Origin of the sequence: Bradyrhizobium sp. CCBAU 11386, assembly GCF_028128955.1 — a bacterium.
Taxonomy (GTDB): Bacteria; Pseudomonadota; Alphaproteobacteria; order Rhizobiales; family Xanthobacteraceae; genus Bradyrhizobium.
The window spans coordinates 1-57,671 of record NZ_LBKA01000249.1 but is presented as its reverse complement, the minus strand read 5'-3'; the positions used below and the strand labels follow the sequence as shown (position 1 = coordinate 57,671).

The following is a 57,671-nucleotide window of genomic DNA, read 5'->3' as shown; positions in this document are numbered from 1 at the left end:
AAGCTGTCCGTACCGGGCCTCTTTCGAGGCCCTCGCGCCCGTCCTCAAGATTCATCCCCGCCGCCAAACCGCGCTGAAATAGCAGCGATTTCGCGATCGTCCGGATGGCCCGCGCACGCCTCACGCGCCTGCCCGCGTCCTCTGAACGGCCGACGTTCGAACGCAGGACGCGAAGCGATGCGCTCTTTCCTAGTGTCGCCGCACTGAATCGCCCGCGCATCTTTCGAGCAGGCGAACAGGCAACGCCATGTCTCGAGGGAAGATTGATGACACGAACTTTGCTGGTCGCGGCGGCGATCGCCATGCTGCTTGCACCGCGTGCCTTCGCCGCCGATCTGGCGGTGCCGCACATCAACACCAAGGCGCCGCCGGTGGCCGTCCATCCGGGCTACAATTGGAGCGGCTTCTATGCCGGCATCGATGTCGGCTATGGCTGGGGCCGCTCGGCCATCACGGCCGACTTCATCGACAGCGGGGCGGCGCACCGCTGAGCTCGAGCGCCGGCACGTTCGATCTCAACGGTGTCACCGGCGGCGGACAGATCGGCTACAACTGGCAGCGCGAGATGTTCGTGGCGGGCTTCGAGGCCGATTTCCAGGGCAGCGGCCAGAAGGGCCGTTTCGACGCGCTGTGCGCCGGTGCACCGGCCGGCTTGCAGGACGGCGTCTGCACGCCGGGCCATCGCGGCGACAACACGTTCGATCCCGCGCTGCCTGTTACGTTCAATCTCACCCAGAAGCTCGACTGGTTCGGCACCGTCCGCGGCCGTCTCGGTGTCGCCGTGACGCCGCGGGTGCTGGTCTACGGCACCGGTGGTCTCGCCTATGGCCGCGTCTCCACCGCGGGCAGCGTGAGCGCGATCAATGTCGGCGGCTTCCCGGGCGCCGACGGCGGGACGTTCACGCCTGTTGCGGCGAGCTTCAGCAGCAGCACGACGAAGGTCGGCTGGACCGCGGGCGCCGGCATCGAAGGCGCCTTCGCCGACAATTGGAGCGCCAGGCTCGAATATCTCTATGTCGATCTTGGAACGGTGTCGGGCACGCTCGCGACTCCCGTGATCGCGCTCAGCGGCGCGCCGCTGGTCGTCGGCTATCGCTCGCACGTCACCGACAACATCCTGCGCTTCGGTGTGAACTATCGCTTCAGCGGGACCTGAGCGACTGTTTCGCAAAGCGCGGTTGCGAGTCGAAAGCCCGGTGGTCGCGCCGGGCTTTTCGTGTGTCCGGAGTGAAAACAGTCAGGCCCCGTGACGCTTTCTCTCCCTTGTCAGCGGCGTTAATCGGGATCAAAATGCAAGTATAGATAGAAATTTATTAGATCTGTTTTTTGGAGGATGTCATGGCCATTGAACGTTATCGCGCCCAGAAGGGCGCCGAGATTTCGCACGCGGTCGCCGCCGCAGCCGCCCGAGGTTACACGATCGAAGTTCATTTCCTGGGCGGACTGACCGCTAAACAAATGACCGCTTTCAAGCTTGCGGCAAACCGGTGGACCCACGCCATCGTGGGCGACTTGCCTGACGTCACGGTTGGCGGCGAAAGGATCAACAATCTTCGTATCACAGCGCAAGGCACTGACATTGACGGCCCCGGAAATGTTCTCGGCCAGGCGGGGCCGGACCGCCTGCGCCCGAAGAGTGCAGGGGCCGCTGCGTTCCTGCCGGCGACAGGCGACATGCAATTCGACATTGCCGATCTCGCCGCCATGGAAGCCGACGGCACCCTGAACGACGTCATCACGCACGAGATGGGGCATGTGATCGGCATCGGAACGATCTGGACGAACAAGAGATTGTTGAAGGGCGTCCGCACGCACAATCCGACATTCCACGGTGCCAACGCCATGCGCGAATATGGCAAGCTCCGCGGCTCCGCGACGCCGCTCCCCGTTCCCGTCGAAAACAAAGGTGGCGAAGGGACGGTGGATTCGCATTGGCGCGACACTGTTTTCGGCGCAGAATTGATGACCGGCTTCGTCAATGAAGGCGGCAATCCGATGAGCCGGTTGACGATCGCCAGCTTGCAGGATCTGGGCTATCAGGTGAACATGGACGTTGCCCAGCCGTATCACCTGCCCAATCATCTCCATATGGCTGAGGCGGGACTTGCGGCCGCGCATGATGAAAAGCCAAGAGGCATCGTGCTCCCGCGGATTCCGATCACGTTGCCCGACGAGAGTCTCGAACCTTAGGCCAAAGCACCGCCGAACAAGGCTCTGCCGAGCAAGGCTTCTCTTGGAATTCAGGGAAACCGGATCATGGAGGGTATGAAGCGACCGGAAGCGATTGTGCTTCCAGATTCGTCATTGATCCCGTCCGATTGTCTGATCTCGCCTCCGCCCAACCAGTTCACGCACGAGGTGGCGGGATCGCAGCCATTCTATGCCTCGCGCGGCACGCCAAGCGGACCACCGACCGGACAATTCGAGGCGGGAGCCAAGGTCGTTCTGCTCTACCATGACGGTGGAGAGCTTTGTCGGGTTGTCGATGCCGGCGGCCACTATGTCGACACGCGCTTCGACGGCTTGCGCAAGATCTAGACGACTGCGCACGCCGCTTTCATACCACCTTGCGCTGACGCAGCTCCGCGATCTCGTCGGCGCCGAATCCGAACTCCTTCAGCACCTCGTCGGTCTGCTCGCCGAATTCCGGCGGCCGCGCCACCATCTTGCTCGGCGTGCGCGACAGCGTCACGGGCTGGCCGACCAGGCGGATGTGGCGGTCCTCGTCGTTCGGCACGTCCTGCGCGATGCCGAGATGCTTGACCTGTGCGTCCTCGAACATCTGGTCGATGGCGTAGATCGGCCCGCAGGGCACGCCGGCGTCGTTGAACTCCCGGACCCAGGTCTCGGTCGACTTCGTCACGGTGCGCTTCTCGATTTCGGCGTTGAGCGCGTCGCGGTTCTTGGAGCGGGCAGGGGCCGTCGCATAGTCGGGATGGCCAAAGAGTTCCGGCGCGCCGATCGCCTGGGCGCAGCGCTCCCAGATCCGCCCGCCGGTCGTGGCGATGTTGATGTAGCCGTCCGAGGTCCTGAACACGCCGGTCGGGATGCTGGTCGGGTGGTTGTTGCCGGCCTGCCTGGCGACCTCCTTCTCCATCAGCCAGCGCGCGGCCTGGAAGTCGAGCATGAAGATCTGGGCCTGGAGCAGCGAGGTCTGCACCCATTGGCCCTTGCCCGAGACCTCGCGCTCGAGCAGCGCCGTGAGGATGCCCATGGCGCAGAACAGGCCGGCGGTGAGGTCGGCGACGGGAATGCCGACCCGCATCGGGCCTTCGCCCGGCGCGCCGGTGATCGACATCAGCCCGCCCATGCCCTGCGCGATCTGATCGAAGCCTGGCCGCTTGTGATAGGGGCCGTCCTGGCCGAAGCCGGAGATGCTGCCATAGACGATGCGCGGATTGATCGCGGCGAGGCTGTCATAGTCGATGCCGAGCTTCTTCTTCACGTCGGGACGGAAATTCTCGACCACGACGTCGGCCTTGGCGGCGAGGCGCTTGAACACGGCGAGCCCGCGCTCGTCTTTCAGGTTCAGGGTCATCGCCCGCTTGTTGCGGTGCAAATTCTGGAAATCGGAGCCCCGCCGCGGCCCGCCCGGCTGCTCGCCGCCGGTATCCTCGGTCAGCGCGTCGATCTTGATCACGTTGGCGCCCCAGTCCGCGAGCTGCCGCACGCAGGTGGGCCCGGATCGGACACGGGTCAGATCGAGCACGGTGAAGCGCGACAGGGCTTCCGAGGCATGCGGAAAGGGCATCTTGAAGGGCTCCGGGACAGATTGCGGGCCTACCATAGTGCCCAACGCTCATGCGACAAGTCTGGGCCGACGCGGATGCCGTCTGTCGAAATGCAATGCCTGACGGGGTCTGGGCCGGCGCGGCTTGCTGCGCTGCGTGAAAGGGATCAGCGTGGCAGGCGCTTCAGCTCGGCGCGCGCCTGCTCGGCCAGCGGGGCGTCGCCGTGGCGCGCAATGAAGAGCTCGAGCGCCTCCCGAGTTCCCGCCCGACGGGCGGTTTCGTATTCCTCGGCGACCGCGGCGGAAGGATCGCGAGCCATTGGCATGGAGGGGGCGCGGCCCGCCTTGCCGCGGTCCTTGCCGCCGTCCTTGCCGTTTTCATCCGCGTTGGCCTTCACGACCATGACAGGCTGTTCTCCGATGGACAGACGATCCGGCCCGGCGACCACCGCGAGGACGCCGACGAGACCGGCCGAGAAGGAGCCAAGTTTCATGATTCTCCTCTGGAGATCATCAAGCATGCGGAAGCTCGCATCCCGTGCTTGGCCCCGTTTGACTACGGAATGGCCTGGCCCGTATGATTACGGGATTTGATGGCTAGCACAATTTTATGGAAGGGGCCCGCACGCAGGCGCCAAATTTAAGCCAAACGTTTACCTCTGAAGCTAGAATCACACGCCTTCGCCCGAATCGCGCGGGTAGCTCCGGAGAGTCCATTGGCCACCGCTGTCACCGTCAGTGCCACCAATAACGCCGAGATCGACGGCCTGCTGTCGGGCGCCAAATGGTCCGGCACGATCACCTACAGCTTTCCGGACTCGCCCGGCGACTACGCCAATCCCTACAGCGGCGGCTACAGTGAGCCGACCACGTCGGGTTTTGCCTCGGCGCCGAGCCAGATGCAGGCGGCGATCAACTACGCGATCGGATTGATCCTCGGCTACACCAACGCCAATATCCAGTACGCAGGGACGAACGGCGCCGACATCATGGTCGCGCAGTCACCTTCGGCCAATCCGACCTCCTACGCCTATTACCCCGGCAACTACGCGTCCGGCGGCGATATCTGGTTCGGGACTCAGTACAATTACTCGCTTGCCGCGCTCGGCAATTACTATTTCACGACCGCGCTGCACGAGCTCGGCCACGCCCTCGGCCTCAAGCACAGCCAGGAAACGGGCGGCGTCGCCAACGTCGCTGTGCCGAGCGCGCACGACGACAGCGAATACACCGTCATGAGCTATCGCAGCTATGTCGGCGGCTCGACCACGTCCGGCTACACCAATGAGGCGTACGGATTTTCGCAGACCTATATGGCCAACGATATCCTCGCGCTTCAGACGATGTACGGCGCGGACTACACGACCCAGAGCAGCAACACGGTCTACACCTGGAATCCGACCACGGGGCAGGAATTCATCAACGGCGTGGGGCAGCTCGCGCCGGGCGGCGGCGTCGGAGGCTCGGCCAATCGCATCTACGAGACCGTCTGGGACGGCGGCGGCGTGGATACCTACGACCTGTCGAACTACACGACGAACCTGAGCATCAACCTCAATCCGGGCGCTTCATCGGTGTTCTCCACCGTGCAACTGGCCAATCTCGGCAACGGCCATTACGCGTCGGGCAACGTCTACAACGCCTACCTCTACAACAACGATGCGCGCTCCTACATCGACAACGTCATCGGGGGCTCCGGCAACGACACCATCGTCGGCAATACCATCGCCAACACGCTGAACGGCGGCACCGGCAACGACACGATTACCGGCGGCGGCGGCAACGACACCATCATCGGCGGAGCCGGCACCGATACAGCGGTGTATTCGGGCAGCGAAGCCAGCTACGCCATTTCGTACAATTCGACGACGCAAACGTTCACCATTGTTGACCTGCGGTCCGGCTCACCCGATGGCACCGATGCCGTGACGGGCGTGGAGAATTTTCGCTTCGGCGACGGCACGATTGCCAGCGCGACGATGATGGGGAATCTACAGCCTGCAGGAGCGGGCTGGGTTGCCACGATCGAGCAAGACTTTAACAGCGATGGCTACGACGACATTCTTTGGCTTCAGCCATCAACTGGAGCCGGGAAGATCGCCTATCTTTCTAATGGCACTGCGACCAGCTTGGCTCCGTTCACTACGCTTGGTCAGGGGTGGATCGCGATCGGTCATGGGGACTACAACCACGACGGGAACATCGATATTCTTTGGCAGAACCAAGCAACCGGCGAGGCTAAGGAGAGCCTTCTTTCAGCAGGGCACATCTCCGCCACATTTGACTTCGGTGTCATGGGGGCTGACTGGCAGCTTATTTCTTCTGGCGATTTCAATGGTGATCGAACGGATGACATGCTTTGGCGAAACAAGGCGACGGGCGAGGGGATCGAGTGGTTTCTGCATAACGGCTACGCTACATCTTGGATGAGGTTTGGCGTGATGACTCCTGAGTGGAAGGTGGCGTCAACCGTCGACCTAAATCAGGATGGAACCACGGATATTCTCTGGCAAAACACGAATACTGGTGAGGGCCTCGAATGGTTCTGTAACAATGGGTTTGCCGTTGGTTGGCAGAAGTTTGGGACCATGGGAGCAGGTTGGAATGTTGTCGCATCGGCCGATTTCAACAGTGATGGCCGTGTCGATCTGCTGTGGCAGGACCCAACCAGTGGCCGCCTGGTCGAATGGTTTGTGAACGATCAGGGATATGCGTTCGACTGGAAGGATCTCGGGACCCCCGGCTCCAATTGGAAGGTTGCGGGGCTGTTGGATCTACATGCCGGTAGCGGGCCGACGATCTTGATGCAGAACGTGGCGACAGGCATCACAACCGAAATTACGAGTGCCGTTGCGGGAGCTGCTACTTTGTTGGCTTCGCTGTCCGCTTCATCCAGCCCAGTTCGGTCGGAGCCTGCAGGCAATCAGTCGCTCGCGGTCGGCGCCAGCGGCAGCAGTGCGCCCCAGAATCCTGCAGACGGTTCTCTTTGGTCGCAGGACCACGACACCCTCAATCTCGCTGCGCACTCACACGATTTCATGCTGCTCTAAAGCGTGTGCCTATCGGCGCTGATTGTGTGGCACAGTGCCGCGACACCGTCGCGAGCAGCCACAGATGTGGCTGCCTCCATGTATGAGAGGGGCACGCAGACCGATCCCTATCGAAATAACAGAGCCATGTCATGGGTTGAACGAAGGCTGCGCGCCCAATTCCTGGGACCTTCCGACAAGCTGTGGGAAAAGCCACGCGGTTGCCTCGGTTGAACTTCGGGCTACAAGCGTTCAGAGCGCAATGTCCGTGCGACAGGATCTTTCTGGTGCACTTTCGAGGTTAGATGAGCCAAGATCCTCCATTCCTCAGACTGTCAACCTTGTCTCCTACTTGCGGAGGCGGTAGAGGGTCCGGTCGAACCAGAGACTACCGAGATGCAATCTGGGTCGGTGTGTATGCAGACAACAGCTTGAAAACCGTTCCTGAAGGCAGGAGTTGTGACGAGAAGAAATGCGGCCCTGTTTTTGGTGTGCCGAGTGTTTGCTCGGCAAATGCGTGCACACGCAACCCACGGCGCTAACTGCTTGAGCTTAATGCCGATTAGCCTATTCGGCCTTAATGACCGCCTCGACCTAGCCAAGTCACACGTAAGGTCGGCTCCGATCCACACGGCCAAAAAGGCCGGCTAGGGGACTTGCAATGGGGAGTGAGCTGCCGACTGTGTTGGCCCGTCGCGTGACTGCCCATTCGCCATGGGTGTCAGTCGTCGGGCGGACCGTGATACTTCCAGGGCGGACGGCCGCAGAGGAGTTCCATTCTCTACGGCAGTCGGACTACGTCAGCGTTTTGGCTGTGACAAGGGACGGTCGTGTGCCATTGGTGCAACAATACCGACCTGCCCTGGAGGCGATGACACTGGAGTTGCCGGGCGGTCTGCGCGACGGTGATGACACACCAGAAGCCACAGCTGTGCGGGAATTGGCCGAGGAAACTGGGCTACAGGTCACCGAGCCGCCGCGCCTTCTTGGCTGCCTGTCGCCCGATACAGGCCGTCTTGAGAACAGGCTCTGGTGCTTTTTCGCCAACGTCGAGGCCACCGAAATCCCCGCATGGAAGCCCGAACCGGGAGTGGAGCGGTTGCTAGTGGAGCGGCCTGAGTTAAAGGACTGGGTTCTGAACGGCCGGTTCGACCACGCCCTGCACGTTGCGTTGATCGGCTTGGCCGTCCTACACGGCGTATTTGATTGGGAATGAAGGATGTTGACGGACGACTTTAGGGATCGGCGGGTGTGCGTGTTGGGTTTGGGTTACGTGGGCCTGACCTTAGCCGTGGCAATGGCCGACTTGGGTTTCGAGGTGCTTGGGGTCGAGGTCAGGACCGAAGTGCTCGACGCTCTTTCAATGGGCAAGGCCCATTTCTATGAGCCCGGTCTAGAGGAGCGGCTACAGAGGGTTAGCGCCGCTGGCTCCTTCCGCTGCTCGCGTGGTATTCCGGAAAACTGGGGCGCCACCGTATTTATCATTACTGTCGGCACGCCGTTGGGTGCCGACGGCCATTCCCGTATGGATATGGTGGAGAACGTAAGTAGGGAAGTCGCTAGCCGGCTGAAGGACGGCGACATGGTGATCATGCGGTCGACCGTCAAGCTCGGGACCACCCGCAAAGTGGTCACGCCGATCTTGGACGTCGCGGGCCGTCGTTACGACCTAGCCTTCTGCCCCGAGCGCACCCTGGAAGGTAAGGCCTTGGTCGAACTGCGCCAGCTCCCCCAAATTGTCGGTGGCCTCACTCTCGCCTCGGCGGTACGGGCAGCGCAGCTGTTCCAGCTGGTAACACCCACGGTGGTCCGGGTCAGCGACGTGGAGACCGCTGAGATGATCAAGCTGATCGATAATGCTCAGCGGGATGTAGCCTTCGCCTACGCTAATGAGGTCGCCCGCGCCTGCGACGCGGTTGGTATTAGCGCCGCAGAGGTTATACAGGCCGGCAAGCTCGGTTATCCGCGCACCAACCTGCCGATGCCGGGGCCGGTAGGCGGCCCCTGCCTGGAGAAGGATCCTCACATCCTTGCGGAGGGGCTGCGCGAACTGGGCATGGTGCCGGAGATCACTGTGGCGGCCCGGAAGCTTAATGAGCGGCAGCCGTCAGAGGTCGTTAGTTGGCTGCGCCGCCTGGCTGACGCAACCCCAGGATTCCCGACACAGCCGACCATTGCGCTACTCGGAATTGCTTTCAAAGGACAGCCGGCCACGGACGATCTGCGCGGTACCATGGCTAAGCCTGTGTTGGAGGCTATCAAGCGCGCCTTTCCCGGGGCACGGCTGCGCGGCTACGACGCCGTGGTGGCATCCAAGGAGATCCACGACTTCGGTCTGGCGCCGATGGAGAGCTTGGAAGAGGCGTTCGCCAATGCCCATTTGGCCCTGATTCTCAACAACCACCCCGTGTTCACAATGATGCCCTTGCAAGGCTTGGTCGAGCACATGGCGCGACCCGGCCTCGTCTACGACTTCTGGAATTGCTTCCGCGCCGAGGACCTGCACCTACCCGAGGGGACGGGCTACATTGCCTTGGGCAGCCACGGCAGGGCCGTGTTACCGAAAGGAGCCGGTCGTGCCTAAGCGCTATCTTGTCACCGGCGGCACCGGCTTCATCGGTTCGGCGCTGGTACGTCGGCTTCTGCGCGATGGTCACTCCGTACGAGTCATCGACAACAATTCCCGCGGTGTCCTTAGTCGCCTGACCGGCATCGCCGACTCCGTGGAGTTCGTCGAGGCCGACATCCGCGATACGGCGGCGGTCACGGCTGCTGCGGCCGGCATGGATAGCATCCTCCATCTTGCATATGTGAACGGCACCGAGTTCTTCTACAAAAAGCCGGAATTGGTCCTGGACATTGCCGTGCGCGGCATGCTCAGCGTGCTCGACGCCTGTCGCCACAACGGCGTAGGCGAACTGGTGCTGGCATCCAGCTCTGAAACCTACCAGACCCCGCCAATGAGCCCCACGCCGGAGGCCGTGCCTCTGGTCGTGCCTGACATCGCCAATCCGCGCTACTCCTACGGTGGAGGCAAGATCGCCTGCGAGCTGATGGCCATGAATTACGGCCGCACCGGCTTCGAGCGGGTGATGATCTTCCGCCCTCACAATGTCTATGGCCCAGATATGGGCTGGGAGCATGTCATCCCGCAGTTCGCCGTGCGAGCCCACCGCGCGGTACGACAACAGCCTCGTGGCACCCTGCGCTTTCCAATCCTCGGCGATGGCACCCAAACCCGTGCTTTCTGTCACATCGAAGACTTCGTCGACGGCCTCGCTCTGATGATCGACAAAGGTGAGCACCTGGGCATATACCACATCGGCAATCCTGAAGAACTGACCATCGCAGAAGTTGCGACACAGGTCGTCCGCTGCTTCGATCGAGAGGCTGAAATCGTTCCGTCCGAGGCGCCCCGTGGCGAGACCAACCGCCGTTGTCCGGATATCACAAAGCTGCGTGGGCTAGGCTTTTGTCCGCGGGTCGCCTTTGCCCAGGGGATCGGCGGTGCCGTTCGCTGGTACAGCGAGCATGCCGATCAGGCCCCAAACACTGCAACGAATTGAACGGACCATCCGATGGCCTCCTCTTCCACGCCTGTCACGACTTGCCAGATCTGCGGCTGCAAGCAGCTCTCCCCGATTATCTTTGTTGGCTACATTCCGCCGGTGAACACAATGCCGAGCATCGGTGTGCCACCGGTCGAGGAGCCTTCGTTCCCTCTGGAACTCCTCCGTTGCGACGATTGTGGTCTCGTCCAGATCGGCTTGGAAGTCTCTCAAGAGGTGCTCTTCCCCGAGAGCTACCCTTACCTGTCAAGTTCGACCCGCATCCTGCGCGAGAACTTCGCCAACCAGTACCGTGAGGTCGCGGAGCTTGTTGGTCTCAGGCACGACGACCTGGTCATCGACGTTGGCTCCAATGACGGCACCCTGCTCGACAACTATCACCAGGCCGGACATCCGGTACTCGGAATCGAGCCGTCGCAAGCGGCGGACGTGGCTATCGGCCGCGGCATCCGCACGCGGAAGACATATTTCAGTCTCGCAACTGCGACGCAGGTGCGCCAAGAGTTCGGCCCGGCGAGAGTGGTTACCGCCTGCAACGTCTTTGCTCACATTGCCGATGTGCATGCCGTTGTGGATGGGATCGTCGCTATGCTTGGCGACGATGGCGTCTTTGTTTCGGAGTCTCACTACCTGGCCGACCTCGTGGAGACTTTGCAATACGATACGATCTATCACGAGCACCTGCGCTACTATCACCTAGGTGCGCTCATCCGCCTGCTCGGCGAACACGGCCTCGAGGTATTCCACGTTCGGCGCATCCCGACCCACGGTGGCTCGATCCGGGTCTTCGCCGGCCGCAGGGGCCAGCGGCCGATCATGGCGTCGGTAGCGGAATGTGTAGCCCGCGAGGACGCCCAAGGCATCACTGACGGCCGCGGTCTTGCGGACTTCCGCAACCGAGTCATCGCCTCGAAGCTCAACCTCTATGCATTGCTCGCGCCGATTAAGGCGTCGGGCGCGCGCATCTACGGGATCGGTGCCCCGTCGCGCGCCAGCACGTTGATCAACTACGTCGGTCTGGACGACGGCGTCCTCGACGCTGTGATGGAGATATCTACCTCCCACAAGCTGAACAAGTACGTACCCGGCACACGCATCCCAGTGCTCGACGAGAAGAAACTCTTCGTCGACCAACCGGAGTTCGCTCTGTTGCTGTCCTGGCATATTGCCGATGAGCTGGCACCGATCCTTCGCAAGAACGGCTACCGCGGCAAGTTCATCGTGCCCCTGCCGACACCTCGCGTTCTCGACGCATGACCCGCGGCTTGCGAGTTGGCGTTCTTGGCCTGGGGTTCGGGGCGGCGGTTCACGTTCCGGCCCTGTCAGACCTGCCCGACGTCACCCTCGTTGGCCTTGGTGGCAAAGACCTCGTCAAGACTACAGCAGCCGTGGCGCGTCTCGGTCTCGAAGCACGCCTCGCTGTGAACGGCATCGACGAGTTGCTCGACAGGCGCCCCGACGCTGTGATGCTGGCGGTACCGCCCGACCAGAGCGAACAATTGGCCCTGAAAGCTATCGCCGCGGGCTGCGCGGTCCTCTGCGAAAAGCCGCTTGCGAGCACTGCCGCCGCAGCACGTCATATGGCGGATGTTGCGACGAAGGCTGGCGTGTTGACCGGCGTGAATTTCCAATTCGCCGAGTTGCCTGCGTTCCGACAGCTCGCTGCAGCGACTAAAGACGAACGCATCGGTGCGGTCCGGCACGTAGATGTGACATGGCTCGTGCAATCCTATGCCCAGCAGCATGGCCTATGGTCGTGGAAGACCGACGCGGCAGCTGGAGGCGGTGTGTTGGCCCTGCTTGGCTCGCATCTCCTCTACTTGGCTGAATGGCTGTTGGGGCCCGCTGTGCAACTGTGGGCCGCTTTCGATGCGTCTGCCACTCGCACTTTCGCGCCGACCGGAGCGGAACCTGCGGAGGATATGGTACAATTGCGGTTGGTGCACGCCTCCGGTACGATATTTACGGCTACCATAGGCAATTCGTCGCCAGGCCTCCATCGCCATCTTTGGCATGTAGGTGGGACGACGGGTTCGCTGATCCTCGACAATCCAACCGCAGATTACATGAAGGGCTTTGCCCTCACTGGAAATGGGTCCGCTGAGGGAATTGCTTTCCAAGACCAAGTTGCCGTCGGGGATGGCCGTGTAGCTCCGTTCCGCTCTTTGGCAAGCCGCTTCCTGGAGACAGTGAGACACGGAGGCAAATTCTTGAGACCAAGCTTCAATGAAGGGGCGCGGGTGCAATATCTGATGGAGGCAGCTAGGGCCTCGGCCGTCGGCGATCGCACTATGGCCGTCGCCGAATCTGAGACCGTGGAGACTGCATGAAAAGCATGGTCATTGAGAGCGCCAAGGCGTTGCTTGGGGAGCGGCAAAAAGCGCTGTTGCGCCCCCCCTATCACTTCCTTTCAAACGCGATCCGAGTCTTGCGCCAGCCTCGCATTACGGCATTGCCGCGGAAGATCAAAGCAATACCATCGCTACGTTTCCGCTACGAGTTTTTTCAAGCTGCCCAAGCTTATTTGCAGGTAAATCGTATAGACGGTTCGTACCTCGAGTTTGGTTGTCACGAAGTGAATACTTTTCGCATGGCGCTGAACACCCTTGGCCAATACGGGAAGCCGAACAAGATTGACCATTTTTGGGCTTTCGACAGTTTTTGTGGAATGCCCGAACCGGAAGGCATTGATAAACAGAAGATATGGCGCGCCAACATGAACTTCACCTCACAGGAGAACTTTCTTCGCATCGTGCGCCGCGACTCGCATCGCGTGAGGACCGTCAAAGGCTTCTATAGCCAATCGCTCGCCGGGCTCAGCCTGCCGCAAGACCAGTTACCTGCCCTTGCCTATATCGACTGCGATTATTACAGCTCGACTAAGGAAGTGCTTGAATGGTTGAGCCCTTACCTTCGGCATGGCTGTCTAATTGCCTTCGATGACTGGGATTGCTACTTCGGCGACGATGACAGAGGTCAACGCCTCGCATTTCGGGAATTTCGCGAGGCTCAAACCGGACGCCTGCATTTTGTCCAGTTCATGAAAATAAACTCAGGGGGCTTCGCGTTTATCTGCCTCGAGCGCGAAAAAATAGGAAGTGCCTATGAGGGATGATGTCTGAACTCTGGCGCGATGGGTGGCTTTGTTCGATGCTTGCGAGGCAAGTCGATGCCGCCATGCCACCGAACATGTTGCCTCGTTCGTCGCAATGATTGAAGGCGGCTCCGTTTCGGTGCCAGGGTTTCGAAACGAGCTTGCTGCATTGCCGTCGGCGCCTTCGCACGAAGGCGTTTTCTTTAGTTTTGCGATTCGACCGCGTGCTGCACCTATCCGAGTCTGCAAAATCGCTCACAAATCAAATGGTGAAGATGTCGCTTGCCAGCCGCTCCGCTTGGTACTTCCTCTCTCCGATTGCTGGAGCCGGTATATCATTGCTCGTTTTGCCATTGTCGACTCGTGTCATCGGCGCAGAAGAGTACGGAGCACTGGCGGTCGCTGCGGCCGTTGCAGCCATGTTGAATGCGATGGCGGCTGCTGCCATCGGTTTCGTGCTCTCCGAAAATTACTTGCGAGATGAGATGTCTGGCGTGCGGGGGGAGATCGCCTGCGCCGCCGTGCTTGCCGCCGTCGGCGGAGCCTTGGCCGGGTTGGTGATTTTCTGGCCGGTGACTGAGTTGTTGTTGCCGCACCTGCTGGTGGTTAACGACGTTCTGGCACGCGGCATGCGCATCTGCTTGCTGGGCGCAGTGATCGGGTCTCCCTGGGTGGTCTGCGTCGAACTGTTCATGCTCGAGGGCCGCGCCCGGGCCTTCGCGGTCGGCACTATTGCGCAAGCGCTGGTGAATGGCTGCATGGTGCTGATCCTGCTCTACATTCGACCGATGCCAGATTTGGCTTTATTCGCCGGTAACTTCGCCGGTCAAGTCGTCTTGGCCGCGGTCGGTGTGACCGCCATAGCCAGCCGGCTGCGTTGGCCTCGTGACGGTCGCTGGTTCGCCACCATGCTCTCCAAGGCCGTGCCAGTTGGCCGGGCCTCCCTTGCCGAGGCCGGGCGTAGCCTTTTCGAGCGCGGCTATTTGGGCGCGTGGACATCCGTGAGCGACGTTGGATTGTACTCTCATGCCCATCTCTACCGGAGTTGGGCAATGTTGACTCTCAACGCGGTATCGCGCGCGACTTGGCCAATAAATCTTGCCGAGGCTCAAGCAGCCGAGCCGACTTTCGTCGTCACCCGGGCGAGCTGGGCGATCGTGCAGGCGGGCGTCGGTGGCGTTGCCATGCTCTTTGCACTGTTCGGAGGCGAAATCATTTCGGTGCTGTCGTCCGGTAAATTCGTGGCTGCGAAACTGCTGGCCGTTATTCTTCTGGCTAGCCTCCTGATTCAGACCACCGGCAAGCCGGACACGGCACTGCTCATAGCGCGCGGGCGGGGGCAGTTCGTAGCCAACGCTGCCACTGCCGGCATCATCGCCGGCATAATCGCAATGCTTGCGTTGCTGCCCTTGTACGGCGCCCTAGGTGCCGCGCTCGCAGTCGTAGTGCAGATGTTGGTCACGCGGGGCTTTCTGGTGTATGCCAGCCGCCGCATCTACCCGCTGCCTTTTGCCGACGGATGGGTACTGTTTGGTCTCGGCGGCACGGCTGCCCTTTACGGCTGGACGTCCTTGGCCGCGCCCGGTATAATCCTGCGGGCACTAGCGATGGCCGCCGTTATTGCGGCGATCGCAGGCGTGTTGCGCAGCCAGGCGCTGGTTTTTTTCCGGTACCGTAGCGCCCCTAGTCCACCGCCGTCTACCGCTTCAGCGGTGCCCGATCGGCACTCTTCCGCCCACCGGCCGGCCCATCGTGACGAACGGCGCACCAACACCCTCGGATGATGCAAGACAGAACCCGCACCGCGCCGCGTAGAGCCCGCCTTTTGGTCCTTGGAGGGGTCTATCCTTTCGAGCATGGCAGCCAGGAAGCAGCCAACGTGGTTTCGCACCAATTGATTCGCTTCCTAGCTGAGAGCGGCGACTTCGAGGTGGCCTTTGCTTGCGTGGCCTTCGAGGAGAGGTTGCCGCCGGCTTGGGCCGGTGACGATCTGGAGGCATTGGCTCGCGTGGGAGTAGCCCTGCTGCCTCCGATCCGTCTACACGAACCCTCCCGCAGGGGCCTGGCCATCCGTTTCCTGCGTCTGCTCCGCGGCGATCCCGCCTTGATCCGCGGCTACGGTCATCCCGACGCGTTGGCTGCAGTCCAACAAGCCTTCAAGCCGGACGCCTTACTCACAATCTGGAGCGAAATTGCTACCGCTCTAACCAGCGACGTCGACCTACCGAAGTTTGCCTATTACGGCAATCCGGAGCACAAGATACTGGATGCCCGCCTGCGGTTGACTTGGGCCAACAGCGAGGCGTCCTTAGGTGGTCGCCTGGCTGCCTCGCCGCCGGTGCGCTCGCTCCTGGTTTCTGCGGTTCGCCGGGCGCACCTGAAGTTGATGGCGCGCCAGGATTGGATCGGCGACGTGGCGATGAACGACGCCGAGTACTATCGGTCCTGCGGCCTCGTCCAGGCCGAGTACATTCGCAACATGTGGGTACCGCCGGTCCGCTCCTACCATGAGATCAGGACTTCCACCGAACAAACGCAGCCATTCAAGATTCTTGGCAATGTCGGCCACCTCGGTGCTACTGGCAACACGCACGGCCTTGCGACGATTGCGCGCGAGATCCTGCCTCACTTGAAGCGTCGCCTTGGTGAAGGCACCTTTGAAATCCATCTGTGCGGCGGTGGCAGTCCGCATCCCTTGGTGGCCCCACTCCTAGACGACCCTCATCTGAAGGTGCGCGGCTTCGTCGACGACCTGGAGGAGGAGATGCGTACGGCGCCGGTTTTTCTGGTCGCCAACAACTCGAGCCATTTCGTCGTGGGCCACACTCGCTTTCTGCACGCTTGGTCGTTGGGCTGCTGCGCGGTCGGTTTTGCTGAAAGCCGTCTGGCCATGCCCGAACTCGAGCATGGTCGTAACGTCTTGCTTGGCGATAATGCTGAGCAGGTTGTCGAACATATCGTCACCTGTGCTCGACAGCCTGAGGTGAGGAGACGGATTGGCACGCAAGCCCTTGAGGACCTCCGGACGCTTTTTGGGGCCTCAGTGGCCGGCAGCCAGGTGCGCCAGCGCGTGTTGGCACGGCTCAAGTTGGACCGTCCCGAATCCGCCAAGGAGACTGCCGCGTGAACGCCAGGATAGATCTCTCCCGCCGCGTGCTTCGCCAGGCGGTGCGGGTACTCCGCCGTGTTCCGGGCAATATGCTGGCCCGAGACCTTTACGAGAGGCTCTCTCCGAGTCAACGGCAGAGCCGGCAGATGGACTCTGAGCAGGTCACTCGGCTTTGGAGCGCCTATCCCGATGTCCTGAACGAACTCCGCCAGCCACACCGGACCGACCGAGTAGTGTTGATAATCGGGCAGGGTCGGCCGATTTTTGCTTTCTTAGAGACCGCCATTCGCTACGCGTTTCGCTTGGCGGGGTACCGGGCGGTCGTACTCATCCCGAGCAGCCGGCAAGTTAAGCAGGCATATCGTGCGCTCGGCGAAGACACCACCTGCGAACTGCATGACTTCCAGAGCTTGCGGCCGGAGAAGCTGAAAGCCGCAGAACTGTGCTTTTCGAACCTCGATGAACTGCTCGACATTCGCCGGGGCGAGGTGCGCTGTGGAAAGTACGCGGCCTCCACGCTAATGCGGTCGCTGCGGGTCGGCCAATTCGACTTCTCGAATCCTGTGGTCAAAGCCCGAGCACTTGAGGCCTTAGCCTACTCGGTGGACAACGCGCTCACTGCTAAGCGGCTTATCGACAGGCTCAAGCCAGATGCGGCGGTGTTTGTGGACCGTGGCTACTCACCTGCTGGCGAACTTTTCGACACATGCATCGAACGCGACATTCCAGCCTACACTTGGAATGCCGGCCACCGCAACGACATTGTTATGCTGAAGCGATATAAACGTCATAACGCTGACGAACATCCCTTCTCATTGTCGCCGGAGAGTTGGAAGAGCGCCAAGGAGGTGCCGTGGTACGACAGCATTCGCGAGGCGGTGCTGCGCGAGCTGACCGACTGTTACCAGTCGGGGGAGTGGTTCGGGGAAGTAGCCACTCAGCTCTACAAGAAGGCTGTCGCCGAGGAGGAACTAAGAGGGCGCCTCGGTATCGATCCTTCGAAAAAGACAGCGGTGATCTTCCCGCATATCTTTTGGGACGGGACCTTCTTTTGGGGAGATGACCTGTTTGGCAGCTACGAAAAATGGTTCGAAGCCGTGCTGCAGGAAGCCGCTCGCAATCCGTCCGTCAACTGGATTATCAAAGTGCATCCGGCCAACTTGGTAAAGGACCAGCGCGACGGCTATACTGGTGAGCATTCCGAGGTTTCAGCCATCAAGCGGTGCCTCGGTGAACTTCCCGAGCATATCAAGTTGCTGCCCGCCGATGCGGAGATCAGCACGCTATCGCTTTTCTGCGTCTCCAACTATTGCCTCACCGTGCGCGGGACGGTTGGCATTGAGGCTGCCTGCTTTGGCATTCCAGTTCTCACGGCGGGCACTGGCCGCTACGACAGGCACGGATTTACCATCGACTCATCGTCCCGGGAGGAGTATCTGGCCCGTCTGCGCTCGATACAGGACATTCCACCCATAACCCGTGTGCAGGTTGAGTTGGCCTGCCGTTATGCTTATGCCACTTTGCTATGTCGGCCGGCGCCGGTGCGGCCGTTCGGCTTGCACTTCTCCAAGGACCAGCAGGCCAATATGGAGGTGAGTATCAGCACCAGCGCAAATGCCTCTCTGAGCGAGAGCGAGGATCTGAGGCGGATCGCGCGCTGGATCGCCTCTGGCGCTGAAGATTTCATAATGTTCGAACGTCTTAAGGCGCATGCGTCAGATGTCGGAGGTCCGAGCCAAGAACCAAATTGGATCCATCATGCTTAGCCCGAACTACGGAGACGCCGCATGAAACGGCTTGCTCTCTTGTCTCACCGTTTCGGCAATATCGGACATAACTTTATGGCGCTCGGAGCCGAAGTGGTGGCTCGCGAAGCCTTCGGCGACGATGTCGAGATTACGCATTTCGAGCAGCACCATCCGTTCCAGATCTATCCGGAGGGACACTGGTTGCGCTGGATTGATAAGGTGCGCCATGGCCGGCTGAGCTGGGTTCGCTATCACCTCGGCCGTGAGAACGCATATCGGAAACTATGGGAAAAAACTCGACCGCTTGAGTTTGATCTAGCGGTGGCCTGCGGAGGACCCAATCTTGTTTCAGGTGCTGCCGCGAGCCCCGAGATCCGTATCCTTCTGCACCATTTCAACGGTGCTTTCCGCCATCATGGTGTACCGTTGCTCGACGCTGCCATTGGTAGCGGCTTCCCACTCGAACGCATTCCAGAACGCCTATCTCCCGAGGATGAGAATTTCTATCGTGCCGCCACCAGCCTGGTGAGCGCAATCACTGTGCGCGAATCCGAAGCAGTCCGGCTTTATGCAACCATTGGGGTGCAAGCACCGCTTATCCCCTGCATCGCCATCGCTTCGGGACGCTGGTTTGAGCGTATTCGTAATGAACCTGACGCAGTCGCGGAGCGGGCTGTGGACGGTGGTATCGTGATCGTCAACTTCCAGGCTAAGGGCTCCAATACGGACTGGAATCAAAGGGTGGATCCGGCCGCTTGGATGGAATTGGTGCGTTGTGTTATCGCCGACTTGCGGGCGGATGGCCGGCGCGTTGAGCTCGTTTGCCATTCTGCCTACGAACATCGCTTAGCTAAACAATTGGCCCCCGACCTGCCGGCCCATTTTCCGAAGACGGAGGAGGAGTACGGCAAGGTCATGGCTCGTGCGGCGGTCGGCTTTGTCAGTCGTATCCATGCGGGCATTGCTTTGGCGGGTGTCGGGGTGCCCTCGTTGGTTGTCGGCAACGATACCCGTATAGGCACAACAGCCGAAATGGGGCTGCCATCTTACTTCACGAAGCATCTTAGCCGCGAAATCGCGCTGGCAGAGATACGCAAATTGTTGTCTTCAGCGGACTCTGAACGCGACCGGCTGCGTGCTCTTCGTGAAGACGCATTGACCCGTTACGTTGAACAATTCACCCGCTGCGCAAGGGCTTGATATGACCTCGACATTCAGAATAGCCGGTCGTCAGGTGGGGCCAGGTTGCCCTGCGTACGTTATCGCCGAGGCCTGTGACAATCACATGGGGAGTCTGGACGCTGCATTAGAAATGGCACGCCAGTCCAAGTTGGCGGGGGCTGATGCGGTGAAGTTCCAGCATCATTTGCCTGACGAGGAAATGTTGCCCGACACACCCATGTCGGACAATTTCGATGAACCGCTTTACGAGTTTCTGAAAAAGCACGCGTTGACACTTGATCAGCATCGAAAGATCAAGACGTTTTGCGACCAGATCGGTATTACCTATCTCTGCACGCCCTTCAGCTGGGCGGCCGCCCAGGAACTGATGCAGTTCGACGTGCCGGCGTTCAAAATCGGATCAGGCGAAATGACCGATGTGCCTTCTTTGGTCCGCATCGCAGGGTTCGGCAAGCCGATGATCGTATCGACTGGCATGGCAACCTTCCCAGAGATCGAACGCACCTATCAGTCCCTTATCACGCGAGGTGCGCCACTCGCGTTGATGAACTGCGTCAGCGAGTATCCGCCGCGCTACGAGGACGTGAATCTAGGTGTTATCCAGCAAATGAGTCAGCGGTTCCCGGCGGCGGTGATTGGCCATTCCGACCATACGCCGGACTTGTTCACCTGCTACGCCGCGATCACCCTTGGGGCCTGCATTATCGAGAAGCACGTGATCCTCGACAAACGCACGCCCGGGCCCGACCAATCCGTCAGCATTGATTTCCGCGATCTCGCAACATTGGTCGACGGAATTCGCAAGGTGGAGGCTGCGCTCGGAAATGAGAAGAAGGTGCACCACCGTGAGGAGCAAATCAGGACCTGGGCATTCCGCTCGATCGTATCGACCCGTTCGATCGAAGCAGGCGAGGTGATCACTCAGGCAATGATCTGGTCGAAGCGGCCCGGCACGGGCATACCGTCTTACCGCATGGATGAGGTCATCGGTCGCCGCGCCGTGCGTGCCGTTCCAGAAAATTCCCTGTTGTCATGGGACGATCTGTCGTGACCATGGGCCAAGGCACAACGTGCTTCCAGAGAACTCAATGAAACTGCTTTTCCTGAATGGCTCGCGCGGCGAGTGGGGGTACATCCGGCCAATCATCGATCTGTGTATTGCCCGGAGGATCGATTACGGCGTGTGCGCCACCAACATGGTGCTGCTTTCAAATCACGGTGCGCTCATCGATGAGATCAAGGCGCAGGGCTATCGGGTCTGCGACGATATCTTCATGTCACTCGAGGGGCACAGCCACGTCACGATGGTGAAGTCGCTGGGGATCTTCCTGACCTCGTTCGTCGAAACCATCAATCGCGAAAAGCCCGATTGGCTGATACTTGCCGGTGATCGCGGCGAGCAGCTGATGGGAGCGGTGGCCGCGGCATACACCTACACGCCGGTAGCCCACATCCAGGCCGGCGAGCGCTCGGGCAATATCGACGGAGTTGCTCGGCACGCCATTGGCAAGTTCGCGCATCTCCATTTCGCGGCAAATCAGGACGCGGCCGATCGCTTGGCGCGCCTTGGCGAGGAGCCGTTTCGCATCCACAATGTCGGAGCACCACAGCTCGACGAGCTGGTGAGCGGGGACATTGCTGGCCCCGCGGATCTGACCAGCCGGTACGATCTGGATGTCACCGCCCCATACCTGCTTGCGGTGCTGCATCCCGTGACCGAAGAGATGGACCTCGCGGCGACTCAGGTTGCCGCAATGACGAGCGCAGTCGGCCATTTCAACATGCCGAAGGTCTGGATCCTTCCCAACAACGATGCTGGTTCGCATGCAGTGCGCCAAGCCCTTTTCCTCCACCGGAAATCCGACACGCTGATCTTCGACAATCTCTCTCGGCGTGACTATTTGGGTTTTCTCAGGCACGCGACGGCGATCGTGGGGAACTCCAGCTCCGGACTGCTGGAAGCGCCGACCTTCAAGATTCCAGCGGTCAACCTCGGTCGCCGTCAGGCGGACCGCGTGCAGGGATCCAACGTTATCAACGCGCCCTTCGAGGTCGATGCGATCTCAGCAGCCATTAAAAAGGCCATCTCGCGTGAGTTCAACGATGTCCTAACCGCGTGCGAGAATCCGTATGGCGACGGGTGCTCCGCCCAGCGAATTCTCGACATCCTATCCGCCATGCCAATTGATGACCGCTTGTTGGTGAAGCGCCTAACCTATTGAGAGAAGGTCATGGACAATACGTCTCTTGCCGCTGTCACCATTCCGTTGTCGGCGCGAATCATTGATGCCGCCCAGGCGATCCGCCAGAGCCGCCATCGCTGCGTTATCGCAATGGCCGATGACCGGGTCGTGGGAGTTTTGTCAGAGGGCGATATCCTTCGTGCGCTGCTTCATGGCAGTGATGTGCACGGGCCCATTGCCGATTGGGTGAGCCACGGTTTCAAGTTCCTGCGTTCGTCCGACTGGAAGGCGGCGCTGGCACTGATGCAAAAGCACGGGATCACCCTTGTGCCGATCGTGGACAACAACTTTCGCCCAACAGGGATCATCACTCTGATGGACGTCCTGAACCGCTGCACGCTTCGGGAAGAGGCGGATCCAGAATGATCGTTGTCGTTCCGGCACGCGCCGGTTCCAAACGCTTGCCGTTCAAGAACATCGCGTTGCTTGCGGGGCGACCTCTGCTCTGGTACACGCTTCAAGGTGCCCGCGAGGCGGGTTGTCTTGCCGACCTGGTCGTTTCCACCGATGCAGAAGTAATAGCCGACCTGGCGCGGGCAGCGGGCGCCCGCGTGCTGATGCGCCCGACGGAGCTGGCCGACGACACGGCTTCGACGGAGGCGGTTCTGTTGCACGTACTAGACGTGCTGGCAGGCGAAGGCCGCAATGACGACTGGGTTATGACTTTGCCACCTACCTCGCCGTTTCGCACCGCGGGGACCATTAGCGCGTTTTTCGAGGGGGCGCGAGAGTTGCCCGATAATATCGATTGCCTGATGTCGGTGACTGAAACGCGGGGCGACTATTGGCGTCGCATGGCGGACGGCAGTTTTCAGCGGCTGTTCCCTGATGCACCGCGCCGTCAGCAGGACCGCGAGCCGCTGTTTGAGGAGAATAGCGCGGTCTACGTTACCAGAGCCTCGGCTCTCCGCCAGACTGGATCGATCCTAGGGCGCGCTGTGCGCGCTTTCGCGATTCGCCCGCGCGAAGCCCTGGACATCAATACGCCGGAAGACTTGGCCCTTGCCGAGGCGCTGTTGCGCGAGGCTGGTCGGACCTAACCAAATAATGGGCCCGCATGAAAATCGTTGGTTGATTACCGGAGGCGCAGGGTTCATCGGGTCGAACCTCGCCGCCGATCTGCTTCGTGCGGGGGCACCGGTGACCGTTCTCGACGATCTTTCATCCGGGCAGATGCGGAACATCGATCGGCTGGGCGAATACGGCGATCTGTTCAGGTTCGTGCGCGCCAACGTGCTCGACGGCGGAGCCGCAGCTTCAGCCTTGGAAGGGGCAGACGTCCTCGTGAATCTTGCGGCACAAGTCTCGGTCGCGCGTTCCATCGCGCGGCCCGATGAAACGCTGCTGATAAACGACAGAGGCTTCCGGACAGTGTCGGCGCTGGCGTTAGATATGGGGGTGCGCCGAATAGTCTTCGCGTCGTCGGCTGCCGTATATGGCGAGAATCCAGTCCAGCCACTGACGGAGCAATCTGGGCGGCAGCCTCAGAGTCCCTACGCGGAAAGCAAGGTCGCCAATGAGGCGGCCGCCGCGGAAATGGCAGACCGGTATCCCGATCTTTCCGTCACGGGGCTGCGTTTCTTCAACATCTATGGCCCAAACCAGGCGGCGACCGGTGGCTATGCTGCTGTGATACCCGCCTGGCTTGCTGCAGCGGAGGCGGGGGTGTCTCCGGTCATCTTCGGGGACGGCGGACAAACCCGGGACCTCTGCCACGTAAGCGATGTCGTCGCAGTCATCCGTGCTGTGGTGCGTGCGGCGCGTCCAGGAGCTAGCGTCTATAATGTCGGTTCCGGCACCTCGGTAACCCTGCTGGAGCTCCTTGAAACGATCAACAAGCTGGGGCGCCAGGTTGGTTGCGTTCTCCCCCCGCCACTCTTCGAGCGGCCGCGCGCCGGAGACATTCGCTATTCGTCGTGCGATATTGCAGCGCTTATGCGTGACATCGGATGGCGCCCTCGGGTAAGCCTAGAAGAAGGCCTTAGGGCGCTTGTCATGGATTGTGTGGGACGCCGCGCATCGAGGTGATCCGGTTCGCACGACGCAACGCTGGCGAGATCGCGGCTAAAATTGGCCTTGTTGATCGAAGACGGAATTTTCGTGTCATCATCTCTTGGGTAGATGACGCATGTATCGGGGTCGACGAAGCACATGCGCTGAACAGGCCAATCGAAAGAGCGACTAATCCTGACATCGTGAGAGCAGAGGAGCGAGGCGTGGAAAATGTGAGGCAGGCCGTTCTCGCCATGCTGCCCAAGTTTTTTCTTCGACCAGCTACGCCCGCGAGCTTTGCAGAGAAGTTGGCCCTGTCCGTTCTGCTCTTCGTCGTGAGTATTTTTTGGGGTGTGGTTCGCTCAAGCTTGATTTTGCGGTCAGCCTTCGGCGATGTTCTTGAGAACGAGGTCCCGTTTTGGATCAGAATCAGTTTTTTCGCCGCGCTTGTAATTCCCTCGGCCGTATTTTTTCTGCTTCGGCGAGACCGTTTTTGGCTGCTGGGATTGAGTTCCGCAATCGGCGTGCTGCCGGAGCTTCCTCTGTTGCCCTTCATGCGAGATTACGCGCATCTCGTGATCATCGGTAGTGTAACAAGTGCGCTGTTGTTTGGGAGAACGTTCCGTCCGGAGTCGCGGATTCCGGGGTTTGCGCGTGCTTACGTGCTGTATGTACTCCTCTGCGGAGCGTCAGCGATTGTCAACTTTGTGCTCTTTCAGAATATTTGGCAATTGAAGGTCGGAATATCGTTTTTACTCTTCTTTACGGCCCTCGCAGCCATGATCGCGACTGTTAGCAGCAGGAGCGAGCCGCCATGGCGAATCGTCGAAGGCGTGGTCGACGGGTTCGTGTGGGGCGCGATCGGTCAGTGTCTAATTGCGATAGTCTCGCTTCCGCTCTTGTTCATCGTGCCGTACGAGCAAGGAAACGACACGGTCTTTGGCCTAGCGTACTATGATCGCTACAAGTCGACGATGTCGGGGCCTGTTAGCCTGGGCGTGTTTTTCGTTGCAGCCATGCCGTTGGTGCTCCTGTGGATGCGCCGACGAAGCAGCCCAGCGAACACGCGCCTTGGCTGGATGTATCTGCAAATGGCACCATGGCTGATCGTATTTAGTGGTAGTCGGACAGCCCGCGTGGTCGTGATCGGCCTCATCTTGAGTTTTCTTCTCAAACCCGCCACACGACGTGCCGCCCTTCTAATATTGCCATCCACAGCTATTGCCTTTTACGTAGGCTTCTATTTTGAATCCTTTCCATCGGCAGTTCGCGCGCTCCTCGGGGATACAAATGCCGCTACGCTCAGCATAAGGGGGCGATTTTTCGAGGTTAGCGACCGATCAGAGCTAATCATTGCAACGCTCCGAGCTTTGCCATTGCTAGGACAGACGTTGATTGAATTGGCGCGCTCTAATGGCGGTCCGTTTGATTTGCCGCCAGTTGCAGCTATGCTGCCCCCGCAGGTTTTGCAAATCATCAACCTTATCGTTGGCTACGGTGCCGGTGTCGGAGGATATTTGCGAAGTGGATATCCATCCCCCCATACGACCTTGCTGAATCTTCTGGTGGAAACCGGGATATTGGGTTTCGTTCTATATTGCGCCTTCATCACGTGGCTTGCACTACGGCTGCTTGTGCGATCATTTTCTGGATCTGACCCCCACGCGATTACACCGTGGCTATGTCTGCTATCCTACGGCGCCGTCCTGACCGCACACGGCACTTATGTCCCCCAATGGTGGGGGTATTATTCTGTGATTCTCATTCTCGCCGCGGCGGCAGCAGGGAACTCCACAACCGGACAAAGACCCGGAGAGCTCTCGACATGCGCTCTTTCCCAAAAGTTCACGAAGAACTCGCAATTTAGTCAGCTGCGTGACGGCGGACGACGAGCCAATTGAGTGCAAATTGAGAAGGAGACACTGTCAGGCGGCATGGCGAGAGGCCTCAGATGAATCTCGCTTCTGCCAGCTAGCGATCGCGTGAGGGGAGCCGCGGGTTGCCCCTAGGTTGATGCGCGGCTATAAGCGTCCGGGGAACAATCTACACACGCCAATTTGGGACGATTGCGAGCGCTGCGATGCCGGATTCGACGTTTGATTTAGCGGGACGCCGCATCTGGGTGGCGGGCCATCGCGGTATGTTGGGCTCGGCAGTCGTTCGCAGACTCGCGAGCGAGGGCTGCGAGATCCTAACCGTCGCGCGCGAGGAACTGGACCTCTGTGACCAGGCTGCAGTGAAGAGCTGGTTTGATAGAGTACACCCGGAGGTTGTTGTGCTGGCTGCTGCCCGAGTAGGCGGAGTGCTTGCGAACAGCAGGTATCCCGCAAGCTTCCTTTCTGACAATCTCGCTATCCAGGACAATGTGATTCAGGCGGCTGCGCGTCGTGGCGTAAAGAAGCTGTTGTTCGTCAGCTCTTCCTGTGTGTACCCACGCTTGGCTGAGCAGCCTATTCGCGAAGAAGCCTTGATGACTGGTCCTCTAGAGCCGACCAACGTGTGGTACGGGGTCGCAAAAGTAGCCGGCATGATGCAGTGCGCCGCATATCGTCAGCAATATGGCCTCGATTTCATTGCGGCGGTTCCCGGAAATCTCTACGGACCGGGCGACTATTTCGACAATGAAAACTCCCATGTCATTCCGGCGTTTATCCGCCGCTTTCACGATGCAGTCAGCAACGGGCTGGACGAGGTCGTGGTCTGGGGTGGGGGCACTGCGCGTCGTGAATTCGTTCATGTCGAGGAGTGCGCTGACGCGCTGGTTTTTCTTCTCAAGAATTATTCGTCGGGCGATATTATCAATATTGGTAGCGGTCTCGACGTTTCGATCCGTGAACTTGCGACCCTGGTTGCCGCCGTTGCCGGGTTCACGGGGCGCATTGCCTTCGACGCATCGAAGCCGGAAGGGGCGCCTCGCCGGCTGCTGAGCACTGAGCGGCTTACGCGACTTGGCTGGCAATCGAAGATGTCGCTCCGTCAAGGATTGGAATCGACCTATCAGTGGTTTCTGGCTAGCCGTGCGGCCGGACACGTTCCGCGTGGATTTGGCCCTGACGACGGCGGCCGTGATGTTGGTGCTCAAAAGGCAAGCGGCAGTTAGCCCGGTGGCGCGGCTTCGGACAACCTATTGATCCACGCAATGAATTCCGCCGTCGCTTTCTCGGGACTAAAGAGGTCTTTGTAAACTTGGCAGCCGGCTTCCGCGACCCGCCGCGCCCAAAGCGGATCATCGACGGCTCGCTTCATGCGAGCTACAAACTCCCCGCCCGAAGCGGCCAGCGCACAGGTTTGACCGTCAACAAGCGCCACATTTCCGAGAGCTACATTTTCATGGGCAATCACGAGGGTTGACTGGCTTAGCGCGTACAAGATGCGCGTTCTGTTGCCTGCCGGAACGTCGATGGGCACAAGTGCAGCGTGACATTCGGCCAAAGTTGACGGAAGGTTCTCGACAAAGCCGACACGGACAAATTCTGGCTTGTCCTTGATCGCTTCGGCAAACCATTCGGGCAAGCTTCCCCGTCCGGCCAGGATGATCTTGAAGCCACCAGCCCCCCAGAGCTTGACCAGAGGGCTATAGACCTTCGCGACCATGAAGTGCAGCGCCGAGCGCGAACCGAGGCCGACAAGATTGCCGAAGAACATGAAAGTGGGGGTATGCGGCTTTGCGCGGTACGGAACGGGAGTGTCGATCACCGGCCAGGGGTAGGGGCAATATCGATGGTTCTTGAGTCCGAGGCGGCTCAGTTGTTCTTCCGACGACGCTGCGGACGCGATCACTTCATCATACGATGACAAGACCCATGCGTAGACATGCTTCCAATTCCGCGCGGCCAACCAGTATTTCGTAAAAGCGAAAATTCGCCAGGGGCGTTCCTGAAGACCGTAGAGACCGTGATAGTAGGTCGTCTGGAAATTAAGGTCCCCCAACCAGGCGAGCTTTCGAGTGGCAGGGATCTCTAGTCCCAGCCACGCGGGCAAGATGTCGAACGCAATAAACAGGTCGGCGGCAAATTGTCGCCCCCGTTCGATCAGCTTCGCGGCAGACGATAAATCGATCCGATGTTCCCTTGCGCCCTGGACGACAAGCTGACCGGTGGTCGCCGCCAAGACTTCGAAGTGATCGTTTGAGGCAGACCCGCGATATGCCTCGAAAGCCTGCTGATCCCTCTGGCCTTCGTCGAGCAGGATGAGATGAAGGACGTCGAACGATTGAGCGCGGATTGCCTGTAGAAAGCTGTAGATGATAACGAGGCTAGCACCCTCGCGTTCGTCCGGAACACCTTTGGTACAAAGAATAATCCGCCTGCGCCGCTGCAATTCACAGCTCCCCGGCAAAGACCGGCTTCGTGGCGGTTATCGCTCGTCCGAAGGTCATTTTTTGCTTGATAATGCCGGAATTGTTTGCGAGGAGGCCCTACCGACTGCGCTTATGCACTGACGCAGAAGCGACAAAATACGCGGTCTGACCCGAATGAATCAAGCGATTATTATTACGTCCATCAACCCTCCCAATGAGGTCATGAAGACCATTGCGAGGGACGCTGTTCGCTCTGGCTTTGACTTCGTCGTGGTTGGAGATACCAAAAGCCCCCCGGACTTCTCGATTGAAGGGTGCCGCTTCCTTGGGATCGCGGATCAAGCCAAGTCGGGCTTCGCATTCGCAAATCTCGCGCCGGTGAAGAATTACGCCCGCAAGAACATCGGCTATCTGGCCGCGATTGCAAATGATGCGCAGGTTGTCATCGAGACGGACGACGATAATTTCGCGCGGCCGCAATTCTTCGAGAACCGGTCTCGCAACCTGATCGCGCCCATTGTGTCGGGACATGGATGGGTCAATGCCTATCGGTACTTTACCGATGGAAATATTTGGCCACGCGGGCTGCCGCTGGATCACGTCCTAAAGCCTATTCCCGATTTCGAGGCATTGGAGCGTGCCGAGGTCGATTGTCCGATTCAGCAGGGGCTCGCCGACGGTGATCCTGATGTGGACGCGCTTTATCGGCTGGTACTGCCGTTGCCTCACAACTTCCGTACCGACCGGATCGTCGCATTCGGGACGGGCGCGTGGGTCCCGTTCAATAGCCAGAACACGAGCTGGTGGCCCAGTGCCTTTCCGCTCATGTATCTACCATCCTATTGCAACTTTCGCGTAACAGATATCTGGCGCAGCCTGATTGCTCAGCGCATTGCCTGGGCGAACGGCTGGCATATCCTCTTTCATGGGCCGACCGTCTGGCAGGACCGGAATGAACATGATCTGATGAAAGACTTCGAGGATGAGATCCCAGGTTACCTCAATAATCATCGCATTCGACTGATGCTTGAGGATCTGCCGATCAAGGGCGGGCTTGATCACATCAAGGAGGATGTTCGTCGTTGCTATCAAGCCTTGGTGCATTGCGAGCTGGTCGGAGCGGCCGAGCTTCCCTTGCTGGATTCGTGGACGTCGGATTTGGATCGGATTCTCAGCCGTAGGTAGGCGCTGGCTTACCAGGGGTGCGCAAGATATGAACTGGCAAGATCGTTTACGTACATCTTTGCTACCGACCTACGAGGGGCTGCCGAGCGGCACCAGGCGGCTCGCGCGGCGGGTATTTGCAGTTCTGCAAGGGCCACTCTTCTCCGCGCGAGCGCGATGGGTCCGCTTCAGCTATTTGCGCCACATCGCTTGGGAGCGGAAATATCTGTTCCTCTGCATGGCCCGCTTCGCGAACGTCAACCGCCCGATCAAAGGCTACTACATGGAGTTCGGTTGCTTCGGCGCCAACACAATGAGGTTGGCGTATGACAGCTTTCATCATTTGTTCGACTGGCAGTACGTGGCCTTCGACTCGTTCGAAGGATTGCCAGAAATTTCCGAAATTGACCGTCAAGAGGCTTGGGAGCAGGGCAAGCTGAAGACGGGTGAAGAAGACTTCAAGCGAATTTGCCGACGTCATGGCATGCCCGCGGATCGATTGCGGACCGTGAAGGGGTTCTATGACGCCAGCTTGACGCCGGATTTGGCTCGCGAGCTTCTTCCGTCCAAAGCCGCCGTTATCTACATCGACTGCGATCTTTACGCGTCGACCGTTCCCATCCTTTCGTTCATCGTCGACTTCTTGCAAGTTGGCACGATCATTGTGTTCGACGATTGGAATTGCTTCTGGGCCGATCCCGACCGTGGCGAACGACGGGCTTGGCGCGAATTCTGCGAAGCCAACCCGCATCTTCGTTTTGAGCCTTTCGTGCAGACGGGAATGCAGATGTCCTTTGTCTGTATCGGAACCTACGCGCAAAGCTCTGCTGAGGCCAGCGGGAGTCCGGCGGGGTGAGCTGGCTCGCAGCTCTTCGCGGCCGTTTTGCGGGGCGCGTTCTGCTCTTTGTAAGCGCGACGGTCTTTCAGGCCCTGGTGTCTGTCGCCATCCTGCCGTTGACCACCGTTGTACTGACTGCGGCCGATTTCGGCTATTTTGCGCTGATGATGTCGTGGGCTGCGCTTGCCAGCGCCTTGGGCGATGCGGGCGGTTCTCTTGCGCTTCCGGCAAACTATTCGGTTGCTTCGGTACCCGAGCGTCGGCGGATGCTGTCGAGCTTCTTTTTGGTCTCGCTCTTGTTCAGCTCGGGGCTCGCCGCCGTATTTCTGGCGGCTTGGCCCTGGCTACAGCAGATGATGTCAGTTCCCGAAGAGGCCTCGCGCGCCACTCTCGTTCTAACGGCTGTCCTCGTTCCGATGAAGTCGGCGACGATCCTCTCGACCAATGTCTTCTCCGTTGCCGGCCGGGGTAACGCGGTCGCGGCCCAGATCGCTATGCAGGCAGTTGGCTCGTTTGTCGGTACGTTGATCTCACTCTTTGGCTTCGATTTGGGATTGTCATCGCTTTTCGTTGGAGCCGTTGTTGGGCAAGCATGTTCTGTCTTTGTTTCCCTCGCTGCGCTCGGTGCGGAGCCGTGGCATGCACCCAGCCGTCGATGGTTGTCGATTCTTCGATCTCACAGCCTCGCCTCGCTGACTGCTGGCATCACCGGAGGATTGCGCAGCATAGGGGAGAATTCGGTGGTGGCAGCAAATATGGACATCTCAGCCGTTGGATATCTCAGTCATGCCCGGCTCTATTATGGGACATTGCTCGCTGGGACCAACGCCGTTGCGGTTAACGTCTGGTCAACTTCACTGGCCGAGGCGCGGGATGGGCGGCGGCATTTTCCAATGACCAGACGGGTGTGGTTGCCGATTCATATCCTGATCGCCCTTTTCGGAGTGACCTTCTCCTGCTTCGGTGAGGAGTTCGTTGCCATTCTGACTCATGACCGACTAACGCCCGCAGTCCAGTACGTGCCCTGGTTTGCATTGCTTCTGCTGCTCCACGTTTCGGGTCGAACCCAAAACGCGACAGTTTACGCAAATGGCGGTGCACGAAGCCTCATCAATGCAAACTCTTTGATTTCGACGTGCTGTCTGGCCGCCCTGCCATTTGCCGTTGGTACGGTAGGGGGGCTTGGCTTCAATGCAGGACTCGCGGGGGTTGTCGCCGTCCTTCTCATCGAAGCGATCTTGTTCCGGACCTACATCTACTGGAAATCAACTTCGTTCGGACGACTTGAAACCTTCGATGATGGCCGGGTCGTCTGCGGCAGCATTGCCATTGTCCTGAGCTGGCTGTTCAACAAGTACATGGCGCCCGCGTTGATGACGAGGATCGTTCTGTGCTTCGTAGTCTACCTGGCAGTAGTCGTCGTCGAACGAGGGCGCATTCTCGATTTGCTCCACACTCTGCGCAACCGATCTCACGCAAAGATTCAGGACATTTGAACCAGAGGCCAAACTGATGGCGAAACACGATCTTGCAGCTCTCCGGGCCGCCGCGGAGGTTGCGGCAGAAATTGTGCTCGACGGATATGTCGACCGATGGGTCGAAGGCGCCATCTTTCCTTGCGAAATGGGATTCTTCCTGGCGCGCTGCATCGTCGAGGATGTATCGGTCGTCGTGGAGTCCGGCCGTCAGGATGGTTATTCGACAGAGATTCTTGGTGATTGGGCCAAGCGAACCAGTCGGAGGCTCGTCTCGATCGACCTGGAGCAGGATTCGGCGCGCGCAGCCGCTTGCCGGCAACGTCTTGCGCATTTGCCAATCGAGCTCGTCAAGGGCAGCGCCTACGAGGAATTCGGCCGTTGGTCGAACAGGCTTCGCGAAGCTCGAGTTGGTTTTCTCGTTGACGGTCCCAAGGGGTGGCCCGCCATTTCGATGATGGCCGCTGGCCTGTCCGACAATGTTCGCCTGATGGCCATTCACAACCTGACCGTTGGGAGTGGCGAGCGAGCGTTCTTCGAGGAGTTGGGAGGCGCGGAGGTGTTCTATGAAGCGGCGCTCGATGCGCCCGGACCGCGCTGGCAGGAACTTCGCGAGCGCGAGGTCCGTGTGGCGACCCGAGCAGGCGCAGCCAGGTCGCTGGAGATCTCTTCGCTCGGCGTTCTCCTCCTCGACGCGGAACGTCGCCAGCGTGCTGGCGGCGCTCTGCGGCGGGAGTTTGGCCTCCATCAGCCGAGAGTCGTCAAGGCCCTCTGGTCAGTTGGAGCCTATCGCGCGACGACAAAGCTTTATGGTTTGTCCTATAGGCTTTTTAGACGCTAAACAAGCGCGATCGTGTTGTCGTCGAAGCCGCTGTGGGAACCGTGTTCCGCACCGGTGCAGAAGGGTATCTCAATCGACTTCGCACCTTCCCTCCGCTTGATTGTGGCCCAATAGTTCGGTATGTCGAGGCCACCTCCCTGTTCATCTTTTGTTTCGAAAGCTCGCGCCATGGCTGCCGGCCGCCAAATACCCTACGTGATCGCGGAGATTGGATCGGTCCACGATGGATCGTTCGGAAATGCGTGTCGTCTGCTTGAAGCGGCGGCCGACTGCGGCGCGGATGCGGTCAAATTTCAGACCCACATTGCCGAAGCGGAAACGCTGCTGGACGCACCATCGCCGTCATATTTTTCGGCCGAGCCGCGCGCAGCATATTTCAGGCGGACGGGGTTCTCCCTCGATCAGTGGGGACGTCTTGCAGAGCTCGCCAGGAAGCGCAATGTCGACTTCCTGTCTTCGCCATTTTCGCTCGAAGCCGTCGATTTGCTGGAGCAGGTCGGCATCAGTGCGTACAAAATTCCTTCTGGTGAGGTGAGTAATCTGCCGCTGATGGAATACATTGCGAGGATGCGAAGGCCGGTGCTGCTTTCGTCTGGCATGAGCAACTGGCAAGAACTGGACGCGGCGGTCGCTGTACTTCGTTCTTCGTGCGCGCTGACTCTGCTTCAGTGCACATCGGTCTACCCGTGTCCACCAGAGCAGGTCGGCCTTAATGTCATGATGAAAATGCGCGAGCGCTATGATGTTCCCGTGGGCTTTTCGGACCATACGCTGGGCTTTGCTGCGGCGATTGCTGCCGTTGCGCTCGGCGCCATCGTCGTCGAAAAGCATTTCACCTTCTCCAGACTGATGTATGGAAGTGATGCCAAGCACAGCATGGAGCCGGATCAGTTCAAGCTTCTCTGCGACGAACTGAAATTCGCCGGGCGTATGATGACATCTCAAGTCGAGAAGGATGACCTGTCGTCCGTATCGGAGATGAAGCGGATCTTCGAGAAAAGCATCGTTGCTGCCGTGGACCTCGCGGAGGGGATCGAAATTCAACAGCATCACTTCGCATTCAAGAAGCCGGGGGATGGCATTCCTGCCGCCCGGTACCGAGAGTTTATTGGCCGGCGCTTGGCGCGTTCCCTGCCTCGGGATCACAAGTTCGGCGAGGAGGACTTTGCGTGAGCAAGAAGAGGATTTGCGTGGTTGTCGGCTCGCGCGCTAACTACAGTTCAATCAAGTCGGCGATGCGCGCCATCCAACAACATCCCGCCCTCGAGTTGCAATTGATCGTGGCGGCGTCGGCGGTGCTCGACCGCTATGGCTCTGTCGTCAATCTGATTGAGAAAGACGGCTTTACGCCGCACGCTCGGGTGACGATGTTGATCGAAGGAGAGACGCCGGCGACTATGGCGAAGTCCACGGGGCTCGGCTTGCTGGAGCTGCCGACCTTGTTCGAGCAACTTGCTCCTGACGTGGTTCTGACGGTCGGAGATCGCTTCGAAACGATGGCGACGACCTTGGCAGCCGCATACATGAACATACCCGTGGCCCACACCATGGGTGGCGAGGTGAGTGGCACCATCGACGAAAGTATTCGTCATGCGGTGACGAAGTTTGCGCATATCCACTTTCCGGCAAGCGACGGCGCGCGGGAGCGCATCATCAAGCTTGGCGAGCGGCCGGAACATGTCCACATGGTTGGCTGTCCGCGCATCGATCTGGTGGCCGATATTCTGAAAAATCCGGTCGCAAACGTATTTGATCGGCTCTTTGATGACGGGGTTGGGCAACGCTTCTCGATCGATGAGCCGTTCGCGCTCATTTCCCAGCATCCGGTCACGACCGAGTACGGTGACGGTGAGGCGCAAATCATGATGACCCTGGAAGCCGTGCGTGAGCAAGGCTTGGCTGCAGTCGTGCTGTGGCCGAATGCCGATGCAGGCTCTGACGATATCTCGCGCGGTATCCGGAAGTGGCGCGAGCGGAAGCTCGACGATCGCATGCACTTTTTCAAGAACCTGCCCATCGATGTTTACGTCAATCTAATGCACTCCACGGCATGTCTCGTTGGAAATTCGAGCAGCGGGATTAGAGAGGGGGCGTACATCGGCACGCCCGTCGTGAATATCGGTTCCCGGCAGAACATGCGCGATCGTGGCGACAACGTAATCGAGGTCAGCTATAACAAGAGGCAAATCTCAAAAGCTATCGCGAAGCAGGTCGAGCACGGCCGCTACGCGATGAACCCGATCTACGGCGACGGAACGGCTGGCCCCAGGATTGCCAACGTTCTGGCCGCCGAGAAGGTAGCAATCCAGAAATGCATAACGTATTGAGCCTGAAACGCCCCAGTCACGGCGAGGCTGATGCCGAATGACACTCGTGGCCCTCATACCCGCCCGGGGTGGTTCGAAAGGCATTCCGCGTAAGAACCTTACGCTATGCGGGGGACGTTCCTTGCTGGATTGGACGGCAGAGACCGCGTTGCATTCTGGCGTCATCGATCGCGCGGTACTTTCGACGGATGACCAGGACATCGCCGAGGCTGGCCGGGCGCTGGGGCTCCACGTGCCATTTCTCAGGCCTCCGGACCTGGCGGGAGACGCTGCACCGATGCTGGGGGTCATGCAGCATTGTCTTGCCGAACTGCGTCGAGCGGGAGAGACGATCGAGGCGGTCGTGCTGTTGCAGCCGACCTCACCGTTTCGCCGTGCGCACCACGTGCGCGAGAGTGTCGCAAAATTCCGTAAGACCCAGGCTCATACGCTGGTGAGCGTCGTGCGTGTGCCGCATCGCTTCGTTCCCGAAGGACAGATGCGGGAGAACGGTGGGTTTCTATCACCCTATTTCGGGGGAGGCGTCGGAAGGACCACGCGGCAAGAGAAGCAACTTCTATTCGCCCGGAATGGTCCGGCTGTGCTGATCGTCCGCAGTTCAGTTCTCGATGCCGGCCTGCTCTATGGGGATTCCATCGTCGGGTACGAAATGGACGAGTTGTCGTCACTCGATATCGATACGCCGGAAGAGCTTAGGCTCGCCGATCATCTGCTGCGGACGGGCTACGTCCGATGAACGCAATCGTGCGATATCTGCGCCGTAGTCCGTTTGCCGGCGGCCTTGCCGATTTCAGAGAGCGGATGGCGAATGCCGGCGACTACCGGCGACTCCGAGATGAGGTCGAACGTACGTTTGCCAATATGGCCTTCGTGCGTGAACTGCCTGCGCCTCGGCCCGGCGCGCCGACGGTGTTGATCTTGAGCATGACCAACAACACCTACACGGCAAAATTGGAATGCATGCAGGCACTGGCTCTTCGCAGAAGGGGCTGGCGCGTCAAGGTTCTCACGTCCAGCATCTACACTCACGCCAAACGCCTCTATGAGGCTTTCGGTGTGGTCGATCTTCTTGCCTTCGAGAAGTTGGTCAACGTCAAGGACGTGCGGGCGGCGGCGATCGCGGAGGTCCAGCGGCGCAGCAACATGCCGATGGACTTCCAATCGGTCATGGAGTGGCGGTACAGAGACGCATGGATAGGGCCGCAATTGCTCTCGTCCGTATCGCGACGGGGTTTCGATGGTGCGCCGGATCCCCGGAAGCCTGAAATTCGCGAAGCCATCATCGAGCGGCTCAAGGAATCTGTCGGATTCGTGCACGCCGCTGAAAAATGTTTGGCCGAACTCGAGCCTTCACTGATCCTGGTCAATGAACCAAACTACCATACGCTGGGACCGTTCGTGGACGTCGCGATTAGGAAGGGCATTCCGACGGTTCACTTCACCCAGCCTTCACGCGAAGATGCGCTGGTTCACAAGAAGCTCACGCAGGAAACCCGTCGCATCCATCCTAACTCGATTACGCGGGAGACCCTTGAGCGGCTTCTGCAGGAGCCTTGGGGTGCTCAGCAGGAATCGGAACTCGACGACGAATTCAGGAAGCGCTATGGAGGCGTCTGGAAGGTACAGGCGCGCAACCAGCCGGGTACGGTTGATGTAGCGGATGCGGAAATCCGGCAAGAACTGGACCTTGATCAGAAGCCCGTAGCGGTGCTGTTCTCGCATGTGCTGTGGGACGCGAATCTGTTCTACGGAAAAGACCTGTTCGAGAACTATGGCGACTGGTTTGCTCAGACTGTGAAGGCTGCGGCCGCCAATCCTCGGATCAACTGGCTCATCAAGTTGCATCCTGCCAATATTTGGAAGCGAAAACTCTCGGGTGTTTCGGGCGAATATGGTGAGCTGCGCATCATCCGCGAGAGTGTCGGCGAGTTGCCGTCCCATGTGAAGTTGCTTCCGGCCGATACGCGCTTCAGCACACTTTCATTATTCCGAATGGCCGGCGTCGGGATTACGGTTCGGGGCAGCATTGGGTACGAACTACCCTGTTTTGGCGTGCCGGTGAAAACCGCGGGAACGGGGCGCTATTCAGGTTTCGGCTTCACCGAGGACCATTCGTCTCGTGAGAGCTATTTGGGCGCACTTGGCAGGCTTGAAGACGTGCCGCGGCTCGCCCCCGCGAAGGTTCACCTTGCGAGAGTCCACGCTCACGCGCTGTTCGTCAAGCGTCCGTGGGTCTATAAAAGCTTCAAGACGGAGATCGGGCCTGATGTTCGTGACCCGCTGTTCCAGAATCTGGTGCCGGTCGTCACGAGCGATGCAGATATCCGACACAATCGCGATCTTGATGAATTCGCGCGCTGGGCCGAGCAGTCAGAGGAGATTGATTATCTAGCTCCTCAGAGCGGCTCACGGGGCTAGTGTGCAGGATATGGTCTCTCTACCTCCACCGACTACTCTGGTTTGGGACGAGACGACGCTGTCTCGCTTCTGGGCATTTCATTCGCAGTTCAGCGAGAACTATTTCAGCCATCAGAAGGGCAAGAGTCTTGTCGCGTATGCGAAGCGTCAGCTTCCCGATGGAGTAACTGTGCTTGACTATGGCTGCGGTCCTGGTCACCTGTTGCCGCATCTGCTCGATGCCGGTTTTGTGGTGCAAGGAGCCGACATCACCCGCGACACCATCGGGGCCGCGGTTTCTCTCCATGGGCGCAAGAATTTTCTGGGATTTGCCACGATCGATGAACTCCTGGCGGAGGGTCGAAAGTTCGACGCTATCTTCCTGATAGAGGTGGTGGAGCATCTGGATGATCACTGGCTTGCCAAAAGCCTCGATCAGGTGCATGCCCTTCTGAAGAAGGGTGGCATTCTAATTGTCACAACGCCAAACGAGGAGAATCTCGAGGACAATATGGTGTATTGTCCGGCTTCGAACACGATCTTCCATCGTTGGCAGCATATGAGGAGTTGGTCTGGATCCACCCTTGCGGCCGCTCTGACTGCGCATGGATTCAGAGACGTCAGGACCGAGACGCGAACATTCGACGGCGGCAAGCCGAGCACTGTATCATACTTGCGTTATCTCACTTCGAGGATTGTGACCCGGCTCCGAAAGGCACAATCTCTCATCGCAATCGCGCGCGCCTGACATGGCGCTCGATCGACTCTGCGTCGTGCATCTGGCCCAGTCCGACAGCGAAGGCGGAGCGAACAAGGCTGCGTTTCGCCTTCACGGCAATCTTCTGCGTGCTGGAATGGACTCGATCTTCCATTGCGGACGGAAGCATCTCGACGATGCCTCCGTCGTGCCGGCGCACCTGCCGGGAGTTGGGGACTTCGTCAGCGACGTCGTGGCCTATCTCAATGCGAGCGCTCTTCGGCAATACCAAAATCGAAGCGGCGCGCCGTTTTCGCCGATGCGATTCAGCTATGGTCGTCTGGATTTGCGGCTGCTGTCGCGCGCCGACGTGGTGTGTCTTCACTGGATTGCCGGTGGTTTCCTGAGAGCGCGTCAGCTTCAGGCAGTCAAGAAACCGATGGTCTGGAGGTTGTCGGACATCTGGCCATTCAGCGGCGGGTGTCATTATCCAGGTACTTGCGTGGGATTTGAGCGGGCGTGCGGTTCTTGCCCGCAACTTGGCAGCAAATCGGACGATGACATTTCCCGGTCGGGAATCCTCTCGCGTGAGGCCGGATTTCGCAATCTCGATTTGACTGTCGTTGCGCCGAGCCGCTGGATCGCCGATCTGGCGCGGCGCTCTCACCTGTTCGGAAAGCTGCGCGTTGAGCACATTCCGACTGGGGTGGACCTCAACGTATTCTATCCTCGTGACCGATTGGCCGCGCGGGCTCGGCTCAATCTGCCGGCAGACGGGCATCTCGTTGCGTTCGGCGCGCTTGGCGCAACGACGGACCCTCGAAAGGGTTATGCTCAGCTTCGCGCCGCGCTGGAGAGGCTCGCTGCAACGAGCGATCTTCAATTGACCCTTGTCACTTTTGGTAGTGATGAGGCAAACCGATCGGTGCAGATCTCGCGATTTCCGGTTCGTCATTTGGGGCGGATCGATGATCACGTCTCGCTGGCGGACGTCCACTCAGCCGCTGACGTCTTTGTCGCACCATTCCTCGAAGATAATCTGCCCAATGTCGTGCTGGAGGCCATTGCGTGCGGAACGCCAGTGGCGGGATTTGCTGCCGGCGGCATTCCGGATGCGGTTGAACATGAGAGCCATGGATATCTCGCGCCGATCGGGGCTAGCGAGGAACTCGCGCGCGGAATCGCCTACGTTCTCGATCGGGTCGACGATGGCAAGATGAGGGTCAACGCCGGCGCTTTCGCGCGACGTAATTTCGATTTGCTGAAATGTGGAGAGCGCTATGTCGAGCTTTTTCGCGAGCTTGCGGTACGGAGCCGGGCTTGACCTCTCCAACCTTCGAGAGCGCCAACCCGGGACTTGTTCATCGGGTGCGGGAGTAGTCGCGGGATGGATGATGATGTGGCGAGTGGCCGATACCATCTCGAAACTGGTTGCAAGGATACCGTCAAACACATGACAATCTCGGTAGCGCACGTATTGCGGACTTACGGCGTGAGCGGCGGCGAACGACAGCTCGCACAGCTATTTGCTGCCGAAACCGGCTCAGTTTACGAAAATACGTTCTATTCCTTGTACGACAATCCGGCCTGCACCGAATATTTCGCGCGCATCAACGGGTTGAAGCTGAGGACGGTGCTCGGATTTCGCGCGTCGGTTTTCCCCAGCCTTGCTATCGAGCTTATGCTTCTTGGTGTGCTCGCGCCGGTATTGCAGTTGCGCATGTTGTATATGATAGGTTCGGGAGGTCACAGGATCTGTGTGGTTCACGGTTTGCAGGCTGCGGTGGCCTGCTGGTTGTCAGCGTGCCTTCTGCGCCGTGTCCATTTCGTGTACATCCACCGTGGAACGAAGTCGCGTGCAGGATCGCATCCGATTTTCAAGCTGTTGTACTGGCCGTATGAAATCATCGCAGGCGTATCCATTGCATCCGCAGAGTCGCTGAAGCCTCTTGCCGGGAAGCGCAAAGTCATGGCTCTGGAAAATGGCATCGATCTGGAACGGTTGCGCGAAATTGCGAAGGGGTGCGGAGAGCGGCGTTCGGACGATTCGCTGAGACTCATTTCATCTGCCAGGCTGATCAAAGACAAGGAGCACATATTTCTGCTCGATGTCTTCGCGCAGCTGCTTCGACGTTGGCCAGATCTGGAGTTTGTGATCGCAGGTGACGGACCGGAGCGCCACAACCTGATCGAGCGCGCTGAGCAGCTTGGAGTAGCCAGCAAGGTGCATTTGATTGGTCATGTTTCGGATATCATCTGCCGTATGGTCAATAGTGATATCTTCGTGCATGCCTCTCGAATGGAGGGAATGAGCAATTCCGTCCTCGAGGCAATGGCGTTGGGGGTGCCGAGCGTCGTTGTCGATGCTCCCGGGGTTAGCGAATGCCATCGGGATGGTGAGACAGGTTTCGTCGTTCCGCGGGATGCCGAATTGATGGCGGCCAAATTGACATTGTTGATCGGCGATCGACATGTTCGCTCCGTCATGGGAGAGAAGGCAAGACAGCGCGTTCAGAATGAATATTCGATTGCCGCGAATCTCGGCCGGTATCATTCGCTGTATCGTGAGCTGTTGGGGAATTGATGGGATGTGCGGTCTGCTCGGCGGGGTATGGCGGGATGGCGCCGCGGTCGACGAGGCCGCGGCCCGAGATGCGCTCCATTGGCTGGCCCATCGCGGCCCGGATGCCGAGGGAATAGAAGTTCATGACGGAGTGTTTCTCGGACATCGCAGGCTGAGCATCATCGATCTTGATCCGCGCTCCAATCAGCCGATGCGAAGTGGCGCGCTGTCCATGGTCTACAATGGAGAGATCTACAACTATCGTGAGGTGAGGGCTTCACTTCAGGAGCGGAACGTATCGTTTTCGACTGATTCCGATACCGAGGTCGTGCTCAAGGCATTCGCGCTTGATGGCATCTCGTGCCTGGAGCGCCTGGAAGGAATGTTCGCATTTGCCATCTGGGATTCGCAGGCGCGGAAGCTTGTCCTGGCGCGCGACAAGTTTGGCGAAAAGCCGCTTCAGTATTTCCATGATGCTTCGCTCTTTGCATTCGGATCGGAGTTTCGCGCGGTCGAAGCGCTCGCGGGCCCCGAACGTCTCCAGGTCGACAGTTCGGCGTTGCCGCTTTACTTCCGTTTTTCGTATCTGCCTGCACCGGCCGCGCCGTTCGTGGGTGCGCATCAGCTCGAGCCCGGCTGCTGGCTCGAACTCGATGTCGACCGTTGGGAGAGCAGGAAAGGTCGCTACTACGACCTTCCGGCCCGCCTGACGCGCTTGCAGTTGAAGTCACCCCCATCTTTCGAGAGCGCAAGGCTCGAGTTGAGAAAGCGCCTGACAAAAGCAGTTGAAGATCGGATCCTTGCCTCCGATGTTCCGGTGTCGACTTTCTTGAGCGGCGGACTTGATTCGTCTGTTGTTGCGAGCCTTGCGAGCCGGACTGGCGCGAATGTGACGGCCTATTCTGTCGCGTTTCCCAACGATCCGGAATTCGACGAAAGCAGCTATGCCCGCCTGGTCGCGGATCGCTGTCCGAACCTCGACCACCAGATCATCAACGTGACGGAGGACGCACTCGCCGACTTCACGGACCAAACCCTTGCTCTGCTTGGTGAGCCCTATGCAGACGCGTCGCTGATTCCGACTGCGTTCGTCTGCTCGCATGTTCGGGAGAAGGTGGTTCTCGGCGGCGACGGCGCGGACGAAATCTTTGCTGGTTACGGGACATACTCCGCGATGGAGTGGAGCGCTCGCATGCCATTTTGGCTCAAAGCGGTGCTCACGTGCATTCCCGCGGTCAGCAATCCCGTTGCAATCAGGAATCCACTGCTCCGCGGTGCTGCCTTGTTTCACAAGCACCTTCGTTGCTCTGCCACGGAAGAGTATCTTGCGTGGCGTTCCTATGCGAGTTCCGCGCAACTCGACGCACTTGGCGTGCCCGAGCGCGCCGGTGACAAGCTGCCAATTCGTGAGCGTCCTATCCGATCTCTGCGCGACCTCTTGGTAACCGACATCGAATTCAACCTGCCTGCTGACATGCTCAAGAAGGTTGATCTGGCCAGTATGCAGCACAGCCTCGAGGTTCGCCTTCCGTATCTTGATTCTGGGCTTGTCGAATTCGTCTTAAATCTGCCCGCAGGCTACCTGATCGCAAATGGCCGACGTAAGCATCTGCTGCGGGAAGCGTTCCGGGACCTGCTTCCCCCTGAAATTCTGGGGCGCCGGAAGCAGGGCTTCTTGTTGCCAATCCGCAAGTGGATGAAGTATGGGCGGATGCGGGACGAACTATTGGAACTATCAGCGGCTCAAAGTGTCTTGGACGTCGGCGCGATAAGACATTTCGCGGACCGCCATCAGGTTGGAACCGAGGATTTGTCGCCTCTGCTTTGGTCTTGCTACGTTTACTTGAAATGGCAGCGCAGGCCGCGACTTTTCAATGTGGGATTGGGCGAGTGAGACCATGACGGGGCGAGATCTCGAAAACGCTCCTGGGCCCTTCGTGCTCGCTGTAGCGCCACGAGCGCTTTCTTTGCTTCGACCGGCAATGTCTGCGAGTCTCGCTGAGAAGCTGGGCCTCACGGTTTGGCTCTTTTTCGTCAGTGTGTCTTGGGCTGCTGTGCGCTCGGGCTTTGTTGTGAGGTCGACCTTCGGCGAGATCCTCGAGAATGCGGTGCCCCTCTGGATCAGGTTGGCTTTTTTTGCGGCCTTTGCCGTCTCTTCGGTTTTGTTCTTCCTTCTTCGGAAAGACCGGTTCTGGCTTCTCGGGCTGGGTTCCACTGTGGGCGTATTGCCGGAACTTCCTACAATTCCCTTCGTTCGCGATAACGCACACTTTCTGATAATTCTGAGCGCAGCGGCGGTGCTGTTGTACTGGACCACGTTTCGCCTGAAGGAACGAGCTCCGGGATTTGCACGCATTTACACGGCCTATCTCGTTGTCTGTGCGGCTTCCACGCTAGTCAATTTCCTGCTGTTTCAAAGCGTCTGGCAATTGAAGGTGGGCTTGTCCTTTCTCCTCTTTTTCTCGATGCTTGCGATCTTGATCCTGGAAGTTAGCTCCGACGGCAAGGGGCGGTGGGAGGTGGTCAATGGCCTGGTCGACGGCTTGGCATGGGGAGCGGTCGGCCAGTGCGTCATAGCGGTCTTTGCACTACCGCTTCTATTCATTTTGCCGTTCGAGCAAGGAAACGACACCGTCTTTGGTCTGGCATTCTACGATCGGTACAAATCGACCATGCCAGGACCGGTCAATCTCGGGATGTTTTTCGTCGCGGTCATGCCGGTGGTGCTTTTATGGATGCGCCGCGGAAGCAGCCCGATCAAGACGCGAGTTGGTTGGATTTATCTCCAATTGGCGCCTTGGGTTGTCGTGATCACCGGAAGCCGCACGGCCCGAGTTGTTATGATCGGTATTCTCCTCAGCCTTTTTCTAAAGGCAACGACACGGAAGAACGCTCTGCTGATATTGCCGTCCACGGTGGTGGCGTTCTATCTCGGCTTCTACTTCGAATCTTTCCCGGCCGCGATTCGCGCGCTGCTTGGAGACGCCGATGCCGCAACGCTCAGCATCAAGGGGCGATTTTTCGACGTAAGTGATCGATCTGGTTTGATCCAGTCGGCCATAGAGGCCCTACCAGTCCTGGGACAGAATTCGATCAAGGTCGCGGCTTCCCTCTACGCTTCGGAGAGTGCCAGTTCCTTTCAGGTGCCGCCACTTGCGGGTCTGTTGCCGCCACAGCTTCTGCTCGTGCTGAATTCGCTGTTTGGCTACGGCGCCGGCGTCGGAGGCTATGTGCGAAGCGGATTCCCGTCACCGCACACGACTATCCTGAACCTCTTGATTGACACCGGCATTCTGGGGTTCGTGTTTTGCTGCACGTTCTTTATTTGGCTCGCTTTGCGGCTCTTCGTGCGATCGTTTTCGAGATCCGACCCGAACGCGATCACGATCTGGCTCTGTCTGCTATGTTACGGCGCCGCATCGGTGGCAAATGGCACCTATGTGCCCCAGTGGTGGGGATATTACTCCGTTATCCTGGTCCTCGCCTCGGCGGCGGCAGGAAGTTCCCTCGTAAAGCGTGCGCCCGGAGAGATGTCGAAGCGTGACCGCTCGGCTGATTTGAGCACAACGTACGGAGCCCGGCTGGTCAGAGCGTCTGAAAGCAGGCCGGTGAAAAGCGAATTGGACAGAACATGATGTCAGGCGGCGGCCAGACAGATGTAGCGGCTGCTCATGCCGATGGCCGACGTACGCCGTTTCTGTCGATTGTAACCGCGACTTACAACAGTGCCAGTACTGTGCGCGATACGCTGGAGAGTGTGCGACAGCAAACCTTTCAGGATTTCGAGCACATCGTTGTTGATGGAGGATCGACGGATGGCACGATTGATATCCTCAAAGAGTATGGCTCCGCCATTCGATGGATATCGGAGCCCGATCGTGGCATCTACGATGCCATGAACAAGGGCATCGCGATGTCTCGCGGGCACTGGATACATCTGTTGAACTCCGATGACTTCTATGCCTCGAATAATGTGTTGAACCAGATCGTCCCCCAGTTGGCGCCTGACGCGCTCAACTACGCCGATTTAATCCGGTTGAATGCTGATGGGAGCCGATTTAGTCAGAGTTATCGGTACCGGAAGTGGCCATTGTATCTCTCTGCCTTTCTTCCGCACCCGTCCTTGCTGGTTTCGGCAGAACAGTACCGGGCTGCCGGGCTCTACGACGCGAGCTTTCGAATCGCAGCTGATCATGACCTGATTTTGCGTCTTCTCGACCGTTATCCCGCGAACCATATCGAGGTCGAAATGACGGTGATGCGACAGTCCGGCGTTTCGGCAACCAATCTCGATGTCACGATGGACGAATTCGGCCGGGTCTTGCGGAAGCACAACGTGCCGAGTATTCTCGTTGGTATTCTGATGGGGGTCCGCCGCGCCTGGTGGAAAGTCAGGTCCCCGTGAGCGGTCAATCTGAGTGTTTTCAGGCGCGCTCCAGCCGACCCAATCCCTCTTTCGCTCGTTCAAAAGCTCTTCATCGACACGAGGCCCGGGGTCGAATATTGAGGCTCCGCGGGCCTGGGTCCTTGATTGAGGGGCTCGGGCGCCACAACCATTCTGTAGGGGTATTGCCAACGCTGGCTTTTCGGAGCTCGCAATCTGGCGGTATAATATTACTGTGATCGAAGCATCGTCAGCGCATTCCGGCGTAGCGGAACCGAAGCCCACGGCCTCACGCCCTTGCAAGGTGCTGATCTGGCATTGGGGGCGACGTGGCGGCGGCGTAAGGTATACTTACGAGCTGGTGCGTGAGCTCAAGAAGCATTCGGAGCTCGAGCTGCATCTGTCGCTATCACGGCAAGGGGACATCATTGCCGATTTCGACGCGCTTGGGCTGCCAGGTTATCACGTTGACACCTACACGAACGTTTCGTCGGCCATCCTCGCCCTGCTGCGTGTGCCTGTCGTTCGACACCGATTTTGGCGATATGTCCGCGAGCACGACATCTCTGTGGTGGTCTGCACGATGAGCCATCTATGGAATGTCCCGACGCTGTGGCGCAAGCCGCGGGACGTCGCTTACGTGTTCGTCCTGCACGATCCAAAGCCGCACGCCGGAGACGACATCGCCATCCGCAAATGGATGCTCGACACCGAAATCGCCGCAAGCGACGGTATTGTTGCGCTGACCGATTACACCCAGAAGTCGGTTACGACGAACAACGGTTTTCCCGCCGAACGGGTGTGGATAGCCCCGCTGGGAGTCTTCCCCTACGCCGAAACCAGAAGCCCGACTTCCACGCGAACCGGGCGCAAGGTCCAATTGCTCTTTTTCGGACGCCTGTTGCCCTACAAGGGACTGGATATCCTCCTTGACGCCTACACAATCATGAAGCGCGAGGGCAAGGATGTCGGGCTGCGCATCATCGGTCCAGGAGATATCGAGCCGTATCGGGCGCAGATCGCCGGGCTTGAGGACGTCTTCGTTGATAATCGATGGATCCCCGAAGAGGATGTCGGCGCGGTTTTCGAGGGAATCGATATTGTCGTTGCGCCATATCGCGGAGCGAGCCAGTCCGCCGTGCTTGCGACGTCAGGCGCGGCCGGAATTCCGGCCGTCGTAACTCCGGTCGGAGGGCTTGCCGAGCAGGTCCTGCACGAGCAGACCGGTCTGGTCGCGGCCGATTCGACGCCGGCCGCGGTTGCTGCCGCACTCAGCCGGCTCGTCGATGACGAGGCCTTGCGGCTGCGTTGCGGGGCGGCGGCGAAAGCCCACTCTATGAGCGAATTGTCGTGGTCCGCCATCGCCGCGAAGTTCGCGTCAATTCTCACCTCAATCACCCCACGCCAGAAGTCCGAAGCGCAATAATGTGTGGTATCATCGGAATTGCGGGCAGTAAGCCAGGCCGGATCGATCGTCAGATTCTGGGCCGAATGACCGACGCGCTTGCGCATCGCGGCCCGGACGGCGACGGCCACTGGATCAGCGAGGACGGCCGCGCCGGATTCGGCCATCGCAGGCTTTCGATCATCGATCTGTCGTCGGCCGGAGCGCAGCCGATGATTTCGGCGTCCGGCCGTTATGCGCTGACATACAACGGCGAAATCTACAATTACCGCGACCTGCGCCGCGAGCTCCAGGCCAAGGGCCATCAATTCAACGGTCACTCCGATACCGAGGTCGTCGTTGCGGGCTTCGAGCATTGGGGCATCGATGAGACGATCTCGCGGTGCGCCGGCATGTTTGCACTCGCCGTCTGGGACGAGCGCGATCGCGCGCTTGTGCTCGCGCGCGATCGGCTCGGCATCAAACCGCTCTACTATAGCGTTTTAAACGGGACGCTTGTCTTCGCCTCGGAGCTGCGCCCGATCGTGGTGCAGCGGGGAGAGCTCCCTCCGATTTCACTGCCGGCTTTGTCCGAATTCCTGCGTCTCGGCTACGTTCCCGCGCCCTTCAGCATTTTCGAGGGCGTGCACAAGCTGCCCGCTGCGACCATGTTCAGGTTTCGCGACGGTCATGCAGGCGAGCCGAAGGCCTACTGGTCGATTCCGGACGTTGTTGCGCGTGGAATGTCGAGGCCGCGGGCGAACGAAGAGGAAGTGCTGGAAGAGCTCGACCAACGCCTGCGCGGCATCGTCGCCGAGCACATGATCTCAGATGTGCCACTGGGGGCGTTCCTGTCCGGCGGCATCGATTCCAGCTCGGTCACGGCCATCATGCAGGCCGTGGGCGGTGGGGCCACCAAGACATTCTCGATCGGTTTTCACGATTCGAGCTACAACGAAGCCAAGTATGCCGCCGACGTCGCGAAGCATCTTCAGACGGACCACACCGAGCTTTATGTCTCGGATGCCGATGCCATGGCAGTCATTCCCTCGCTCCCCGACATCTATGACGAGCCCTTCGCGGATATCTCGCAGATACCGACCTTTCTTGTCTCGAAACTCGCGCGGCAGCAGGTGACGGTTGCGCTGTCCGGCGACGGCGGTGACGAATTGTTCGGCGGCTACAACCGTTATTTGTTCGTCTCCGATTATTGGAAACGTCTGACCAGGATTCCTCATGCGTTGCGTCGCGTGGCGGCATCCGGCTTGGCCTCGGCATCCCCTGCCAGCTGGGATGCTGCTTTTCGCGCGCTGAGCTACGTCCTGCCGTCCCACCTGCAGCCTGCGCTGCCCGGCCAGAAGATCCACAAGGTCGCATCTGTGCTCGCATCCTCGACCTTGCACGAACTGCAGAGCAGGCTGGTGTCGCAGTGGGCCAATCCCGAAACCGTGTTGGTCTCGTCGGATGGCGTCGCTCTTGCAAGGCCTGCACCTCTGGCGCTGGCGCCCGACGTTCCCCCGACCGCGGAGCAAATGGCCTGGGACATGTCGACGTATCTTGTGGATGACATTCTGACCAAGGTCGACCGGGCAAGCATGCGTGTCGGACTCGAGGCGCGCGTGCCACTTCTGGATCACCGCATGGTCGAGTTCGCCTGGGAGATTCCCATCTCCCTGAAGTTCAGGAATCATTCCGGAAAATACATCCTTCGGCGTTTGCTGGAGCGTTATGTGCCGCGTGAACTGTTCGAACGTCCCAAGATGGGCTTTGGCATTCCGATCGATAGCTGGTTGCGGGGCCCGCTGAAGGGCTGGGCCTCGGATTGGCTGACTTCCGGGGGCGACGAGTTTTTCGATCGCAAAGCCATCGGCGACAATTGGCAGCAACACCAGATCGGCCGAGTGAACCGCGGTGGTCAGCTTTGGACGGTGCTGATGTTCGACCTGTGGCTTGAGCGGGCACGGCAATGGGTCTGAGTTCCTACGTGCCGTGGTGGGCCAAGCTGGGCATCAAGCTCGGGCTTGCGCGCCTGCCTGTCCCTTACGCCCTCTGGAGACGCATCGGACTGTTCCGTCATGGCGAGATGATGGTTCCAGAGCGTGCAATCTCGGCGTTCGAGAGCCATTTCCAGTCCGCCGTTCAGCATGGACAACTTCCCGCGAAATTTCATTCCCTCGAGCTCGGACCGGGCGACTCGGTCCTGTCTGGCTTCGTCGCCCACGCGTTCGGTGCCGAAAAGGCTTGGCTCGCGGATGCGGGGGCTTTCGCTGAAACGGACATCGCCGGATGCCGCACGCTTTTGGGGCTGCTTGCCTCGCGCGGGCGGGCCGTTGCGCCGTTGAAGTCGGCAACCCTTCAGGACGCGATGAGGGAGTACGACATTGTCTATCTGACGGAAGGGACGAGCTCGCTCAAGACAATCCCGGAGCAGTCGGTCGATTTCATCTGGTCCCAGGTCGTACTCGAACACATCTACCGCAACGAATTCCCGGCGCTCATGAAGGAATTGCGCAGGGTCGTGGCTCCCGGCGGGATCGGCGTTCACAGCATCGATTTCCGCGATCATCTCGGAGGTGGCCTGAACAATCTGCGCTTTGGCGACGACGTCTGGGAGACTCAGGCTTTCCGAACTTCGGGCTTCTACACCAATCGCATCCGCCCGCAGGAAATGATCGGCCTGATGAAGGCGGCCGGCTTCAGCGTCGAGGTCATCTCGGAGCAGCGGTGGCCGGAACTGCCGTTGCCACGCGATCGGATGGCTCAGCAATTTCGGCCGTTTGCCGACGAGGATTTCATGGCTTGCGAAATCCGTGTGATCTTGAGGCCGGTGTGAGCGAGGCCTCCGTTCTCGATCGGAAGCGGTTGCTGTTCGTCGTGACAGAGGACTGGTACTTTGTCTCCCATCGCCTGCCGATCGCCCGGGCCGCGCGGGACGCCGGCTACGAGGTATTCGTGGCGACACGGCTTGGTGAGAAGGCCGATGCCATCGTGCGGGAAGGATTCACGCCCATCGGCCTGAAGCGCATGCGGCGCTCCGGCCGAAATCCGTTCCGTGAACTGGCAAGCATTGCTGAATTGGTGAACCTCTACCGAAGCTATCGCCCGAGCATCGTTCATCACGTGGCGATGAAGCCTGTCGTGTACGGTTCGATTGCGGCACGGCTCGCCGGTGTGGCGGTAATCGTCAACAACGTCGCGGGATTGGGTTTCGTCTTCTCGTCCAAAGCGGTCTATGCGAAGACCCTCCGCCGCTTGGTCGTGCCGCTGCTTCGGTTTGCGTTGAGGCAGCGCCGAGCGTTGACGATTGTCCAGAACAGGGATGATGTGCGCGTATTGGCCGATGGTATCGGCGTCGCGCCTGACAAGATACGCCTCGTCAAGGGATCGGGGGTCGATCTCGCACAGTTCTCGCGAACGCGCCAGGAAAGTTCTCCGCCCATCGTCCTTCTGGCGTCGCGGATGATCAAGGAGAAGGGGATCGAGGATTTTGTGAAAGCCGCAGGACGGTTGCGGAAGACCAACGTGGTTGCAAGGTTCGTCCTTGCGGGCGCGCCCGACCCCGAAAACCCGCACTCCATTCCTGAAGCCGTTCTCAGGCAATGTCACGAGGATGGACTCGTCGAATGGTGGGGATATCGCGACAATATCCCCCAGATCGTCCGTGAGGCGGCGATCGTTTGCCTGCCGACCACGTACGGTGAGGGGATTCCCAAGACCCTGATCGAAGCTGCCGCGGGCGAGTGCCCCATCATCACCTATGATGTGCCGGGCTGCCGGGAAATCGTCACAGATGGTGTCAACGGTTTACTCGTCCCGGCCGGAGACGTCGGCCGGCTCGCCCAGGCCATCGCGCAATTGCTGGCAGACCCCGAGCAACGACGACGTATGGGAGCGCATGGTCGAAAGCTCGTCGAGGCGGAGTTTTCCCAGGAGATCGTCATTGCGCAGACGCTTGCAATCTATTCCGAGCTTTTGGCGCAATGAAGGTCCTGGTTGTCGGCGCTTCGGGGTTTGTCGGCGGGCAGCTAATCCGTCGACTGGCTGCCGACGGAATTCCTCTTCGCGCTGCTGTTCATCGTAATCGCGCAGACTTGCCGGCAAGGATCGACATTGCCGAGAACGTCGATCTCGAAGGCTCCTTCGATTGGACATCTGCGATCGCGGGATGTGACACGGTTGTGCATTTGGGAGCGCGGGTTCATGTGATGCGCGAGAGCAGTGCAAATGCACTGGAAGCATACCGCCGCGTCAATGTGGACGGGACCTTGTCCCTCGCGCGCCAAGCCGCTGCTGCCGGCGTTCGCCGCTTCGTGTTTCTCAGTTCGGTCAAGGTGTGCGGCGAATTCACTGCTCGAAACGCGCCTTTCGTCGAAACCACGACGCCGCGCCCGCAAGATCCGTATGGGGTCTCGAAGCTCGAAGCCGAACTCGGCCTGCTTGAACTTGGTCGCACGAGCGGAATGCAGGTCGTCGTCCTGCGGCCGCCCTTGATTTATGGGCCGGGCGTGCGCGCGAATTTTCTGTCGATGATGCGTTGGTTGCGGCGCGGAGTTCCGCTGCCGCTCGGCAGCATCGATAATCGGCGCAGTATGATCGGTGTCGGCAACATGGTCGACCTGATCTGTACCTGTCTGCGACACCCCGCTGCGGCCGGAGAGGTCTTCATGGCCAGCGATGGCGAGGACTTGTCGACCCCCGAGCTTCTGAAAAGGTTGGCGGCGGTTCTCGACACCAAAGCTCGTCTGCTGCCCATTCCCGCGGGTCTATTGGAGGGCGTAGCTGCATTGGCAGGACAGCGAGCGCTGGTGCAGCGGCTCTGTCTTTCACTTTGCGTCGACAGTCGGAAGGCCCGCAAGATGCTCGACTGGCAGCCGCCCTTCAGCGTCGATGAGGAATTGCAGCGCACTGCGCGAGCGTTTCTAGGATCTCGCTAATACGGGGCAGGCCAGGATGGGTGAGGCGCTATGGCCGTGCCTTCGCTGCACGGTAATCCAGTTCGCCGTCTGCCAGCAGCCTGACGACGTCCTTCATGAAGATCTTTGCTTCCCAGCCGAGAATCCGTTTTGCCTTGGCAGGGTTGGCCGAATTGCTCTTGAGGTCGATCGGACGAAGCAGGCTTTCGTCGAAGTCGATGTGCTTTTCCCAATCGAGCCCGAAATAGTTGAATGCCTCGCGAACGAAGCTCTCGAGCGTGTTGGTTTGTCCTGTTGCGATCACGAAGTCCTCGGGAGCGTCGGCCTGGAGCATCATCGCCATGGCTTCAACATATTCCGGCGCCCAGCCGAAGTCCCGGGAGATGCGCAGATTCCCAATTCGCAGGCTGTCCGTCTTCTTTTCGGCGATATCGGCGGCGCCGGCGACGATCTTGCGGGTGACAAATCGTTGCGGCCGCAACGGCGAGTCATGGTTGAACAAGAGCCCCGAGCAAGCAAACAGCCCATGTGCATCTCTGTAATTTGCCACCGTCCAAAATGCCGCGGCCTTTCCGACGCCATAAGGACTTCGCGGACCAAATGGGGTGGATTCGTCGGCGGGCAAGTCGGTATTGCCGAAGCATTCGCTTGAGCACGCATTGTAGACGCGAGAGCTCAATTTCAACCGATGGACAGAATCGACGATGTTGTGAGTACTGAAAATAGTGGATTCCAGCGTCTGAATCGGCTGGTCGAATGACAAGCCGACGGAAGATTGACTTGCGAGATTGTAGATCTCGTCGGGAGTCGTGTCGGAAATGACGCGTAGGACGCTGCCGAAATCGGCAGGATCCACGGAGTGCAGCGTCACCCGATCGCGGATACCCAGCCGCTGCAGGTTCGCGAAGATGCCGAGCTCCTTGTCGCGGGACGTTCCATGGATCGCATAGCCGCGCTTGAGCAGATGCGCGGCCAATAGCGAGCCGTCTTGTCCGGATATTCCGAATATCAGAGCTTTTTTGGACATGGGGAGCTCACTATCGAACCGCGGTTTACGCCACCATAGCTAGCTTTAAAGACGGGCCGCCTCAAGAGCTAGCGGTTTGGGCGAGGCCGCCGCCGAAAGAAGATAGGGGATTGCAACAGGGGGGCTTCCTAGCTAACGAGACGTTGCAGCGCAGTTCTGGCGGGAGCGGACAGGTTTGCCAACTATCCGAAACATTGGCGTCATAGGCCTTGGCTACGTCGGGCTTCCAGTGGCAGTGGCGTTTGGTCGGGCCGGATATCGGGTCATCGGATTCGACATAAGCGCGGAACGGATCGCCGAGCTGCGCCGAGGTCAGGATCGTACGCGGGAAATCGAGACGGCCGATCTACATGCGGCACGGATCGAGTACACGGACCAGCCGGCGGGTCTGGCTGCGGCCGACTTTTTCATCGTCACGGTTCCAACACCGATTGACGGCGCAAACAAGCCCGACCTTCGTGCGCTGTTGAGCGCATCCAGGTCCGTCGGCGGCGCATTGAAGAAGGGAGATATCGTCGTTTACGAGTCGACGGTGTATCCCGGTGCAACCGAAGAGGAGTGCGTGCCGGTTCTCGAGCGTTCGTCCGGCCTCAAGGCTGGCGTTGATTTCCATGTCGGATACTCCCCTGAGCGGATCAATCCCGGCGACAAGGAACATCGCTTCGAGACGATCCAGAAGGTGGTGTCTGCGCAGGATGCCGAATCGCTCGGAATCGTCGCCGAGGTCTATGGCGCAGTTGTAAGAGCCGGCATCTACCAGGCGCCTTCGATCAAAGTCGCTGAAGCAGCCAAGGTCATCGAGAACACACAACGCGATCTCAACATCGCGTTCATGAATGAGCTCTCGCAAATCTTTCACGCGCTTGATCTCGATACTGGCGACGTGCTGGCGGCGGCCCGCACGAAGTGGAATTTCCTCCCATTTCAGCCCGGCCTGGTCGGCGGGCACTGCATTGGGGTCGATCCCTATTACCTGACTTATCGTGCCGAGATGGCGAAGTACCATCCTCAAGTCATCCTGGCAGGACGGCGGATCAATGACGACATGGGAGCGCGGATTGCGCGAGAGTGCGTTCGGCGTCTTCTGAAGAGGGGGGCCGGCGGCGGGGTTGTCACAGTGTTGGGCGTGACGTTCAAGGAGAACGTGCCGGACCTACGCAACTCCAAGGTAGTCGACATTGTCCGAGAACTGGAATCGTTCGGCATCAAGGTTCAGGTGAGCGACCCCTGGGCCGACCGCACCGAGGCCCTTCACGAGTATGGAATCGAGCTCTCCGATCACAGAGAGCAGCAGCCGGCTGACGCCATCGTGCTCGCCGTGGCGCACGATAGCTTCATCAATTCGGGCTGGCCATTCTTGCAGACGCTCCTGAAGGAGGGACAGGGTCTGGTCCTGGACGTCAAGTCCCGGCTGGATCGGGCGAGCAAGCCAGCCGAGATCGAACTCTGGCGACTCTAAGTCTTGAGCAGGTAACGAGCACGATGACTGATCAAAGGATTCTGGTGACCGGCGCCGCCGGTTTCATAGGTTTTCACGTCGCGCATCGGCTTGCGTCGGCCGGACAGGAGGTCGTTGGTCTCGATATCGTCAACGACTATTATGATCCCACGCTGAAGGAAGCGCGCCTTCGCGTGCTGCAGGAGTTTCCGTCTTTCCGTTTTGTCAGAATGGATCTCGCCAATCGCGATGCAATCGCTCCATTCTTTTCCGAATCGCGCTTTTCCACCGTCGTGCATTTGGCGGCTCAAGCCGGTGTGCGATATTCTCTCGAGAACCCGCATGCTTATGTCGACGCGAACTTGCAGGGCTTCATGAACATTCTTGAGGGCTGTCGGCATACGCAATGCCGGCATCTTCTCTACGCTTCTTCATCCTCTGTGTATGGCTCGAACAAGAAACTGCCGTTCTCGGTCCACGATAACGTCGATCACCCGATCAGCCTCTACGCGGCCTCCAAGAAGGCGAATGAGCTGATGGCGCATGCGTATAGCCATCTCTTCTCCCTGCCGACCACGGGCTTGCGGTTTTTCACGGTGTACGGGCCGTGGGGGCGGCCTGATATGGCGATGTTCATCTTCGCGAAGGCGATCGTAGAGGGCAGGCCGATCAAGCTGTTCAATCACGGGCAGATGTCGCGGGACTTCACCTACGTCGACGACGTCGCGGAGGCCATCGTTCGTCTGATCGATCGGCCCCCCGCTGCCGGGCAGCAAGCTCCGACGGATGCACCGGATCCCTCGTGCAGCGCCGCGCCTTGGAAGATCTACAACATCGGGAACAACAGGCCTGAGCAGCTCATGCACGTCGTTTCCCTGCTCGAGAAGGAGTTGGGTCGCGTCGCAGCGAAGGAAATGCTTCCAATGCAGCCCGGCGACGTCCCGGCGACATACGCCGACGTCGATGATCTGATGCGCGACGTCGGTTTCCGTCCGTCAACCAGCGCCGAAGAGGGGATCAGCAGGTTCGTCAAATGGTATCGCGGATACTACAGAGTTTGACCGTATAAAAGATCCTTCGCCATCTGGCCTTTCGCCGCCGATTGCCGTGGAAAGAAGGTTGCAAGGCGGGAGGATGCGTCAGGTGAGTCCTCACTCGGCGCGAGACAAGCGGTTTTTGATAAATTGCTGGAGATCCGAACCTTCGAAGAGGTAGCCGCGTATCCCTGCTCCAGCCGCCGCTTCAACGTCGCTGAGCTTATCTCCAATGAGAAAGCTTCGAACAGGATCAACCTGGAAGCGCTTCATCAGGTTCGTAATCATGCCCGGCCCAGGCTTTCGGCACGTGCACGACCTGCGATACGGCTCAATGGTCGCCTCGGGATGATGCGGACAATATTCGAAAGCATCTATGTGGGCGCCGATCTTAGCCAGCTCCTCTGCCATCCACGCGTGAAGATCCCGTACATCGGCTTCCTTGTACAGCCCTCTCGCAACGCCTGACTGGTTCGTAACGACGAAAGCCAGATATCCGACATCGTTGACTGCCTTCACGGCTTCCCGCGCACCCGGCGTCCATCGGAACTTCGTTCGCTCGTAGAGATAGCCGATGTCCTCGTTGAGGACGCCATCACGGTCAAAGAAGACGGCAGGTCTGTTCATTTGCCAGACACTCTTGGGCCCTCAGCAGGTACGCCGCGATCGGGTTCTTGCCGCGCCAACGGCTCGCGTCGAAGAAGCGCCCAGAAACCCTATCGCCAAGCAATACAATACCCCCTGCGTGACCTGGGAGAGTTGGCTATTGAACAGCGATCCCAAAACGTTTTTCCGCACGACGGACTGCCCGAAAAGGTGAGGAACGGTTCGGCCCGTGAAGAGATTGAGCTGCACGGCCCACGTAACGATCAGGACTGCTCCGCCCACGAGGCCGGCCTGAATGGCGATAGCAAGAAACTGATTGTGAGGATCAGGAACGGCCTCTCCGTATGGAGAGGGTCTGTCTGTCTCCAGGGAAGTATATAGCGATTTGCTACTACCGGCGCCATGGCCGATAAGCGGGGCTTGTTTCGCGAATTCAATCGTCTTTTGCCAGAAGTCGATACGGCTCGCGGTCGACATCGTGGATTTTTCGGTTTGAACGGTCTCTGCCTGTTTGGCCTCCGGAGTTGTTGATGACGCCTGGGCGTTACTATGGCCGACATTTATAGCATGAAGATCCGTTTCGATTTCGGCTACCCGTCGCTGCGCCCCGTTGGAAAACGTGACCGCCAGGCTCGCGATAAGGCACAGCGGAATGGCAACCGCAAAACGAAGCCGCCAGCCGTCAACGAGTGGCAAAAGGCGCCCAGCCAGGGGCGCAGGCGATCAATATTCCGGTAACTGTTGCCATGTTGCAACATCGTTACAGCTCCTAGGTGCTGTTCGTCACTCAACCGAGAGGAGCGTGCACATTCATTTCGATCAATAGCTGAGAGCCGTCCTCGCTGGCCGAAAGCACGCGCCAGTCCGATAGTTTATAGAGATTCGCAAATTCAGACCAAGCCTTGAATTCGTGGTTCACCGAGTAGAACTCGTCGAACAAAATCAGATATCTATATTTGAGGGCACCGCAAATTGTATCCAGGACAGGGCGCGTGGAAATATACAGATCTGCGTCAAAATGGATTAGCCGCAAATCGCGAGGCCACCCATTCTTGGCTAGATAGCGCGTCACTGATTCGCTGAACAGGCCGGACGCTATCTCGACGTTCGGCTGTGGGGGAGGCGGAAAGGTGATTCCGCGTTCGAGGTTGGCGACAATCTCGCGGCGCTTTTCGGGTTCATCAGCCCATAATTCAACGGGGCCGCCAAAGCCCTTGATCGATCCGGCTGGCAATCCGTCCCAGGATTCCGGCAGGCCCTCGAAGCAGTCAAAACCGATCAAGTGAAATGCCTGCGGCAGATGATCGACGAAATACTTCAGCGACCCGCCATTGTTGGTGCCCAACTCGAGGATTGTCCCGGACGATGAATTCGTGTTGATCCAATTTAGTGCAACGTTCCAGATGGGGTGCTTTCCCATGATCTTGTTGAACGTCGGTACGATCGTCACGCGCCGATCTTTCGCTATCCTTTCACGCCAGAAATGCTCGAAGCGCAAAGTGTTTGCAATCCTTTGCGCGGTTACGCCTAACCATTCAATTTTGTCGATTGCTGTTGAGGGAAGCGCCGGCAGTCGAGCCAGCAAGCGTCTAAATTTTCCTGCATGGCGCGGCTTTTCAGCGAAGGAAACCGTCGCGACAGGGAGTGATTTTACCTCTTGGACCATCTCGTGCTCCGTCCCGGGCCAGCATAAGGGAACATTCAGCAATCCGCATAGGGCGCCAACAGGACGAGCGCAAGAAAAAGACGAGGTTGCGAATGCCACGGATTGGCGTTCCAGAGGAGAGTGCGCGATCGATCCCTCTTGCAGGCGCATCTTGGCCACGTAGATACTTGGCGATCCAGCCCGATTTATATGACGCGGAACGCTTCCTCCACAGAGGTCCGAGATTCCCTTCGTGGCGGATGCTCCGCGCGATTTTCGCTCCATATGGATCCGATCAACGAAGTTCCGATATTCGATGACTGCTATTCGGAGGACTGGCGACGAGCGGAGAATCCCGAATTGCAGGTTGCGCGCTACCGAGTTTCTTGCCTGCAAGGTGCGTGGTAGCCCGTGTGGAAATTCGATGGTACGGAACACTATCCCGCTCCGGAGCGAGTCGATCGGGATCGCCCATGTTGTCGCCCCCCCTTCTCCGTACGCGCGGGTCGTCTCCCAAAGCTCTTGAGCAATCGGGCCACCGACCGCGGGGTTGACCAACCATCGAAGTTGTGTCCAACAAAGGAATGTGTAAACAGTTTTTTTCATCGCGTGCAGGTACGGCGCCCTCTGTCACGGGTTGTATGTCATGACCAAACGGATCGCTCTCATCACCGGCGTAACCGGCCAGGACGGCGCTTATCTCGCCGAATATCTGCTGTCGCTCGGCTATGTCGTGCACGGCATCAAGCGGCGCTCGTCTTCGTTCAACACCGCACGGGTCGATCACCTCTATCAGGATCCGCATGTCGGCAACGTGCCGTTCCTGATGCACTACGGCGACATGACCGACTCGACCAACCTGATTCGCCTGGTGCAGCAGATCCGGCCGACCGAGATCTACAATCTCGCCGCCCAGAGCCACGTCGCCGTCAGCTTCGAGAG

Annotated in this window: 51 protein-coding genes; 44 read left to right on the top strand and 7 right to left on the bottom strand. The window is 59.2% G+C overall.

What is annotated here, in order from left to right; translation table 11 throughout:
- Positions 1–266: 266 nt before the first annotated feature.
- The 4 genes from XI09_RS31760 (at position 267) to XI09_RS31745 (ending at position 2,538) form a co-directional block, all read left to right on the top strand.
- Positions 267–491, top strand: coding sequence for a hypothetical protein (locus XI09_RS31760; RefSeq protein ID WP_271570369.1), 225 nt, complete (start codon positions 267–269; stop codon positions 489–491).
- 80 nt (positions 492–571) lie between these two features.
- The gene (locus tag XI09_RS31755; protein ID WP_333939149.1) at positions 572–1,156 is read left to right on the top strand and encodes an outer membrane protein; all 585 of its coding nucleotides are present in this window, start codon (positions 572–574) and stop codon (positions 1,154–1,156) included.
- A 182-nt stretch (positions 1,157–1,338) separates the two neighbouring features.
- Positions 1,339–2,190: a leishmanolysin-related zinc metalloendopeptidase gene (locus XI09_RS31750; protein WP_271570367.1), complete on the top strand. Its 852-nt coding sequence runs from the start codon at positions 1,339–1,341 to the stop codon at positions 2,188–2,190.
- 114 nt (positions 2,191–2,304) lie between these two features.
- Positions 2,305–2,538 carry a hypothetical protein gene (locus XI09_RS31745; protein ID WP_271570366.1) on the top strand — a complete coding sequence of 78 codons (234 nt, stop codon included), beginning with the start codon at positions 2,305–2,307 and terminating at the stop codon, positions 2,536–2,538.
- Between the two features lie 19 nt (positions 2,539–2,557).
- On the opposite strand, the gene XI09_RS31740 is transcribed toward XI09_RS31745, so the two are convergent.
- Both XI09_RS31740 and XI09_RS31735 read right to left on the bottom strand, forming a co-directional pair.
- Positions 2,558–3,751, bottom strand: a complete 1,194-nt coding sequence (locus XI09_RS31740; protein WP_271570365.1) for a CaiB/BaiF CoA transferase family protein — start codon at positions 3,749–3,751, stop codon at positions 2,558–2,560.
- A 146-nt stretch (positions 3,752–3,897) separates the two neighbouring features.
- Entirely contained in the window at positions 3,898–4,224 is a 327-nt protein-coding gene (locus tag XI09_RS31735; RefSeq protein ID WP_271570452.1) for a hypothetical protein, read from the bottom strand.
- A gap of 222 nt (positions 4,225–4,446) precedes the next feature.
- On the opposite strand from XI09_RS31735, the gene XI09_RS31730 reads away from it, so the two are divergent.
- The 18 genes from XI09_RS31730 to XI09_RS31645 all read left to right on the top strand — a co-directional run bounded on the left by XI09_RS31730 (position 4,447) and on the right by XI09_RS31645 (position 26,796).
- Positions 4,447–6,780: an FG-GAP-like repeat-containing protein gene (locus tag XI09_RS31730; RefSeq protein WP_271570364.1), complete on the top strand. Its 2,334-nt coding sequence runs from the start codon at positions 4,447–4,449 to the stop codon at positions 6,778–6,780.
- A 640-nt stretch (positions 6,781–7,420) separates the two neighbouring features.
- Positions 7,421–7,975 (top strand): NUDIX hydrolase, encoded by a 555-nt coding sequence (locus XI09_RS31725; protein WP_271570363.1) that lies wholly within the window; start codon positions 7,421–7,423, stop codon positions 7,973–7,975.
- A 3-nt stretch (positions 7,976–7,978) separates the two neighbouring features.
- Positions 7,979–9,343 (top strand): nucleotide sugar dehydrogenase, encoded by a 1,365-nt coding sequence (locus XI09_RS31720; protein WP_271570362.1) that lies wholly within the window; start codon positions 7,979–7,981, stop codon positions 9,341–9,343.
- The gene (locus XI09_RS31715) at positions 9,336–10,325 is read left to right on the top strand and encodes an NAD-dependent epimerase/dehydratase family protein (protein ID WP_271570361.1); all 990 of its coding nucleotides are present in this window, start codon (positions 9,336–9,338) and stop codon (positions 10,323–10,325) included. Before XI09_RS31720 ends, XI09_RS31715 begins: the two co-directional genes overlap by 8 nt.
- Before the next feature lie 12 nt (positions 10,326–10,337).
- Positions 10,338–11,585: a class I SAM-dependent methyltransferase gene (locus tag XI09_RS31710; RefSeq protein WP_271570360.1), complete on the top strand. Its 1,248-nt coding sequence runs from the start codon at positions 10,338–10,340 to the stop codon at positions 11,583–11,585.
- On the top strand, positions 11,582–12,658 hold the full coding sequence (locus tag XI09_RS31705; RefSeq protein WP_271570359.1) for a Gfo/Idh/MocA family protein: 1,077 nt from the start codon (positions 11,582–11,584) through the stop codon (positions 12,656–12,658). Before XI09_RS31710 ends, XI09_RS31705 begins: the two co-directional genes overlap by 4 nt.
- On the top strand, positions 12,655–13,443 hold the full coding sequence (locus XI09_RS31700; protein WP_271570358.1) for a TylF/MycF/NovP-related O-methyltransferase: 789 nt from the start codon (positions 12,655–12,657) through the stop codon (positions 13,441–13,443). The genes XI09_RS31705 and XI09_RS31700 overlap by 4 nt, the downstream gene beginning before the upstream one ends.
- Before the next feature lie 203 nt (positions 13,444–13,646).
- Positions 13,647–15,206, top strand: coding sequence for a lipopolysaccharide biosynthesis protein (locus XI09_RS31695; protein WP_271570357.1), 1,560 nt, complete (start codon positions 13,647–13,649; stop codon positions 15,204–15,206).
- A 95-nt stretch (positions 15,207–15,301) separates the two neighbouring features.
- The gene (locus XI09_RS31690) at positions 15,302–16,549 is read left to right on the top strand and encodes a glycosyltransferase family 4 protein (protein ID WP_271570356.1); all 1,248 of its coding nucleotides are present in this window, start codon (positions 15,302–15,304) and stop codon (positions 16,547–16,549) included.
- Positions 16,546–18,297 (top strand): capsular polysaccharide export protein, LipB/KpsS family, encoded by a 1,752-nt coding sequence (locus XI09_RS31685; RefSeq protein WP_271570355.1) that lies wholly within the window; start codon positions 16,546–16,548, stop codon positions 18,295–18,297. Before XI09_RS31690 ends, XI09_RS31685 begins: the two co-directional genes overlap by 4 nt.
- Positions 18,298–18,318: 21 nt before the next feature.
- Positions 18,319–19,479 carry a polysaccharide pyruvyl transferase family protein gene (locus XI09_RS31680; protein WP_271570354.1) on the top strand — a complete coding sequence of 387 codons (1,161 nt, stop codon included), beginning with the start codon at positions 18,319–18,321 and terminating at the stop codon, positions 19,477–19,479.
- Position 19,480: 1 nt separating this feature from the next.
- Positions 19,481–20,512, top strand: a complete 1,032-nt coding sequence (locus XI09_RS31675; RefSeq protein WP_271570353.1) for an N-acetylneuraminate synthase family protein — start codon at positions 19,481–19,483, stop codon at positions 20,510–20,512.
- A 37-nt stretch (positions 20,513–20,549) separates the two neighbouring features.
- A complete protein-coding gene (neuC, locus tag XI09_RS31670; RefSeq protein ID WP_271570352.1) occupies positions 20,550–21,683 on the top strand; it encodes a UDP-N-acetylglucosamine 2-epimerase in 1,134 nt (377 codons plus the stop codon).
- A gap of 9 nt (positions 21,684–21,692) precedes the next feature.
- Positions 21,693–22,070 (top strand): CBS domain-containing protein, encoded by a 378-nt coding sequence (locus XI09_RS31665; RefSeq protein WP_271570351.1) that lies wholly within the window; start codon positions 21,693–21,695, stop codon positions 22,068–22,070.
- On the top strand, positions 22,067–22,744 hold the full coding sequence (locus tag XI09_RS31660) for an acylneuraminate cytidylyltransferase family protein (RefSeq protein ID WP_271570350.1): 678 nt from the start codon (positions 22,067–22,069) through the stop codon (positions 22,742–22,744). Before XI09_RS31665 ends, XI09_RS31660 begins: the two co-directional genes overlap by 4 nt.
- 7 nt (positions 22,745–22,751) lie before the next feature.
- Positions 22,752–23,732, top strand: coding sequence for an NAD-dependent epimerase/dehydratase family protein (locus XI09_RS31655; RefSeq protein WP_271570349.1), 981 nt, complete (start codon positions 22,752–22,754; stop codon positions 23,730–23,732).
- A 188-nt stretch (positions 23,733–23,920) separates the two neighbouring features.
- On the top strand, positions 23,921–25,597 hold the full coding sequence (locus XI09_RS31650; RefSeq protein ID WP_271570348.1) for a hypothetical protein: 1,677 nt from the start codon (positions 23,921–23,923) through the stop codon (positions 25,595–25,597).
- A gap of 179 nt (positions 25,598–25,776) precedes the next feature.
- The gene (locus XI09_RS31645; RefSeq protein ID WP_271570347.1) at positions 25,777–26,796 is read left to right on the top strand and encodes a GDP-L-fucose synthase family protein; all 1,020 of its coding nucleotides are present in this window, start codon (positions 25,777–25,779) and stop codon (positions 26,794–26,796) included.
- Here the strand turns inward: XI09_RS31645 and XI09_RS31640 are convergent.
- Positions 26,793–28,016: a glycosyltransferase gene (locus XI09_RS31640; protein WP_271570346.1), complete on the bottom strand. Its 1,224-nt coding sequence runs from the start codon at positions 28,014–28,016 to the stop codon at positions 26,793–26,795. The two genes, XI09_RS31645 and XI09_RS31640, sit on opposite strands and share 4 nt — an antisense overlap.
- Before the next feature lie 154 nt (positions 28,017–28,170).
- Between XI09_RS31640 and XI09_RS31635 the strand changes: the two genes are divergently transcribed.
- The 19 genes from XI09_RS31635 to XI09_RS31545 all read left to right on the top strand — a co-directional run bounded on the left by XI09_RS31635 (position 28,171) and on the right by XI09_RS31545 (position 51,000).
- Positions 28,171–29,181: an STELLO glycosyltransferase family protein gene (locus XI09_RS31635; protein WP_271570345.1), complete on the top strand. Its 1,011-nt coding sequence runs from the start codon at positions 28,171–28,173 to the stop codon at positions 29,179–29,181.
- A 28-nt stretch (positions 29,182–29,209) separates the two neighbouring features.
- Positions 29,210–30,016, top strand: coding sequence for a TylF/MycF/NovP-related O-methyltransferase (locus tag XI09_RS31630; protein WP_271570344.1), 807 nt, complete (start codon positions 29,210–29,212; stop codon positions 30,014–30,016).
- Positions 30,013–31,494, top strand: coding sequence for a lipopolysaccharide biosynthesis protein (locus XI09_RS31625; RefSeq protein WP_271570343.1), 1,482 nt, complete (start codon positions 30,013–30,015; stop codon positions 31,492–31,494). The genes XI09_RS31630 and XI09_RS31625 overlap by 4 nt, the downstream gene beginning before the upstream one ends.
- Before the next feature lie 16 nt (positions 31,495–31,510).
- The gene (locus XI09_RS31620; protein ID WP_271570342.1) at positions 31,511–32,314 is read left to right on the top strand and encodes a hypothetical protein; all 804 of its coding nucleotides are present in this window, start codon (positions 31,511–31,513) and stop codon (positions 32,312–32,314) included.
- A 168-nt stretch (positions 32,315–32,482) separates the two neighbouring features.
- A complete protein-coding gene (locus tag XI09_RS31615) occupies positions 32,483–33,487 on the top strand; it encodes an N-acetylneuraminate synthase family protein (protein WP_271570341.1) in 1,005 nt (334 codons plus the stop codon).
- On the top strand, positions 33,484–34,641 hold the full coding sequence (gene neuC, locus XI09_RS31610; RefSeq protein WP_271570340.1) for a UDP-N-acetylglucosamine 2-epimerase: 1,158 nt from the start codon (positions 33,484–33,486) through the stop codon (positions 34,639–34,641). The genes XI09_RS31615 and neuC (XI09_RS31610) overlap by 4 nt, the downstream gene beginning before the upstream one ends.
- 37 nt (positions 34,642–34,678) lie before the next feature.
- On the top strand, positions 34,679–35,377 hold the full coding sequence (locus XI09_RS31605) for an acylneuraminate cytidylyltransferase family protein (protein WP_271570339.1): 699 nt from the start codon (positions 34,679–34,681) through the stop codon (positions 35,375–35,377).
- Positions 35,374–37,059 carry a hypothetical protein gene (locus XI09_RS31600; RefSeq protein ID WP_271570338.1) on the top strand — a complete coding sequence of 562 codons (1,686 nt, stop codon included), beginning with the start codon at positions 35,374–35,376 and terminating at the stop codon, positions 37,057–37,059. The genes XI09_RS31605 and XI09_RS31600 overlap by 4 nt, the downstream gene beginning before the upstream one ends.
- Before the next feature lie 10 nt (positions 37,060–37,069).
- Entirely contained in the window at positions 37,070–37,786 is a 717-nt protein-coding gene (locus XI09_RS31595; RefSeq protein ID WP_271570451.1) for a class I SAM-dependent methyltransferase, read from the top strand.
- Between the two features lies 1 nt (position 37,787).
- On the top strand, positions 37,788–39,059 hold the full coding sequence (locus XI09_RS31590) for a glycosyltransferase (RefSeq protein ID WP_271570337.1): 1,272 nt from the start codon (positions 37,788–37,790) through the stop codon (positions 39,057–39,059).
- A 63-nt stretch (positions 39,060–39,122) separates the two neighbouring features.
- Complete coding sequence (locus XI09_RS31585; RefSeq protein WP_271570336.1) at positions 39,123–40,319, top strand: glycosyltransferase; 1,197 nt, start codon at positions 39,123–39,125, stop codon at positions 40,317–40,319.
- Between the two features lie 4 nt (positions 40,320–40,323).
- Positions 40,324–42,192 (top strand): asparagine synthase (glutamine-hydrolyzing), encoded by a 1,869-nt coding sequence (gene asnB / locus XI09_RS31580; RefSeq protein ID WP_271570335.1) that lies wholly within the window; start codon positions 40,324–40,326, stop codon positions 42,190–42,192.
- A gap of 4 nt (positions 42,193–42,196) precedes the next feature.
- A complete protein-coding gene (locus XI09_RS31575) occupies positions 42,197–43,933 on the top strand; it encodes a hypothetical protein (RefSeq protein WP_271570334.1) in 1,737 nt (578 codons plus the stop codon).
- Positions 43,930–44,703, top strand: coding sequence for a glycosyltransferase family 2 protein (locus XI09_RS31570; RefSeq protein ID WP_271570333.1), 774 nt, complete (start codon positions 43,930–43,932; stop codon positions 44,701–44,703). The genes XI09_RS31575 and XI09_RS31570 overlap by 4 nt, the downstream gene beginning before the upstream one ends.
- A 214-nt stretch (positions 44,704–44,917) precedes the next feature.
- The gene (locus XI09_RS31565; protein WP_333939148.1) at positions 44,918–46,108 is read left to right on the top strand and encodes a glycosyltransferase family 4 protein; all 1,191 of its coding nucleotides are present in this window, start codon (positions 44,918–44,920) and stop codon (positions 46,106–46,108) included.
- A complete protein-coding gene (gene asnB, locus XI09_RS31560; protein ID WP_271570332.1) occupies positions 46,108–48,042 on the top strand; it encodes an asparagine synthase (glutamine-hydrolyzing) in 1,935 nt (644 codons plus the stop codon). The genes XI09_RS31565 and asnB (XI09_RS31560) overlap by 1 nt, the downstream gene beginning before the upstream one ends.
- A complete protein-coding gene (locus XI09_RS31555; protein ID WP_271570331.1) occupies positions 48,033–48,899 on the top strand; it encodes a class I SAM-dependent methyltransferase in 867 nt (288 codons plus the stop codon). The genes asnB (XI09_RS31560) and XI09_RS31555 overlap by 10 nt, the downstream gene beginning before the upstream one ends.
- On the top strand, positions 48,896–50,050 hold the full coding sequence (locus XI09_RS31550; protein WP_271570330.1) for a glycosyltransferase family 4 protein: 1,155 nt from the start codon (positions 48,896–48,898) through the stop codon (positions 50,048–50,050). The genes XI09_RS31555 and XI09_RS31550 overlap by 4 nt, the downstream gene beginning before the upstream one ends.
- On the top strand, positions 50,047–51,000 hold the full coding sequence (locus XI09_RS31545; protein ID WP_271570329.1) for an NAD-dependent epimerase/dehydratase family protein: 954 nt from the start codon (positions 50,047–50,049) through the stop codon (positions 50,998–51,000). Before XI09_RS31550 ends, XI09_RS31545 begins: the two co-directional genes overlap by 4 nt.
- A gap of 28 nt (positions 51,001–51,028) precedes the next feature.
- Here XI09_RS31545 and XI09_RS31540 read toward each other — a convergent pair whose 3' ends face one another.
- Positions 51,029–52,006 carry a GDP-mannose 4,6-dehydratase gene (locus tag XI09_RS31540; RefSeq protein WP_271570328.1) on the bottom strand — a complete coding sequence of 326 codons (978 nt, stop codon included), beginning with the start codon at positions 52,004–52,006 and terminating at the stop codon, positions 51,029–51,031.
- A gap of 184 nt (positions 52,007–52,190) precedes the next feature.
- On the opposite strand from XI09_RS31540, the gene XI09_RS31535 reads away from it, so the two are divergent.
- Both XI09_RS31535 and XI09_RS31530 read left to right on the top strand, forming a co-directional pair.
- The gene (locus tag XI09_RS31535) at positions 52,191–53,465 is read left to right on the top strand and encodes a nucleotide sugar dehydrogenase (protein ID WP_442869632.1); all 1,275 of its coding nucleotides are present in this window, start codon (positions 52,191–52,193) and stop codon (positions 53,463–53,465) included.
- A gap of 23 nt (positions 53,466–53,488) precedes the next feature.
- Positions 53,489–54,505 (top strand): NAD-dependent epimerase, encoded by a 1,017-nt coding sequence (locus XI09_RS31530; RefSeq protein WP_271570326.1) that lies wholly within the window; start codon positions 53,489–53,491, stop codon positions 54,503–54,505.
- A gap of 90 nt (positions 54,506–54,595) precedes the next feature.
- Here the strand turns inward: XI09_RS31530 and XI09_RS31525 are convergent, their stop codons facing one another.
- From XI09_RS31525 to XI09_RS31515, 3 genes are all read right to left on the bottom strand, one after another.
- Positions 54,596–55,105, bottom strand: coding sequence for a D-glycero-alpha-D-manno-heptose-1,7-bisphosphate 7-phosphatase (locus XI09_RS31525; RefSeq protein ID WP_271570325.1), 510 nt, complete (start codon positions 55,103–55,105; stop codon positions 54,596–54,598).
- A gap of 21 nt (positions 55,106–55,126) precedes the next feature.
- Positions 55,127–55,780 carry an O-antigen ligase family protein gene (locus XI09_RS31520; protein WP_271570324.1) on the bottom strand — a complete coding sequence of 218 codons (654 nt, stop codon included), beginning with the start codon at positions 55,778–55,780 and terminating at the stop codon, positions 55,127–55,129.
- Positions 55,781–55,871: 91 nt separating this feature from the next.
- Entirely contained in the window at positions 55,872–56,750 is an 879-nt protein-coding gene (locus XI09_RS31515) for a hypothetical protein (protein ID WP_271570323.1), read from the bottom strand.
- Between the two features lie 625 nt (positions 56,751–57,375).
- On the opposite strand from XI09_RS31515, the gene XI09_RS31510 reads away from it, so the two are divergent.
- The coding region (locus tag XI09_RS31510) for a GDP-mannose 4,6-dehydratase (protein WP_271570322.1) at positions 57,376–57,671 on the top strand (296 nt) is incomplete at its 3' end.

Excerpts from the sequence above, each read along its gene's own strand:
- asnB (WP_271570332.1), top strand. The coding sequence starts at position 46,108 with ATGTGTGGTATCATCGGAATTGCGGGCAGTAAGCCAGGCCGGATCGAT.
- XI09_RS31605 (WP_271570339.1), top strand. The coding sequence starts at position 34,679 with ATGACACTCGTGGCCCTCATACCCGCCCGGGGTGGTTCGAAAGGCATT.
- XI09_RS31525 (WP_271570325.1), bottom strand. The coding sequence starts at position 55,105 with ATGAACAGACCTGCCGTCTTCTTTGACCGTGATGGCGTCCTCAACGAG.
- XI09_RS31720 (WP_271570362.1), top strand. The coding sequence starts at position 7,979 with ATGTTGACGGACGACTTTAGGGATCGGCGGGTGTGCGTGTTGGGTTTG.
- XI09_RS31515 (WP_271570323.1), bottom strand. The coding sequence starts at position 56,750 with ATGGTCCAAGAGGTAAAATCACTCCCTGTCGCGACGGTTTCCTTCGCT.
- XI09_RS31735 (WP_271570452.1), bottom strand. The coding sequence starts at position 4,224 with ATGAAACTTGGCTCCTTCTCGGCCGGTCTCGTCGGCGTCCTCGCGGTG.
- XI09_RS31760 (WP_271570369.1), top strand. The coding sequence starts at position 267 with ATGACACGAACTTTGCTGGTCGCGGCGGCGATCGCCATGCTGCTTGCA.
- XI09_RS31545 (WP_271570329.1), top strand. The coding sequence starts at position 50,047 with ATGAAGGTCCTGGTTGTCGGCGCTTCGGGGTTTGTCGGCGGGCAGCTA.
- XI09_RS31725 (WP_271570363.1), top strand. The coding sequence starts at position 7,421 with ATGGGGAGTGAGCTGCCGACTGTGTTGGCCCGTCGCGTGACTGCCCAT.
- XI09_RS31620 (WP_271570342.1), top strand. The coding sequence starts at position 31,511 with ATGGCGAAACACGATCTTGCAGCTCTCCGGGCCGCCGCGGAGGTTGCG.
- XI09_RS31655 (WP_271570349.1), top strand. The coding sequence starts at position 22,752 with ATGGGCCCGCATGAAAATCGTTGGTTGATTACCGGAGGCGCAGGGTTC.
- neuC (WP_271570352.1), top strand. The coding sequence starts at position 20,550 with ATGAAACTGCTTTTCCTGAATGGCTCGCGCGGCGAGTGGGGGTACATC.
- XI09_RS31540 (WP_271570328.1), bottom strand. The coding sequence starts at position 52,006 with ATGTCCAAAAAAGCTCTGATATTCGGAATATCCGGACAAGACGGCTCG.
- XI09_RS31600 (WP_271570338.1), top strand. The coding sequence starts at position 35,374 with ATGAACGCAATCGTGCGATATCTGCGCCGTAGTCCGTTTGCCGGCGGC.
- XI09_RS31595 (WP_271570451.1), top strand. The coding sequence starts at position 37,070 with ATGGTCTCTCTACCTCCACCGACTACTCTGGTTTGGGACGAGACGACG.
- XI09_RS31660 (WP_271570350.1), top strand. The coding sequence starts at position 22,067 with ATGATCGTTGTCGTTCCGGCACGCGCCGGTTCCAAACGCTTGCCGTTC.
- XI09_RS31700 (WP_271570358.1), top strand. The coding sequence starts at position 12,655 with ATGAAAAGCATGGTCATTGAGAGCGCCAAGGCGTTGCTTGGGGAGCGG.
- XI09_RS31705 (WP_271570359.1), top strand. The coding sequence starts at position 11,582 with ATGACCCGCGGCTTGCGAGTTGGCGTTCTTGGCCTGGGGTTCGGGGCG.
- XI09_RS31585 (WP_271570336.1), top strand. The coding sequence starts at position 39,123 with ATGGATGATGATGTGGCGAGTGGCCGATACCATCTCGAAACTGGTTGC.
- XI09_RS31555 (WP_271570331.1), top strand. The coding sequence starts at position 48,033 with ATGGGTCTGAGTTCCTACGTGCCGTGGTGGGCCAAGCTGGGCATCAAG.
- XI09_RS31570 (WP_271570333.1), top strand. The coding sequence starts at position 43,930 with ATGATGTCAGGCGGCGGCCAGACAGATGTAGCGGCTGCTCATGCCGAT.
- XI09_RS31710 (WP_271570360.1), top strand. The coding sequence starts at position 10,338 with ATGGCCTCCTCTTCCACGCCTGTCACGACTTGCCAGATCTGCGGCTGC.
- XI09_RS31590 (WP_271570337.1), top strand. The coding sequence starts at position 37,788 with ATGGCGCTCGATCGACTCTGCGTCGTGCATCTGGCCCAGTCCGACAGC.
- XI09_RS31615 (WP_271570341.1), top strand. The coding sequence starts at position 32,483 with ATGGCTGCCGGCCGCCAAATACCCTACGTGATCGCGGAGATTGGATCG.
- asnB (WP_271570335.1), top strand. The coding sequence starts at position 40,324 with ATGTGCGGTCTGCTCGGCGGGGTATGGCGGGATGGCGCCGCGGTCGAC.
- XI09_RS31575 (WP_271570334.1), top strand. The coding sequence starts at position 42,197 with ATGACGGGGCGAGATCTCGAAAACGCTCCTGGGCCCTTCGTGCTCGCT.
- XI09_RS31635 (WP_271570345.1), top strand. The coding sequence starts at position 28,171 with ATGAATCAAGCGATTATTATTACGTCCATCAACCCTCCCAATGAGGTC.
- XI09_RS31675 (WP_271570353.1), top strand. The coding sequence starts at position 19,481 with ATGACCTCGACATTCAGAATAGCCGGTCGTCAGGTGGGGCCAGGTTGC.
- XI09_RS31750 (WP_271570367.1), top strand. The coding sequence starts at position 1,339 with ATGGCCATTGAACGTTATCGCGCCCAGAAGGGCGCCGAGATTTCGCAC.
- XI09_RS31665 (WP_271570351.1), top strand. The coding sequence starts at position 21,693 with ATGGACAATACGTCTCTTGCCGCTGTCACCATTCCGTTGTCGGCGCGA.
- XI09_RS31530 (WP_271570326.1), top strand. The coding sequence starts at position 53,489 with ATGACTGATCAAAGGATTCTGGTGACCGGCGCCGCCGGTTTCATAGGT.
- XI09_RS31645 (WP_271570347.1), top strand. The coding sequence starts at position 25,777 with ATGCCGGATTCGACGTTTGATTTAGCGGGACGCCGCATCTGGGTGGCG.
- XI09_RS31740 (WP_271570365.1), bottom strand. The coding sequence starts at position 3,751 with ATGCCCTTTCCGCATGCCTCGGAAGCCCTGTCGCGCTTCACCGTGCTC.
- XI09_RS31630 (WP_271570344.1), top strand. The coding sequence starts at position 29,210 with ATGAACTGGCAAGATCGTTTACGTACATCTTTGCTACCGACCTACGAG.
- XI09_RS31680 (WP_271570354.1), top strand. The coding sequence starts at position 18,319 with ATGAAACGGCTTGCTCTCTTGTCTCACCGTTTCGGCAATATCGGACAT.